Annotated in this window: 46 protein-coding genes (2 of these 46 only partly in view); 27 read left to right on the top strand and 19 right to left on the bottom strand. The window is 70.7% G+C overall.

Features of this window, described 5'->3' with window-relative positions; all coding sequences use genetic code 11:
- On the top strand, nt 1-1,493 hold the 3' portion of the coding sequence (locus IPJ78_08435; GenBank protein ID MBK7906579.1) for a M1 family metallopeptidase. Its footprint begins 601 nt before the window's first position; 1,493 of the gene's 2,094 nt are visible here — the last part of the coding sequence; its start codon lies beyond the left edge, outside the window; its stop codon occupies nt 1,491-1,493.
- On the top strand, nt 1,490-2,026 hold the full coding sequence (locus IPJ78_08430; protein MBK7906578.1) for a hypothetical protein: 537 nt from the start codon (nt 1,490-1,492) through the stop codon (nt 2,024-2,026). Before IPJ78_08435 ends, IPJ78_08430 begins: the two co-directional genes overlap by 4 nt.
- Nucleotides 2,027-2,032: 6 nt before the next feature.
- Here the strand turns inward: IPJ78_08430 and IPJ78_08425 are convergent, their stop codons facing one another.
- Nucleotides 2,033-2,683, bottom strand: coding sequence for a hemolysin III family protein (locus IPJ78_08425; GenBank protein ID MBK7906577.1), 651 nt, complete (start codon nt 2,681-2,683; stop codon nt 2,033-2,035).
- 106 nt (nt 2,684-2,789) lie between these two features.
- Here IPJ78_08425 and IPJ78_08420 point away from each other — a divergent pair, with 106 nt between their 5' ends.
- Entirely contained in the window at nt 2,790-3,203 is a 414-nt protein-coding gene (locus IPJ78_08420) for a hypothetical protein (GenBank protein MBK7906576.1), read from the top strand.
- A 52-nt stretch (nt 3,204-3,255) separates the two neighbouring features.
- Here IPJ78_08420 and IPJ78_08415 read toward each other — a convergent pair whose 3' ends face one another.
- Entirely contained in the window at nt 3,256-5,172 is a 1,917-nt protein-coding gene (locus IPJ78_08415) for a Na+:solute symporter (protein ID MBK7906575.1), read from the bottom strand.
- Nucleotides 5,173-5,284: 112 nt separating this feature from the next.
- Between IPJ78_08415 and IPJ78_08410 the strand changes: the two genes are divergently transcribed.
- Together IPJ78_08410 and IPJ78_08405 are read left to right on the top strand one after the other, a co-directional pair.
- Nucleotides 5,285-6,229: an alpha/beta hydrolase gene (locus IPJ78_08410; protein MBK7906574.1), complete on the top strand. Its 945-nt coding sequence runs from the start codon at nt 5,285-5,287 to the stop codon at nt 6,227-6,229.
- Nucleotides 6,226-6,684, top strand: a complete 459-nt coding sequence (locus tag IPJ78_08405) for a YaiI/YqxD family protein (protein MBK7906573.1) — start codon at nt 6,226-6,228, stop codon at nt 6,682-6,684. The genes IPJ78_08410 and IPJ78_08405 overlap by 4 nt, the downstream gene beginning before the upstream one ends.
- A gap of 24 nt (nt 6,685-6,708) precedes the next feature.
- On the opposite strand, the gene IPJ78_08400 is transcribed toward IPJ78_08405, so the two are convergent.
- On the bottom strand, nt 6,709-8,247 hold the full coding sequence (locus IPJ78_08400; GenBank protein MBK7906572.1) for a sodium/solute symporter: 1,539 nt from the start codon (nt 8,245-8,247) through the stop codon (nt 6,709-6,711).
- A 96-nt stretch (nt 8,248-8,343) separates the two neighbouring features.
- On the opposite strand from IPJ78_08400, the gene IPJ78_08395 reads away from it, so the two are divergent.
- Entirely contained in the window at nt 8,344-11,064 is a 2,721-nt protein-coding gene (locus tag IPJ78_08395) for a hypothetical protein (protein ID MBK7906571.1), read from the top strand.
- Between the two features lie 11 nt (nt 11,065-11,075).
- Nucleotides 11,076-12,080 (top strand): ChbG/HpnK family deacetylase, encoded by a 1,005-nt coding sequence (locus IPJ78_08390; protein MBK7906570.1) that lies wholly within the window; start codon nt 11,076-11,078, stop codon nt 12,078-12,080.
- Between the two features lie 5 nt (nt 12,081-12,085).
- Here the strand turns inward: IPJ78_08390 and IPJ78_08385 are convergent, their stop codons facing one another.
- Nucleotides 12,086-12,433 carry an alkylphosphonate utilization protein gene (locus IPJ78_08385; protein MBK7906569.1) on the bottom strand — a complete coding sequence of 116 codons (348 nt, stop codon included), beginning with the start codon at nt 12,431-12,433 and terminating at the stop codon, nt 12,086-12,088.
- Nucleotides 12,434-12,491: 58 nt separating this feature from the next.
- Here IPJ78_08385 and IPJ78_08380 point away from each other — a divergent pair, with 58 nt between their 5' ends.
- Nucleotides 12,492-15,518 (top strand): alpha-galactosidase, encoded by a 3,027-nt coding sequence (locus IPJ78_08380; protein ID MBK7906568.1) that lies wholly within the window; start codon nt 12,492-12,494, stop codon nt 15,516-15,518.
- Between the two features lie 13 nt (nt 15,519-15,531).
- Nucleotides 15,532-16,995, top strand: coding sequence for a CRTAC1 family protein (locus IPJ78_08375; GenBank protein ID MBK7906567.1), 1,464 nt, complete (start codon nt 15,532-15,534; stop codon nt 16,993-16,995).
- Here IPJ78_08375 and IPJ78_08370 read toward each other — a convergent pair.
- On the bottom strand, nt 16,992-18,245 hold the full coding sequence (locus IPJ78_08370) for a GGDEF domain-containing protein (GenBank protein ID MBK7906566.1): 1,254 nt from the start codon (nt 18,243-18,245) through the stop codon (nt 16,992-16,994). The genes IPJ78_08375 and IPJ78_08370 overlap by 4 nt on opposite strands.
- A 165-nt stretch (nt 18,246-18,410) precedes the next feature.
- Between IPJ78_08370 and IPJ78_08365 the strand changes: the two genes are divergently transcribed.
- Nucleotides 18,411-21,416, top strand: a complete 3,006-nt coding sequence (locus IPJ78_08365; GenBank protein ID MBK7906565.1) for a hypothetical protein — start codon at nt 18,411-18,413, stop codon at nt 21,414-21,416.
- Between the two features lie 12 nt (nt 21,417-21,428).
- Here the strand turns inward: IPJ78_08365 and IPJ78_08360 are convergent, their stop codons facing one another.
- A complete protein-coding gene (locus IPJ78_08360) occupies nt 21,429-22,862 on the bottom strand; it encodes a carboxypeptidase regulatory-like domain-containing protein (GenBank protein MBK7906564.1) in 1,434 nt (477 codons plus the stop codon).
- A gap of 11 nt (nt 22,863-22,873) precedes the next feature.
- Complete coding sequence (locus tag IPJ78_08355) at nt 22,874-24,112, bottom strand: PQQ-dependent sugar dehydrogenase (GenBank protein ID MBK7906563.1); 1,239 nt, start codon at nt 24,110-24,112, stop codon at nt 22,874-22,876.
- Between the two features lie 165 nt (nt 24,113-24,277).
- Here IPJ78_08355 and IPJ78_08350 point away from each other — a divergent pair, with 165 nt between their 5' ends.
- From IPJ78_08350 to IPJ78_08325, 6 genes are all read left to right on the top strand, one after another.
- Nucleotides 24,278-24,814, top strand: a complete 537-nt coding sequence (locus IPJ78_08350) for a DinB family protein (GenBank protein ID MBK7906562.1) — start codon at nt 24,278-24,280, stop codon at nt 24,812-24,814.
- A 4-nt stretch (nt 24,815-24,818) separates the two neighbouring features.
- Complete coding sequence (locus tag IPJ78_08345) at nt 24,819-26,066, top strand: hypothetical protein (GenBank protein MBK7906561.1); 1,248 nt, start codon at nt 24,819-24,821, stop codon at nt 26,064-26,066.
- Nucleotides 26,063-26,497, top strand: coding sequence for a DUF3465 domain-containing protein (locus tag IPJ78_08340; protein MBK7906560.1), 435 nt, complete (start codon nt 26,063-26,065; stop codon nt 26,495-26,497). Before IPJ78_08345 ends, IPJ78_08340 begins: the two co-directional genes overlap by 4 nt.
- 112 nt (nt 26,498-26,609) lie before the next feature.
- Complete coding sequence (locus tag IPJ78_08335) at nt 26,610-27,500, top strand: hypothetical protein (protein MBK7906559.1); 891 nt, start codon at nt 26,610-26,612, stop codon at nt 27,498-27,500.
- Nucleotides 27,501-27,543: 43 nt separating this feature from the next.
- Complete coding sequence (locus tag IPJ78_08330; GenBank protein MBK7906558.1) at nt 27,544-28,386, top strand: zinc metallopeptidase; 843 nt, start codon at nt 27,544-27,546, stop codon at nt 28,384-28,386.
- Complete coding sequence (locus tag IPJ78_08325; GenBank protein MBK7906557.1) at nt 28,362-29,198, top strand: carboxypeptidase regulatory-like domain-containing protein; 837 nt, start codon at nt 28,362-28,364, stop codon at nt 29,196-29,198. The genes IPJ78_08330 and IPJ78_08325 overlap by 25 nt, the downstream gene beginning before the upstream one ends.
- 9 nt (nt 29,199-29,207) lie before the next feature.
- Here IPJ78_08325 and IPJ78_08320 read toward each other — a convergent pair whose 3' ends face one another.
- The 3 genes from IPJ78_08320 to IPJ78_08310 all read right to left on the bottom strand — a co-directional run bounded on the left by IPJ78_08320 (nt 29,208) and on the right by IPJ78_08310 (nt 30,863).
- Nucleotides 29,208-29,828 (bottom strand): DUF937 domain-containing protein, encoded by a 621-nt coding sequence (locus IPJ78_08320; protein MBK7906556.1) that lies wholly within the window; start codon nt 29,826-29,828, stop codon nt 29,208-29,210.
- A gap of 50 nt (nt 29,829-29,878) precedes the next feature.
- Entirely contained in the window at nt 29,879-30,460 is a 582-nt protein-coding gene (locus IPJ78_08315) for a hypothetical protein (protein MBK7906555.1), read from the bottom strand.
- A gap of 67 nt (nt 30,461-30,527) precedes the next feature.
- Nucleotides 30,528-30,863: a DUF4118 domain-containing protein gene (locus tag IPJ78_08310; protein ID MBK7906554.1), complete on the bottom strand. Its 336-nt coding sequence runs from the start codon at nt 30,861-30,863 to the stop codon at nt 30,528-30,530.
- Nucleotides 30,864-30,906: 43 nt separating this feature from the next.
- Here IPJ78_08310 and IPJ78_08305 point away from each other — a divergent pair, with 43 nt between their 5' ends.
- The 4 genes from IPJ78_08305 to IPJ78_08290 all read left to right on the top strand — a co-directional run bounded on the left by IPJ78_08305 (nt 30,907) and on the right by IPJ78_08290 (nt 35,410).
- Nucleotides 30,907-31,662, top strand: coding sequence for a glutaminyl-peptide cyclotransferase (locus IPJ78_08305; protein MBK7906553.1), 756 nt, complete (start codon nt 30,907-30,909; stop codon nt 31,660-31,662).
- Between the two features lie 19 nt (nt 31,663-31,681).
- On the top strand, nt 31,682-32,956 hold the full coding sequence (locus IPJ78_08300) for an MFS transporter (GenBank protein MBK7906552.1): 1,275 nt from the start codon (nt 31,682-31,684) through the stop codon (nt 32,954-32,956).
- A 3-nt stretch (nt 32,957-32,959) separates the two neighbouring features.
- Nucleotides 32,960-33,385: a DUF1801 domain-containing protein gene (locus IPJ78_08295; protein ID MBK7906551.1), complete on the top strand. Its 426-nt coding sequence runs from the start codon at nt 32,960-32,962 to the stop codon at nt 33,383-33,385.
- A gap of 90 nt (nt 33,386-33,475) precedes the next feature.
- Nucleotides 33,476-35,410, top strand: coding sequence for a hypothetical protein (locus tag IPJ78_08290; GenBank protein ID MBK7906550.1), 1,935 nt, complete (start codon nt 33,476-33,478; stop codon nt 35,408-35,410).
- A gap of 46 nt (nt 35,411-35,456) precedes the next feature.
- Here IPJ78_08290 and IPJ78_08285 read toward each other — a convergent pair whose 3' ends face one another.
- Nucleotides 35,457-36,923 carry a hypothetical protein gene (locus tag IPJ78_08285; protein MBK7906549.1) on the bottom strand — a complete coding sequence of 489 codons (1,467 nt, stop codon included), beginning with the start codon at nt 36,921-36,923 and terminating at the stop codon, nt 35,457-35,459.
- 250 nt (nt 36,924-37,173) lie between these two features.
- Here IPJ78_08285 and IPJ78_08280 point away from each other — a divergent pair, with 250 nt between their 5' ends.
- Both IPJ78_08280 and IPJ78_08275 read left to right on the top strand, forming a co-directional pair.
- The gene (locus tag IPJ78_08280) at nt 37,174-37,623 is read left to right on the top strand and encodes a DUF2147 domain-containing protein (GenBank protein ID MBK7906548.1); all 450 of its coding nucleotides are present in this window, start codon (nt 37,174-37,176) and stop codon (nt 37,621-37,623) included.
- Nucleotides 37,624-37,691: 68 nt separating this feature from the next.
- Nucleotides 37,692-39,089 carry an aminopeptidase P family protein gene (locus IPJ78_08275; protein ID MBK7906547.1) on the top strand — a complete coding sequence of 466 codons (1,398 nt, stop codon included), beginning with the start codon at nt 37,692-37,694 and terminating at the stop codon, nt 39,087-39,089.
- On the opposite strand, the gene IPJ78_08270 is transcribed toward IPJ78_08275, so the two are convergent.
- Complete coding sequence (locus IPJ78_08270; GenBank protein ID MBK7906546.1) at nt 39,067-40,113, bottom strand: aldo/keto reductase; 1,047 nt, start codon at nt 40,111-40,113, stop codon at nt 39,067-39,069. The two genes, IPJ78_08275 and IPJ78_08270, sit on opposite strands and share 23 nt — an antisense overlap.
- 17 nt (nt 40,114-40,130) lie before the next feature.
- Entirely contained in the window at nt 40,131-40,475 is a 345-nt protein-coding gene (locus IPJ78_08265; protein MBK7906545.1) for a TIGR04076 family protein, read from the bottom strand.
- Nucleotides 40,476-40,514: 39 nt separating this feature from the next.
- Here IPJ78_08265 and IPJ78_08260 point away from each other — a divergent pair, with 39 nt between their 5' ends.
- The gene (locus IPJ78_08260; protein ID MBK7906544.1) at nt 40,515-41,771 is read left to right on the top strand and encodes a hypothetical protein; all 1,257 of its coding nucleotides are present in this window, start codon (nt 40,515-40,517) and stop codon (nt 41,769-41,771) included.
- Here IPJ78_08260 and gltS read toward each other — a convergent pair.
- On the bottom strand, nt 41,747-42,946 hold the full coding sequence (gene gltS, locus IPJ78_08255; GenBank protein MBK7906543.1) for a sodium/glutamate symporter: 1,200 nt from the start codon (nt 42,944-42,946) through the stop codon (nt 41,747-41,749). The genes IPJ78_08260 and gltS overlap by 25 nt on opposite strands.
- A gap of 118 nt (nt 42,947-43,064) precedes the next feature.
- Between gltS and IPJ78_08250 the strand changes: the two genes are divergently transcribed.
- Complete coding sequence (locus IPJ78_08250; GenBank protein ID MBK7906542.1) at nt 43,065-45,197, top strand: cation:proton antiporter; 2,133 nt, start codon at nt 43,065-43,067, stop codon at nt 45,195-45,197.
- 64 nt (nt 45,198-45,261) lie between these two features.
- Here IPJ78_08250 and IPJ78_08245 read toward each other — a convergent pair whose 3' ends face one another.
- The 5 genes from IPJ78_08245 to IPJ78_08225 form a co-directional block, all read right to left on the bottom strand.
- Nucleotides 45,262-47,385, bottom strand: a complete 2,124-nt coding sequence (locus IPJ78_08245) for a M28 family peptidase (GenBank protein MBK7906541.1) — start codon at nt 47,383-47,385, stop codon at nt 45,262-45,264.
- A 68-nt stretch (nt 47,386-47,453) separates the two neighbouring features.
- Nucleotides 47,454-50,303: a hypothetical protein gene (locus tag IPJ78_08240; GenBank protein MBK7906540.1), complete on the bottom strand. Its 2,850-nt coding sequence runs from the start codon at nt 50,301-50,303 to the stop codon at nt 47,454-47,456.
- Nucleotides 50,304-50,566: 263 nt separating this feature from the next.
- The gene (locus tag IPJ78_08235) at nt 50,567-52,180 is read right to left on the bottom strand and encodes a hypothetical protein (GenBank protein ID MBK7906539.1); all 1,614 of its coding nucleotides are present in this window, start codon (nt 52,178-52,180) and stop codon (nt 50,567-50,569) included.
- Nucleotides 52,181-52,274: 94 nt separating this feature from the next.
- The gene (locus IPJ78_08230; GenBank protein ID MBK7906538.1) at nt 52,275-53,147 is read right to left on the bottom strand and encodes an SRPBCC domain-containing protein; all 873 of its coding nucleotides are present in this window, start codon (nt 53,145-53,147) and stop codon (nt 52,275-52,277) included.
- 1 nt (nt 53,148) lies between these two features.
- Nucleotides 53,149-53,484, bottom strand: a complete 336-nt coding sequence (locus IPJ78_08225) for a winged helix-turn-helix transcriptional regulator (GenBank protein ID MBK7906537.1) — start codon at nt 53,482-53,484, stop codon at nt 53,149-53,151.
- A gap of 127 nt (nt 53,485-53,611) precedes the next feature.
- Between IPJ78_08225 and IPJ78_08220 the strand changes: the two genes are divergently transcribed.
- From IPJ78_08220 to IPJ78_08210, 3 genes are all read left to right on the top strand, one after another.
- Complete coding sequence (locus tag IPJ78_08220) at nt 53,612-54,286, top strand: DUF305 domain-containing protein (protein MBK7906536.1); 675 nt, start codon at nt 53,612-53,614, stop codon at nt 54,284-54,286.
- Nucleotides 54,287-54,344: 58 nt separating this feature from the next.
- Entirely contained in the window at nt 54,345-56,363 is a 2,019-nt protein-coding gene (locus IPJ78_08215) for a hypothetical protein (protein ID MBK7906535.1), read from the top strand.
- Nucleotides 56,364-56,487: 124 nt separating this feature from the next.
- Nucleotides 56,488-57,671, top strand: partial view of a hypothetical protein gene (locus tag IPJ78_08210; protein MBK7906534.1) — the 5' portion only. The gene runs 829 nt beyond the window's last position; only the first 1,184 of its 2,013 coding nucleotides appear in the window; it begins with the start codon at nt 56,488-56,490; its stop codon lies beyond the right edge, outside the window.

Genomic DNA, 57,671 nt, shown 5'->3' with positions numbered 1-57,671 from the left:
TCATCGTGCCCGAGGGGGGCCGGAACGGCCGCGGCGTGCGCGAGAAGGTGCGGGACGGCTGGCTGTACGAGATCGCGCAGTGGTTCCCGCGCGCCGCGGTGTACGACGACGTCAACGGCTGGCAGAACGTGCAGTTCTACGGCCAGGGCGAGTTCTATCTCGAGTTCGGCAACTACGACGTGAGCATCACGGTGCCGCACGACCACATCGTGCGCGCGACCGGGGCGCTGATGAACCCGTTGCAGACGATGACGGCGACGCAGCGCGCGCGGCTCGCGACGGCGCTGGCGGGCGACACCGCGGTCTTCATCGTCAAGGCGGACGAGGTCGGCCAGGCGTCGGCGCGCCCGGCGGGCACGGCCCCGATCACCTGGCGCTTCAAGGCCGAGAACGTGCGCGACTTCGCGTGGGCCTCGAGCAAGACGTACGTGTGGGATGCCGCCGGCTTCCGCTACCAGCCGGGCGGCCGCGTGATCGAGCTCCACTCGGTCTATCCGCGCGACGCGATGCCGTTGTGGGACAAGATCAGCACGAAGGCGATCCGCCAGACGATGATCACCTACGGGCGGCTCGCGTTCGAGTACCCGTACCCGCAGGCAAGCAACGTCCACGGGCCGGTGTTCGGCATGGAGTACCCGATGATCGCGTTCTGCGGGGCGCGTCCGCGGGCCGACGGCACCTACGACAAGTCGCTCGAGTACGCGCTGGCGTCGGTGACGATCCACGAGGTGGGGCACAACTGGTTCCCGATGATCGTCGCGAGCGACGAGCGCCGGTGGACGTGGATGGACGAGGGCCTGAACTCGTTCCTCGAGTACTACGGATCGCTCGACTTCGACGCGGCCTGGCCGAAGCAGACGATGCGCGGACCGGCGCGGAACCTGACGAACTACATGCGCGCGCCGAACCAGGTGCCGCTCATGACCGAGTCGGACGCGGTGTACGCGAACTTCGGCAACAACGGCTACTCCAAGCCGGCGACCGGGCTGGTGATGCTCCGCGAGCACGTGCTGGGCGAGGAGACGTTCGACCGTGCGTTCCGCGAGTACTCGCAGAAGTGGATGTTCAAGCACCCGCAGCCGGCGGACTTCTTCCGCTCGCTCGTCGCGGGCGCGGGCGAGGAGGCGAACTGGTTCTGGCGCGGCTGGTTCTACACCACGTACGCGAACGACCAGGCGGTGACGGCGGTCGAGACGCAGTCGGCCAAGGAGCTGATCGGGTCCGACGCGCGCGGCGCGAACTACCACCGCTTCACCTTCCAGCAGCAGGCGGGGCTGGTGATGCCGCTCCACTTCGAGGTCGTGTACGAGGACGGCACGAAGGAGACCATCAAGCTGCCGGCTGACATCTGGCGCAACAACGAGAAGGAGTTCGTCTACGGCTTCTTCTCGAACAAGGTCGTGACCCAGGTGACGGTCGACCCGGCGGAGGCGTTCGTCGACGTGAATCGGGCGAACAACGTCTGGAAGGCCCCCCCGAAGCCGATCTCGTGACCCGCTCTCGCTCGCGTGTCCGGTCCCTCCTCGTGCTCGCCCTCGCGGCGGGCACGACAGGGGCCGGTCGCGCGCCGGTCCCGCCGTACGCGGTGCCGCTCCTGCACGACACGCACGTCTCGCACACGCGCCTCGTCCTCGACGGCAGGAGCGTCGTCGCGCGCGTGCGGGTGTTCCATGACGACCTCGAGAAGGCGCTGCACCGCCCCGTCGCGCGCGATTCGGCGACGGAGGCCGCCTTCACGGCATACCTCGAGTCGCACTTCCTCGTGCGCGCCGACGCCGTGAAGCTCACCTGCCGGATCGCGGACCAGGATGCGGATGCCGACCCCAACGGCGAGAAGGTCTGGTGGGCGATCGTCCAGTGCGACGCCGCTCGGCCGATCCGCACGCTCGGGCTCGTGCACTCGCTCTTCTTCGAGGTCTATCGCGACCAGCAGAACCTCGTCACGGTCATCAAGGCGCCCGAGGACCAGCGGCGCGCGCTCTACTTCCACACCGGCGACGTGAAGGAGCAGTCGGTCACCTTCTGACCGAACTCAGGCCAGCCGGGTGGCCGAGTGGTAGAGGACGGCGACGAAGTGACAGGCGGTCCCGCCCAGGACGAAGAGATGCCAGAGGGTGTGCCCGAAGCGGAGCCTGGCGTCGGTGACGTAGAAGACCACGCCGCCCGTGTAGCAGAGGCCGCCCGCGAGGAGCCAGAGGATCCCCGCTCCCGAGACGTTCGCCAGCATCGGCTGCACCGCGACGACCGCGAGCCAGCCCATCGCCACGTAGAAGGCGGTCGAGAGGCGCGGGAAGCGGAACCCGATGGTCAGCTTGGCGATGATGCCCGCCAACGCGAGCGTCCAGACGACCCCGAGGAGCGACCAGCCCCACGCGCCGCGCATCGCGCCGAGCAGGAAGGGGGTGTAGGTGCCGGCGATCAGCAAATAGATCGCCGAGTGGTCGAGCACGCGGAAGACCCGCTTCGCGCGGCCGTCGTGGAGCGCATGGTAGACGGTCGACGTGAGATAGCAGAGGATCATCGTCACGCCGAAGACGACGCGCCCGACGAGCGTCAGCGGGCTGGTGCGGTCGGCGGTGACGATGAGCACCGGCAGCGCAGCGGCGGCGAGCAGGAGGCCCGAGCCGTGCGACAGGCTGTTGGCGAGTTCCTCGGCGCGCGTCTGCGGGCGGTGCTGGGCCATGCCGGATGATACACCAATGCCCCCCCACGGCGGCCAGGCCGCGGCGGCGTGACGCAGCAGCGCCACACGACGTCTGCATTCGACTCCCCCAACGCCAGACGGCTCCATGCGCCCGAAGATCTCGTACGTCCAAGGCCACGGGCTACACGTGGGGCGCCTCCTCTGGTGGCTCCCCCTCATGCTGGGCAGTCTGGTCGGCTGGCCGATCCTCGCGGGCGCGGATCTGTTCGTCCGGATGTGGAGCGGGCACCAGAACGTCCCCTTCGGGCTCGTCGTGCCGCTCTACCTCGGCTACCGAGCAATCCGCCGCTATCGCGCGCTCCGCGCAGGCGGCACGATGGTGCTCGACCGAGTCTTCCGGGCGCCGGGCAGCGAGATCGAACTGGCACGCGCGGAACAGGAGCCGGATCGGTTCGCGCAGCTCCTGCGCCTGGAGGCGTGGCTGATGGGGAGTGTCGTCGCGGCCTGGAGCGCGGCACCGATCGGCGTGATCATCGCCGCCTGGTTCGCGGCCGGGTAGGGGCCGGTACGGCCGGGTGGTCGCCCGGCCGCGCACCGCTGCCTGACGCCGCTCAGCCCGCCGCGCGCGCGTCCGCGCGCGCCTGCGACGCCGTGCTGTCCGCCCACAGCTGCTTCGTCACCCGCAGCAGCACCACGCCGCTCACGACGAAGACGCCGGTGAGGAGCCAGGCCGACGTGAGGCGCGAGGGATCTCCCGAGCTGTAGAGGAAGTTCCCGATCGCGAAGAGCGACGACCAGATCACGAGGCAGCCGGCGATCCACCCGACGAAGGCCGCGCCCACGCGGTTCTCCTGGGCCACCTCGGCGTCGCTGATCCCCGCCTCGCGGCGGATGTCGGCCCAGCCCGGGCCGACCGGCTTGACCTTCTGGACGAATGCGACGAGGACCTTCCGGTCCGTCACCGGGCCGACGAACGCGGTGATCAGCCAGGCGATGGTCGTGATCCCGACCTGCACGATGGTGACCGTCGCGAAGCCGGCCTCGGGCATGAGCTTGGGGACGACGAGCGAGGTGATGAGCGACATGACCATCGCGACGATCTCGCACCAGGCGGAGACGCGCCACCAGAACCAGCGTGCGATGTAGAGGAGGCCGGTGCCGGCGCCGATGGAGAGCAGCACCTGGAAGGCCTGTTGCGCGGAGCTCATGGTGAGCGAGAGCAGCGCGGCGACGACGTAGAGCAGCACCGTCGAGACACGCCCGGCGTTCACGTAGTGCGCCTCGCTCGCGTCCTTCCGGATGAAGCGGCGATAGAAGTCGTGGACGAGGTACGACGAGCCCCAGTTGAGGTGCGTGAGGATCGTCGAGGAGTTCGCGGCGAGGAGGCCGCCGATCATGAGACCCACGAAGCCGACCGGCAGGAACTTGAGCATCGCCGGGAATGCCGAGTCGTGGCCGATGAGGGCGACGTCGGCGTTCGGGAAGGCGGCCTTGATGGACGCGAGGTCGGGGTAGACGATGATCGAGCAGAGCGCGGTGATGATCCACGGCCAGGGACGCAACACGTAGTGCGCGACATTGAAGAACAGCGTCCCGCCGAGCGCGTCCTTCTCGCTCTTGGACGCGAGCATGCGCTGCGCGATGTACGAGCCGCCGCCCGGCTCGGCGCCGGGATACCAGTTGGCCCACCAGCTGACCGCGATGGGCAGGATGAAGATCATGAGCGCGAGCTCGGACATGCCGAAGTTCGGCATCATGTCGAGGATCGGCTGGCCGGCGCCGTCCGAGACCGACATGACCGGCTGGTCACCGGCGGCGGTGCCCTGGTTCACCTGCATGGTCGACAGCTTCGCGACGAGGAGCTTGAGTCCGACCCAACCGTTCGCATCGCCGGCGAGCCGACGGCCGACCTCGACGAGCGAGAACCAGGCGGCGGCGAAGACCGCGGTCATCTTGATGAAGAACTGGATCATGTCGATCACCAGCACGCCCCAGAGCCCCGAGTGCGCCGCGAAGGCGACGTTCAGGACGCCGGTGAGGATGATCGTCTGCCAGGCGGGGAGCCCGAAGAGGATGTTCGCGATCTTGCAGGCCGCGAGCGTCACCATCCCCATGATGAAGCAATTGAAGAAGAGACCGAGGTAGACGGCGCGGAAGCCGCGCACGACCGACGCCGACTGGCCGGAGTAGCGGAGCTCGTAGAACTCGAGGTCCGTGAGGACGCCGGAGCGGCGCCAGAGGCGCGCGAAGAAGAAGACGGTCGCGATGCCGGTGAGGACGAAGGCCCACCACTGCCAGTTCCCCGCGACGCCGTAGCGGCGCACCTGTTCGGTCACCCAGTTGGGGGTGTCGGACGAGAAGGTCGTCGCGACCATCGACAGGCCGGCGAGCCACCAGGGGACCGAGCGGCCGGAGGCGAAGAACTCCGAGGTGTTCTCGCCGGAACGCTTCGCGAGGAAGAGCGCCGGGACGAAGCAGATGGCGATCGAGACGAACGCGATGACCCAGTCGATCCAGGAGATGTTCATGAGGCGGTCGGGGGGACGGCGCGGGGGGAGTCGGACGGCGATCCAGCGACCCCGAAGTTCGCCGATGCGGGGAGCAGGCGCCATAGGGCGCCGCGGACGATATCTTCCGCGCGTGTCCCTCGCCTGGCTCCCGCGCATCGTGCTCGCCACCCTGACCGTCGGTGCGGTGGCGGCCGCCATCCCGCTCGTTCGGTACGTCAGCTGGCGACGCGCGCTCTCGGCGACGGTCAGCCGCGACTCGCGCCTCCTCCTGACCGCACGGGGTCCCGTCGAGGTCCTCACCCTCGGCGATCAAGCCACCGGCGTGCCCGTCCTCTGGCTCCACGGCAACCCCGGCGGCTACGACCAGCTCTCCCGCGCCGTCCTCGCGCGCGCCGAGTTCCGCGAGGGACTGCTCTCGATCGTCCCTTCGCGACCGGGCTACCTCCGCACTCCGCTCTCCTCGGGCGCGACTCCAGAGGAACAGGCGCATCTCTTCGCCGCGCTACTCGACTCGCTCGGCATCCCGCAGGTCGCCGTCGTCGGCGTCTCCGGCGGCGGCCCCTCGGCCCTGCAGTTCGCGCGGCTCTACCCCTCGCGCACGCGCGCCCTGGCCCTCGTGTTCGCGATCACCAGCCGCACGCCGCCCGATCCCGTCGGTCGCCGCCAGCGGCTCATGGATGCGGTCGGGCTCGACGACTGGTACACCTGGCGTTTCTCGACGCGGTTCGCGAGCATCCCCGACTTCGATCCCGCCGACACGGCGATGGTGCGATCCGCCGAAGCATTGCTCGCCTCGACCGTGCCGCGCGCCCTTCGTCGCGCCGGCGACGACAACGACCAGCGGCAGTTCGACCGGCCCGACGGGTGGCCCATTGACGGCATCACCGCGCCGACGCTGATCCTCGCCGGCACGAAGGACATCACGGTCCCGATGGCGCAGGCGGAGTTCGCGCAGGCGCGCATCCCCGGCGCTCGGCTGGTGCGCATCGCCGGCGACCACAACGCGCAGCTCACGCACGCGCGCGAAGTGTGGGGCGCCGTGCGCGCGTTCGTCCTCGATCCGACCGCGCGATGAGACTCTGGATCGACGCCGACGCCGCGCCGCAGGTGGTGAAGGAGATCTGCTACCGCGCCTGCGACCGGCTGAAGCTCGAGACGGTGCTCGTCGCGAACCTGCGGCTGACGCTCCCGCCCGGATATCCCCTGCTCTCGGCCGTGCGCGTCGACGGCTCGCCCGACGCGGCCGATCGGTACATCGCCGAGCAGGCGGTCGCGGGCGATGTGGCGGTGACGCAGGACATCCCGCTCGCCGCGTTGCTGGTGCCGAAGGGCGTGGCGGTGATCGATCCGCGCGGCGAGGTGTTCACCGCCGAGAGCATCGGCGAGCGCCTCTCCGTCCGGAACTTCATGGAAGGGCTGCGCTCGACCGGCGTCGACACCGGAGGCCACGCGGCGTATGGCGCGCGGGAGAAGCAGGCCTTCGCGAACGCGCTCGACCGCGCGCTCACCCGGGCGATGCGCGGCGGGTGAGTTCGGCTCTCCGCGCCTCGGTCCTCAGGCCGCCGGTCGCTCCGCCGGCATCGGGTGCGTGAACGACGACAGGATCCCGACGGCCATCGTGAGCGACGTGCCGATGAGCACGTACCAGGGCCAGGCGATCTTCGCCACGCCGCCGAGCATCCCGGCCATCCCGGGATAGGCTGCCACGATCTGCTTGGCGAAGACGATGAACGCCATCGTGCCGATCGCGACGGACATGCCGAGGATCGCGTCGCGCTGGATGGCGCGCTTCCAGAGGATCCCGAGCAGGAACCCGCCCACGAGTCCGCCCTGCGTGAACGACGCGATCGAGAGCGCGATCACGACCACCGGCGTGCCCTGTGCCTTGAACAGGAGCGCGCCGAGCGTGAGCCCCACGCCCCAGACGAGGGCGAAGCGCTTGCCCATGACGAGCGCGCGTGGATCGTCGGGCGTGCGCTTGGTGAGCGGCAGGTAGATGTCGTGCGTGGTCGCGGCGGCGAGCGAGTTGATCGCGCCGGAGTGCGTGCTCATGGTCGCGGCGACGATCGCGGCGACGATGAGCCCGAGCAACCCGGCCGGCATCTGCTCGATGATGAAGGTGGGGAAGATCACGTCCGTCGCGGGGAAGACGCGGCCCTGGTAGAACGCCCAGAGGCCGAGCCCGATGGTCAGGAAGAGGAAGAACTGCGCGAAGACGGCGAAGCCCGAGCCGATGATCGCGCGCTGCGCGTCCTTCAACGTGCGGGACGCGAGCATCCGCTGGACCATCGTCTGGTCGGTGCCGTGCGAGCCGAGCGCGATGAAGGCGCCGCCGAGGAGGCCGGCGAAGATCGTGTGCGGCCGGTCGATGCCGAGATAGGTATCGACCATGCGCGTCTTGCCGGCCGCGGCGGCCGAGCCCCAGATCTCGCTCCAGCCGCCGGGGACGGCGCGTCCGATGAGGACGACGGCGATGAGCCCGCCGCTCACGTAGATCGTCGCCTGGATGAGTTCGGTCCACACGACCGCCTTCATGCCGCCCTTGTACGTGTACATGACGGTCAGGAGGCCGAGGAGGAGGATCGCCGCGGGCATCACGAGCTTGTCGTTGCCGACGGCGGGCCCGACGATGAGGGCGACAGGGATGGCGGTGGCGAAGACGCGCACCGAATCGGCGAGTCCGCGCGTGACCATGAACACGATGCTGGTGAAGCGCCGCGTGGCGGTGCCGAAGCGCGTCTCGAGCAGCGCATAGGCCGTCACGAGCTTGCCGCCGAAGTAGCGCGGCAGCAGCAACCAGGCGATGACGAAGCGCCCCACGATGTAGCCCGCGACCACCTGCAGGAAGCCGAGGTCGCCGAGCCCGGGCCCCGCGCCGTACGACAGTCCCGGCGAGGAGATGAAGGTGAGCGCGCTGGTCTCGCTCGCGACGATGGAGAACATCACCGCCCACCAGGGGATCGATCCGTCGCCGACGAAGTAGTCCTTGCCGTCCTTCTGCGACCGGCCGACCCAGAGTCCCAGGGCCGTCGTGCCGCCGAGGTAGGCGAGGAGGACGAAGAGGTCGAGCCAGCCGAATCCTTGTGCGTTCATCCGGGGAAGTACGCGTCCCTTGGGCCGGGGCGTCAAGAGACGACGTCGGCCGGCAGTGGGGTCGCCCACCGGCGCCAAGGCGTACACCTTTCGAGCATGCCGCGCACGCATCGCTCCGCCCTCCATCTGGGCGCCTTCGCCGGACTCGCGATGGTCGTTCTCGCGGCCGCCGCGGGCGCGCAGGAACCTCGGCCGCGAGCGGACGGGGCGGCGGTCGTGACCACCGCCCCCTGCCCGACCGGGACCGACTCGGTCGTGGCCGACGCCTGGAGGGCATACCGTCGCGACGCGATCGCGGAGGCAGAGACGACCTTCCGGTCGGCGCTCCGCGCCTGCCCGACCAACAGCGACGCCGCGACCGGGCTCGGCTTCACGCGATTCCGCGCAGGCGACGTGAGCACCGCCGACTCGCTCTTCCGCGCCGCGACGAGCCGCGACAGCATCTCCACCGACGCGTGGGAAGGCCGCGCGATGGCGGCCGAGCGCATGGGCGATGCCGCCGGCGCGTTCGCCGCCTGGCAGCGGGCCGCGTCGCTCTCGCCCGCCCGAGCCGACTTGCGGTCGCAGCTCGAACGGCTCGCCGGCACGGCGCCGGGGACCGCGCCACTCGAGCGCCGACGCGCGGCGAGTTTGGACCTCACCCTCCGAGTGAAGGGCGAGGGATTCGAACTGCGTCGCGGCGCGACCTGGGTCCCCTTCTTCATGAAGGGCGTCAACCTCGGGCTCGCCCTCCCCGGCCGGTTCCCGTCCGAAGCGCCCACCGACACGGCACTCTACGCGCGCTGGCTCGGGCAGATCGCGGCGATGCACGCGAACACGCTCCGCGTCTACACGATCCTGCCGCCGGAGTTCTATCGCGCGCTGCGGGCGCACAATCTGGCGCACCCCGCCACGCCGCTCTACCTCGTGCACGGCGTCTGGACCGAACTGCCGCCGCGCAACGACTTCGACGACGCGGCCTTCAACGCCGCCTTCGCCGAGGAGATCCGGCGCGTCGTGGACGTCCTCCATGGCGCAGCGGTGCTCCCGGGGTCGCCCGGCCACGCGAGTGGTCGTTACGACGCCGACGTCTCGCCGTGGACGATCGCCTACATCCTCGGCCGCGAGTGGGAGCCGTACTCGGTGATCGGGTTCAATCGCGATCCGCGGGCTGCACGCAGCTATGCGGGCCAGCACCTCACCCTCAGGCAGGGCACGCCGACCGACGTCTGGATGGTGCGGCAGTGCGACCTCCTGCTCACGTACGAGGAGGAGACCTACAACGCGCAGCGGCCAATCGCCTACACCAACTGGCCGACGACCGACCCGATCGCGCACTCGACGGAGACGTCGTACGACCAGCAGATGCGGTTCCGCGGCCTGCGCTACGACCGTGATCCGAACGACCCCGACGTGCACGAGGAGGAAGGGGTCACGCTCGATCCGTCCCTCGTGCGCCGGACGCCGCGCAACGTCGCTGGGTGGTTCGCGAGCTACCACGTCTATCCGTACTACCCGGACTTCATGCTCTACGACCCGGGGTATTCGCGTGCCGCATCGAGCCTGGGGCGCTCGAACTTCTTCGGCTACCTGCAGGACCTCCGCCGCGTGCACCGCGGGATCCCGTTCGTGGTCGCCGAGTTCGGCGTGCCGACGAGCCGCGGGAACGCGCACCTGCAACCGCAGGGCTGGCACCATGGCGGCGTGACCGAGCAGGCCGCAGGCGCGGCGAACGCGCGGATGGCGACGGAGATCCGCGAGGCGGGCGGCGCGGGCGCGATCGTCTTCGCGTGGATGGACGAGTGGTTCAAGCGCAACTGGTTCGCGATGGGGACGGAGCTCCCAGCCGAACGCGGTCGGATGTGGCAGAACATGATGAGTTCCGAGGAGCACTACGGCCTGCTCGCGTTGCGGCCCGGCGCTCCGGGCCGCTCGCCGGAGCCCGGGGGTGACGCGCGCACGTGGCGTGCGCTCGGCGTCTACGGGACGGGGGCGATCGTCGGGCGCGACACGGTGACGCTGCGCGTGGGGAACGATGAAGGCTTCGTCTACGTGGCGATCGAGTCACCGGCATGGCGCGGCCGGCGGCTCCCGTGGGACTCGGTGCGGTTCCAGCTCGCCATCGACACACACGACCCGTCGCTCGGACAGGTGGTGCTGCCGACGAGCGGTATCCGGAGCAGCGCGGCCTTCGAGTTCCTCGTCGAGCTGAACAGTGCGGCCGATGCGCAGCTCAAGGTGACGCCCGACTACCTCCTCTACATGCCGCATCGACTGGTGGAGAGCGGCGCCTTCTTCGGCGAGCACTTCCGCCGTCCCCTGCTCTCCACGCGCCGTTACGATGCCGTCTTCGACACGCTCTACGCACTGACCAACCGCCCACGCTTCACCGCCGAGGGACGGCAGGTGCGGGGCCAGGGCATGAACGTCGGCCGGCTCCGCTACGCGCGTGCGCGCGACAACTCGCTCGCCGACTGGTGGTACGACCAGACGGCGGGGATCATCGAGCTCCGGCTGCCTTGGGCGCTGCTCAACGTGAGCGACCCGTCGTCGCGGATGCTGGCGTGGGAGAGCGATCCCGAACAGGCACTCGGTCGTCGCGCCGATGCGCCGCCGTCGAGGCTCGTTGGCCGTGCGACGGATGGGTTCCGCTTCGGACTCGTCGCGCTGCGCCCAGGACCGGACATCGCCGGTACGATCCCGGCGCGTGACGCCTACGGCAACTGGCCGCTCGCCAACTTCACCACCTGGGCGTGGCCGACCTGGGAGACGCCGACCTGGCACGAGTACCTCAAGCCGTCGTACTACGCCCTCCAGCGACTGTGGGCCGCGCCGTGAGCGACGGGGGCATGCGCCACAGGGCACGCCCGACCGGCGTCGCTCGCGCGGGGCACTACGCGCGCGCCGCTGCACTGGTGATCATCCTGCTGGCGTCGCTGCTCGCACGACCGGCTGGAGCCCAGCGCGCCGCGCGCCCGACCGCGCGCGAGGTCCTACGTCGCCTCGGCCTGCCCGACACCGCGCGACTCGTGATCCTCCACGCCGACGACGCGGCGATCTCCCCGGGGACCGACCGCGTCACCATCGCCGCCCTCCGCGCTCGGCAGATCTCGTCGTCCTCGATCATCGCGACCACCCCCTACCTCGACGCATTCGTCGCCGCCCTCCCGAAGGACACGACGTTCGACCTGGGCGTGCACCTCACGATCACGAGCGAGACCGACGCGATGCGCTGGGCCCCCGTCGCACCCCGCGGGCGGGTGGGCTCGCTGCTCGACGACGCCGGGCTGCTCCGGCTCGGCGGCACCGACGAGGCGCGACCGGCCGAGATCGAGCGCGAGCTGGATGCGCAGCTCGCCCGCGTGCGCGCGACGGGAGTCCGCCTGAGCCATCTCGACTCGCATCAAGGGGCGCTGCTGTACCACGGGGCCGAGCGTTTCGCGGCGTTGCGCCGCCTCGCCAAGCGCGCCTGCCTGCCCATCCCCATCCCCGAGACGTTCCTCCGCAAGTTCCCCTATCTCGCCGAGGCGCTCGACGACGGACAGCTCCCGCTCGCCGACCTGATGAGCATCGACCCGTCGGTCGCGCCGGCGGACTGGGAGGCGTACTACATCGGCCTCTTCGAGGGGATGCGGCCCGGGGTGACACTGCTCCTCGTGCACCTCGACGAGGACACGCCCGAGGAGCGGCACCTGTTCCGCGATCACCGCGAGTACGACGCCGCCTGGCGCGCGCGCGATGCGGCGCTGGTCCGGAGCGGCGCGTTGCGGGAGATGGCCCGCTGGCACGGCATCCAGGTGATCACCTGGGCCGAGTTCGCGCGGGCCGCGAGCATCTGCCCCGCCGGGCGCTGATCGCGTCAGGCCTTCTTCACGAACTCCGACTTCAGCTTCATCGGGCCGATCCCGTCGATCCGGCAATCGATGTCATGATCGCCGTCGACGAGGCGGATGTTCTTGACCTTCGTCCCCACCTTCACGACGGAGGAGGACCCCTTCACCTTCAGGTCCTTGATCACGGTCACGCTGTCGCCGTCGGCGAGGACGTTGCCGACGGCATCGCGGATCACGCGACCCCCATCGGGGCCGTCCGCGGGAGCGGAGGCGCCGGGCACCCACTCATGCGCGCACTCCGGGCAGACCAGCAGCGTCCCCGACTCGTAGGTGTAGACGGAAGCACAGGCGGGGCACGGCGGCAGCGTGGACATATCGGGCGGGCACGGGGCGCGGATGCGCCGTGAGCGGAGCGGAGTAAGTTAACCGATCATGCCCCGCTCCCCTCTCGCCCTGCTCTCGCTCCTCTGCGCCGCGGCCTGCGTGCCCGCGGCGCCCTCGTCCCCCGCCCCGAGCGGGAGCGCGCCCGCGCCGGCCGCGCAGAACCCTTCGCCGATGGTCGAGACGACGCGTCCGCACGAGCGACTCGCGCCGCGGCCGCTCTCCGGTGCGACGGTCACGTTCGACGGTCCGGCGGGGCGACCGGTCTCGGTGCACGTGCCGACCAGCGTGACCCAGCGCGGCGCCTCCTCGCTGGTCATCCATTTCCACGGCGCGGCCTGGCTGCCCCAGCAGGCCGTCGCGGCGCACGGCGACAGCGCGATCACGGCCGTCGTGAACCTCGGTGCGGGGTCCGGGGCGTACCATCGGCCGTTCGCCGAGCCGGCGGCGTTCGACTCGCTGCTCGCGGGCATCGCGCGCGCGGCCGGGACGCCGATGCGCTTCTCGAGCATCACGCTGAGCGGATTCTCGGCGGGACACGGCGCGATCCGGGCGATCCTGCTCACGCCGCGCCACTTCGACCGCGTCGACGCCATCCTGCTCCTCGACGGGATGCACACGTCCTACGTCCCCGAGGGCCGCGTGCTCTCCGATTCGGGGGCGCTCGACACGACGAACCTCGCGGCCTTCGCCGCCTTCGCCCGCGCCGCGGTGCGCGGCGAGAAGCGGTTCACCATCGCGCACTCGGAGATCTTCCCGGGGACGTTCGCGAGCACCACCGAGACGGCGGACTGGATCCTCGCGTCGCTCGGGCTCCGACGCACGCCGATGCTCCGCGTCGGTCCGCGCGGGATGCAGCAACTGAGCGAAGTGGTCGCCGGGGGATTCACCGTGCGGGGGTTCGCCGGCAACACCGCGCCCGACCACGTCGACCAGTTCCATGCGATGCCGGAGCTGCTCGCCACGGTGGTCGAGCGCCGCAACGCCGGGACGACGACCGTGGACGCGGCACGCGCGCCTGGCGCGGACCCGATGCCGACGACGGGCTTCCCCGCACCGCCCAACGCGCCGGCGACGATCGTCCGCACGGACTCGACGCTCCGTCTCCTGTACGACGGCGCGCTGATCCTCGAGGCGCGGCTCAGCGCGCGCGGCGACGCACCGGATGTGCGGATCGCCCTCGACACCAGCGACGGCCGCGTGACGCAGGTGATCAAGTGGACCGCACGCGGCCGCGGCGGACGCATGCAACTGCTCGGGGCCGTGCACGCCTCGGACGAGGGATTCGCAGCGGAGCCGGAGCCCGCGGAGGACGCGCGCGCGGTCGTCCGGCACAGCATCGGCCCAGCGGACAACGGGCGCAATCGGGCGGTCTACGATCGCCAGCGCGACTGGCTGCTCTCGGTCGACTTCCCGGCGACGACGCGCATCAGCACCGACACCATTCACCGCGACGGGGCCACCGACTTCACGCTCACCGCCGAGGGCGGCGAGGTCGCGATCCGCTTCCGCCCCCGCTTCTATCAACGGCATCGCGGGCTCGCGCACTACGCCCCTTGGACGTACCGGCCGTGGGCCGGCTCCGTGACCGGGTGGACGTCGTGGTATGCCTTCTTCGACAAGGTCACCGAGGCGGACATCCGGCGCACCGCGGACGTGATGAGCGAAGTGCTCAAGCCATACGGCTTCACCTACCTGCAGATCGACGACGGCTATCAGCAACTGCCCATCGGCGTACCGGACCACTGGCTCACCGCGAACGCGAAGTTCCCGAGCGGGCTGCCGGCCCTGCGACGGTACATCACCGAGCGCGGGCTCGAGCCGGGGATCTGGACCAACGTGAGCTTCGCGCAGCGCGACGTCGCCGAAGCGAACCCGCAGTGGTTCGTCAAGGATCCGGCCGGACGACCGGCGTACGGCAACTGGGTCGGCTTCGTGATGGACGGGAGCAACCCCGAGACCCTTCGCCAGCTCGTCACCCCCGTGTACGACTCGCTCCGGGCGATGGGGTGGACCTACTTCAAGCTCGACGCGTTGCGACACCTCCGCTACGAGGGCTACAACAGCTTCGCCGAGTACTACGCCGACCGACGGATGGATCGAGAGGTCGTCTTCCGCGACGTCGTCGCGCAGGTGCGGCAGCTGGTCGGGACGCGGAACTACCTGCTGGCCTGCTGGGGCATCCGCCCCGAGCTCATCGGGCTCGTGGATGGGATGCGCGTGGGGGATGACGGCTTCGGCTACGGCGCGTTCGCGCAGTACAACTCGTTCAACAACGTCGTCTGGCGCAACGATCCGGACCACATCGAGCTGCGACAGCCCGACCGCTATCGCGCCACGACGCTCACGTCCCTCACGGGATCGGTCATGATGATCACCGACCCGCCTGAGGTCTACCGCACGTCGAGCGTGGAGGCGGCGAAGCGGACCGCGCCGGTCCTCTTCACGCGCCCCGGTCAGCTCTACGACGTCGATGCCTCGCGCTCCTCGCAGCTGCACCTCGCCGCGCGCGAGGTGAGCGGTGCCGGTCCGCGTCCCTTCGATGCCGACCAGCGCCTCTCCGTGCCGCTCTATCAAGTGGACATCGCACGGCCGTTCGAACGGTGGACGGTGCTCGCCCGCACCGGTGGAGACGATCCGCGCGTCGCGCTCGCCGACCTCGGGCTCGCGCCGGGGACCGACTACGTCGCGTTCGAGTTCTGGACGCAACGCGCGCTCGGCGTGGTGCGCGACACGCTCCGCGCGCCGCCCCTCGACTCGACGTACCAGGTGCAGGCGATCTGCCTGCGACCGCGTGTCGACCACCCACAGCTGCTCGCGACCGACCGGCACGTGACCTGCGGTGGCGTCGACCTCGTCGAGGTCACCTGGGCGGAGCGCACGCTTCGCGGCACGAGCGACCTCGTCCCCGGCGCCGCCTACGTGCTGCACTTGACCGAGCCGGCGGGGTTCGGCGCCCCCACCGTGCGCGCAGAGGGCGCCGAGGTGGTGCGCAGCACGCGGACAGCGGGGGGACGGAGGATCGAGCTCCGCTCGCCGGGCGGTGGCCGCGTCCGCTGGACCGCGCGGTATCCCTAACCCATCGTTCGACATGATTCCTTTCCGCGCGCTCCCGGCACTCCTTGCATCCGCGCTCGTCACGGCGGCCGCCCCGCTTCCGATGACGCCCGTGCAGCCGGAACTGTTCGCCGCCACCGGTGCGCTCGTGAATGCGTTCGGCGACCCCGACAGCGATGGCGATGCTGACCTCTTCGTCGGGTTCGGCGGAACGGCGAACCGGTTCTACCGGAATGACCGCGGCCGTTTCGTCGAGGTCGGCGCGACGGTCGGTCTGGCGGCCGCACGGGCGACGCGCGCCGCCGCCTGGGGTGACTTCGACGGCGATGCCGATCCGGACCTCCTCGTCGGCTTCGCGCCGGGCGACGGGGGCGTTCTGACGCTCTATCGCAACGACCGCGGCACTTTCGTCGATGCCACCGCCGAGGCGGGACTCACGGTCGCGGCCGGCGCCGTGCGGCAGCCGGTCTGGGTGGACACGGATGGAGACGAGGATCTCGACCTCTTCGTGGCCTTCCGCGACCGCGCCAACATGCTCTTCCGCAACGACGGGGCGCGCTTCACCGACATCGCTGCCGAGGTCGGGCTCGCGGATGTGCGCAAGAGCGTGGGGGCCGCCTGGGCGGACCTCGACGCCGACGGCGACCTCGACCTCCTCGTCGGGAACATGGATGGCGACGCCAACGGCGCGTTCCGCAATGATGACGGGCGGTTCACGGACGTCGCCGAGTCGTGGGGACTCGCCTGGGGCGGCCGCACGCCGCGGGACCCGGCGAACGGAACGGTGCGCCCCTGCATCGCCGACGTGAACGGGGACGGACTGCTCGACGCGGTCTTCGCGAACTACGGCAAGCCCGGCCTCTTCCTCGGGCGCGTGGGCGGCGGCTTCACGGATGTCTCGGAGGCGTGGGGGATCGCGGTCGACGGGCGGTACGACACCTGCGCGCTCGCCGACGTCGACAACGACGGGAAGCTCGACCTCTATCTCAACGGCACCGTGACACAGGGGAAGAACTGGCCTGACTACCTGTATCGTCAGGAGAATGGCCGCTTCGTCGATGCGATCCCGGCGGCGGTCGCCGCCGTGCCGGCCGATCACGGGGCCGCTTGGGCGGACGTGAACGGTGACGGTGCGGTGGAGCTCGCGCTCACCGGCCAGGGCGCGCATGCGCTCTTCACCCCGACGCTGCACCCGAGCATCGCGCGTCGGTCGGTCCGCGTGCGCGTCGTGGACGGGGCGTTCCATGCGACGCGGGCGGGCGCCGAGGTCCGCGTCTACGCCGAGGGCACGGATGCGCTGCTGGGTGTTCGCGTGATCGATGCGGGTTCGGGCTACGACGCGCAGTCGGACCTGCCGGTGCACCTCGGGCTGGGCGGAAGCGGCAAGGTGGACATCGAGGTGATCTGGCCGGCGCGCGGCGCCCGGACGCGCTGGCGAAAGAACGGCGTGAAGCTCGACGGTCGGAAGGTCGTCGAGGTGTGGACCGGGACGCCCTAGCGGAGTCGGAGCGCGCCCGAGGAGCGGCGCGCGGGCGGCGCGGCCTGGAGGATCGTCCCCGGCCCGTAGCAGCGGGCCCGCCCCGCGCGCTTGGCCGCGAGGAGCCGCTCGTCCGCGAGCACGAGGAGCGCATCCGGGGTGCCGAGTCCGCCGGCCGCTGGCGTGCGCTCCATGCTGCCGTCCGTCGGTGAGCCCGCGACGCCCGCGGAGAAGTTGATGTGCAGCACTCGGCCCTCGCCCAGTTCGATCGGCACAGCCGCGATCTCGCGCCGGATCGCCTCGATGCGCAGCAGCGCCGACTCCGGCGGGGTCCCCGGCATGAGCACCACGAACTCTTCGCCGCCATAGCGCGCGACGATGTCGGACCGGCGCATGCCGTTGGCGAGCCGGTCGGCGATGATGCGGATGGCCTGGTCGCCGCGCGCGTGGCCGTGCTCGTCGTTGATCCGCTTGAAGTGGTCGATGTCGAGGATCGCCAGGGCGAGCGGCTGTCCGCTCCGCGACGACGCGCTGATCGCCTGGTCGAGCGCGGTGTCGAAGTGGCCGCGGTTGAAGAGACCGGTGAGCCGGTCGCGCGCCGCGAGGTAGAGCAGCCGCTGGGCCCGCTGCACGAGCGTCACCGAGAGGAGGGTCGCGATCGAGAGCAGGAGGAGCCGCGTGGCGAGGTCCACGGGCAGGTACGGACCGGCCTGCGCGACGTACGAGGGGTCGTACAGGTCATAGCCGAGCGAGCCCGCGACCCAGAGTCCCCCGTACTGGAGCCCGGCGAGCGCCCCGGCGCCGATGCAGATGCGGGCGTCGTAGCGGAGGCTCGTCGCGGTGATGGCGAGGAAGTACATCTCGAAGGTGACCTTCGAGTTGAGCGCGACGAGCGGCGAGCTCACGACGAAGAAGCTGGTGAGGGCGATGCTGACCATCGTGACGTCGAAAGCGCTCGACGCGAAGCCGATCCAGGGGCGCCATCGGCCGGCCGCGATGGCGCGCCAGATGCCGATGGAGATGAACCACGCCAGCAGGGTGATGCTGAAGCCGGTGAGGTGAATGGGCTCCTGCGGCGCATGCGCGACGTTCCAGAGGGGCGCGATGAGGAGCAACCCCATGACCAGCACGCGCACCCGCGCGACGACGATCTCACCCTCGACGCCGGCGGCCTCGAGCGTATGGTCGGGTTTGACCCAGACGGGAGGCGCCGCGACGCCGGCGGTGAAGCTCGGCGTGATGGAGCGCAGGCGAGGGGCGGGGGCGGTCATGCCCGGGGGAAGTTACCGGCCGCGGACGCGGCCGCCAGCCGAGGACGGCTCGCGCCGTGGCCGGTCGCCGCCTCCGCGCCGGCGAACGCCGCGCCCTCGCCACGCGTACCCAGAGCGGGCAGATTCCCGCCCGACGTCCGTTCCCCACCCCAGCCCGTCCGCCCCATGCGCTCCCTCCTCCGCGCGACCGCGGTCCTCAGCGTCGCCGCCGGCCTCGCCGGCGCCCAGACGCCCGACTCCACCACGCTCGCCGGCCTCCGCTGGCGGTCCATCGGTCCGGTCAACATGGCAGGCCGCATCACCGACGTCGAAGCGCACCCGAGCGCACCCAAGACGTTCTACGTCGCCGGCGCCACGGGCGGGATCTGGAAGACCATCAACGCGGGAACGAGCTTCTTCCCGCTCTGGGACCGCGCCCCCATCGCGTCCATGGGCGACCTGGCGATCGCGCCGAGCGACCCGAACATCATCTGGGCCGGCACCGGCGAGGAGGATTCGCGCAACTCGGTGCAGCCGGGCATGGGCATCTACAAGTCGGTCGATGGCGGATTGACCTGGCAGGCGATGGGGCTCGAGAAGACCCAGCACATCGGACGCATCATCATCCACCCGACGAACCCGAACATCGTCTGGGTCGCGGCCCTGGGAGCCCTCTGGTCCACGAACCCCGAGCGCGGCCTCTACAAGACGACCGACGGCGGCCGCACCTGGACGCTGAGCAAGTTCATCTCGCCGCGCGCCGGCTTCGTGGATATCGCCATCGATCCGCGCAACCCCGATGTGCTCTACGCCGCCAGCTGGGAGCGGATCCGCAAGAGCTACTACCTCAAGTCCGGCGGTCCCGGATCGGCCCTCTGGAAGTCGACCGACGGCGGCACCACCTGGACCGAGATCAAGGGTGGCGGCTTCCCCGAGACGGCGAAGGGGCGCATCTCGCTCGCGATCGCCCCGAGCGCGCCGGACGTGGTCTACGCGATGGTCGAGGCCGACTCCGTGAAGGGCGCCAAGCCGCAGCGGCTGCTGAGCGGCCTCTACCGGTCCAAGGACGCCGGCAGGACCTGGGAGTGGATGAGCACGATCAACAACCGCCCCTTCTACTTCTCGCAGATCCGCGTCGACCCGCGGAACCCGGACCGCCTCTATCGCATGGCGGTCGACTTCGCGTCCTCCGACGACGGCGGCCGTTCGTGGCGCCTCGGCATGGTCGGCATCCACGAGGACTACCACGGGATGTGGATCGACCCGAACGACCCCGAGCACTGGATCGTCGGCGGCGACGCCGGGGTCTTCCAGACCTGGGATCGCGGCGGCACGTATGACGCGCTGAACAACATGGCGATGGGCCAGTTCTACGGGATCAGCTTCGACTACCAGGTCCCCTACCGCGTCTGCGGTGGCCTGCAGGACAACGGCACCTCGTGCGGCCTCAGCCGTCGCGGTAACGCGCCGCTCCAGATGACCGACTGGTTCGCGGTCTTCGCGGCGGACGGGCTGCAGTCGGCGCAGGACCCGTTCGAACCGGACTACGTGTACTACGAGTCGCAGGGCGGCAACATCTCGCGCCGCAACCTCGCGACCGGAGAGAACGTGAGCGTCCGCGCGCGCACCGTGACGCGCACGCAGTTCGGCCAGGCGATCGCGCGCGTGCGCGGCGACGGCATCACGCCGCTCACGCCGGCGCAGCGCACCTCCATCGATTCCATCCGGGCCGAGATGCGCCGGCAGCTCGCCGACCCGAACGTCGCGACGCGCTGGAACTGGAACACGCCGTTCCTGCTCTCCCGTCACGATGCGAACGTGTTCTACTCGGGGGCCGAGAAGCTCTTCAAGAGCGTGAAGAAGGGGCTCGATCCCGTCGCGATCTCCGGCGACCTGTCGTCGCGCGACGAGACCCGGATCCGCGTCACCACCGGTTTCGACTCGCTCGGCAACATCGCGGTGGACGCGACGGGCGGCATCACGCGCGACGCGACCGGCGCCGAGGAGAACGCGACCATCGTCACCATCGCCGAGTCGCCCATCCGCGCCGGCCTCCTCTACGTCGGCACGAACGACGGCAAGGTCTGGCTCACCCGCAACGATGGCGCGACCTGGGAGGACCTGAGCGCGCGCTTCCCCGGCGTCCCGCCGTTCACCCACGTGAGCAGGATCGACGCTTCGTTCGCGGACTCGGGGACCGTCTATGTCGCGTTCGACAATCACCGCGACAACGACTTCAAGCCGTACCTCTATGTCTCGACCGACTTCGGGAAGACGTTCACGTCGATCGCCGGCGGCATCCCGACCGATCGACCGAACACGGTATACGTCGTCCGCGAGGATCCGGTGAACCCGCGGCTCCTCTACATCGGCACCGAACTGGGCGTCTACGCCTCGCTCGATCGGGGGACCTCCTGGTTCCCGCTCCAGTCGAACCTGCCGACGGTCCCCGTCTACGACCTGCAGGTCCACCCGCGCGACCGCGAGCTCATCGCGGGCACGCATGGGCGCGCGGTGCAGATCCTCGACGTCGCGCCGCTCCAGCAGATGACCGCCGAGGTGCTCGGCAAGCCGGCGCATCTCTTCGCCCCGACGGTCGCGCTGCAGTACGGCGAGCGGCCGGCGGGCTCGGAACCCCGCGCGCATCGCATGTGGCGCGGCGATCGCGTCGCACCGGGCGCGGCGATCACCTACCGGCTCGGAATGCCGGGCACGGGCGCCCCGCGGCTCTTCGTGCTCAACATGGCCGGCGACACGCTCGCGCGGCTCACGGGCACGAACAACGCCGGCCTCAACACGGTGAACTGGAACCTCGCGATCGGCGGGGCCGGTGCCTTCGCCGGCTTCGGTGGCGGTGGCGGTGGCGGCGGCGGACGGTTCGGCAATCAGGGACCGGTGAACGCGCCGGGATTCCCCGCGGGCTTCGATCCGCGTCCAGCCGAGTCGCGTCTCGCGCCGGACTCTTCGGGCACGCCGACCGCGCAGGCCCGGGCGCTCGCAGCGACCGCGCAGGCCGCCGGTGGACGTGGTCAGGGCGGCGGCGGGGGCTTCGGCGGCCAGCGCATCGCGTACGCCGAGACCGGGGACTATCGCGTGGTGCTCGTGGTCGGCGACCAGTCGTACTCGCAGGTGATGCGCGTCGTGCGCGTGAGCCCGGAGCAGACGAGCGTGCTGGTGCCGGCCAAGCGCTGACCGGTCCGAGACTCAGCGCGGCCGGCGCCCCTGCCGGACCGGCCGCGTCCAGATCACGATGGCCCCGCACCCGTCGAGCGCGCGAGCGAACTCGGCGGGTGCGGTGCCTTCGGCATATACCTCGATCGCGGTGATCGTCTGCCGCGGCGCGATGAGATCGATCTCGTCCGCGGTGGGCTTCGCCATGTAGAGCCCGTCAACGTAGACGCTCGGCGCGCACTCGCCGAAGGCACCACGCAGGAGGATGGTGCGCTCGTAGCCTACGCCGTCGAGCCGCACGCCGTTCATCGACCGGAAGATTTCGGTGGTGGTGACGCCGCCCCGCGCGCGGATCTGCGCCGCGTCGACGAAGCTGCCACCGCCGAGCGAGCGGCTGCGACGCGCGAATCCGCCCCCGCTCCGGTCGGCATCACGCGCGGCGACGACGCGAACCGTATCGAGCACCGACTGGAACGTCATCATCGCGATCCGCACCGGCGGCGTCCCCGCCAGCACATCGACCGGCTGCGAGACCGGATAGTAGCCGAGCGCCCGCACCTCGAGCACCCGAGTACCGTCGGGGACCTGCGCGAGCGTCCATTCTCCGCGCGCATTCGTGCGCACCTGCGGACCATCGACGATCCGGACCAGTGCATTCGGCAACGGCTGGTCGCCGTCTGCGGTGCGGATGCTGCCGCGCAGCGCCCCGTCCCCCGCGCGCTGGCGCCGCGCGGCGGGCGTGCCGTCGCCTGTGGTCGATCGCACCGGCCCGACGTAGAGATCGCGCCGCATCACGCCGGAACGGTCGGACAGCAGTTCAATGCGGTCCGTCGTGTCCGCCCCGATGTTGGCACTCACGAAGACGCTGCCCTCGAGCGGCACGTTGCAGAGCACATAGCCGCCGTCGTCGGCGGTGCGCGCGTACAGTGCCGGCTGCTGCCGCCGCAACGCAGTCCCGCTCATGATGAACTCCAGCCACTCCCCCACCACCTCGGCGTTCGCGACCGGAGTGCGGTCGCTCGCCCGGCGTACCACGCCGATCACCACGGCGCCGGTCGTCGGCTTCCCGGGACAGTAGGTCGCGCGCAGCACCCGCGCAGCCGGCGAGACGAGGTCGAAGCGCGTGACGCGACCCTCGCGCACGCTGACGAGCCGCACCGGCGCCTGCAGCCCGAGCGAATCGAGTCGCTCATGCAGGAAGCCGACCGAATAGCGGCCGGGCGGCACGGAATCGATCCGATAGCCGCCCAGCGGATCGCTGCGCGTCGCGCGCGTGACGGTGATACCGGGATCGGCGGAGACCAGCTGCACCAGCGCACCAGCGAGCGGGGCGCGCGAGGCGCTGTCGCGCACCGTGCCGCTCACCAGGCCGCCGGAGGTCGGCCCGAGCGGCGCGCGCGCGAGCGTCGCGCGCTGGCACGCGGCGGCGAGGAGGCACGAGAGGAGGAGCGTGGGCCGCAGCCGCATGCTCCAAGGTGCTACGGCCGCGGGTCGCTCGCCACCGACGGCGTGACGCGCCAGATCTCGCCCGCGTCCGTCGCGATGTAGAGGTTGCCGTCGGGGCCCTGGGTGAGCGCGCGGTACCGCGCTGCGGGAAGGCCGGCGTCGGTCGCCGCGGTCGCGATCCCCGCCGCGTTGAGCTCGAGGATCATCAGGCGCTGCCCCCCCATGATCCCCACCGCGAGTCGTCCGTTCCACGCGCGCCACTGCGGCCCGTCGAGGAACGCGGCCGGCCCCATGCCCTGGGAGGTCGCGCTGTTGTTCCAGGCCGGCACCACGGCGGACGGGAAGCGCGCGATATCCGTCATCGGCATCGAGGTCGGGTTCCCCGCGTATCCGCAGTACCCATCGGGACAGCTGAGCGCTGGTCGCGATTGCGGATCCCACCCGCCGTTGCCGCCGGCGACCAGCGGCGTGACCTCGTCGCTGTGGTTGGGCCCGTGCTCGGCACTGAACGCGCGTCCGTCGCTCGGCCGGAACGCGAGCCCCTGCACATTGCGATGGCCGTACGAGAAGATGCGTGCGTCGAAGCCCACGGGGGCGTTGTTCCCGGGGGCCGCGGCGCCGGTGGTGGTCACGCGGAGCACCTTGCCGCCGAGCAACGTCGGGTGCTGCGGCAGGATCGGGTTGTGGTTGTCCCCCGTGCCGATGTAGAGGAAGCCGTCCGGGCCGAAGCGGAGGCGGCCGCCGCTGTGCGAGCCCGCGCCGCCGACGGCGTTCGCGGCATCCTTCAGCGGGATGCCGGTGACGATGTCGGTCCGCGCACTCGCCGTCGTGAACCCTGCGTCGAGTTCGAGCCGCACGACGCGATTGGTGCGCGGATTCGACGTCAGGTCGGACGGCATGTAGACGTAGATGCGTCGATTGGTCGCGAAGGCCGGATCGAGGGCCACCCCGTGCATCCCGCTCTGGCCCAGACAGAAGAAGTCGGGCGCGACGAGTGCGCTTCCCGCGGTTCCGAAGAGGCGCGTGATGCTCCCGTCGGGACGCCGGACCGAGAGCCCTGCGCACTTCTCGGTGAAGAACATCGAGCCGTCGGCCGAGAAGGCGATGTCCCATGGCCCGCTTCGGCCGGAGAGGACCGTCGTGCGCGCCAAGGCGGGCACGTCCGTGACGGGGACCGGACCGGGCCCGCCCGAGGTCGGTTCGTCGCTGCCGCAGGCAGCGAGCGCGAGAAGGGCGAGCGACACGGAGCGGCGGAGGATGGTGGGGGTCATCCTCCAGAGTACCCGGCGGCGGCGCGGACGGTCACGGCGTACCGACACCCGGGGTACGGCATGGGATCGTGCCAGGTTGCCACACCCCCGCCCGGGGAGCGACCTTGGTGGATCGTTCGCGCCCGGAATCGCCGGGTGCCCCCCTTCATCGTACGGAGTCCCTCCATGCGCAAGCTGATCGCCGCGCTGTCGCTCGCTCTCGTCTTCGCCGCCCCGGTCGCGGCTCAGGGCGTGATGGCCGACATGCACACCGACCTGAATGACACGGAGAAGAAGTTCGTCGATCTGGCGAACGCGATCCCGGAATCGGCGTACGACTGGCGTCCCGCTCCGGGCGTCCGGTCGATCCGCGAGGTGCTGCTGCATGTCGTGTCGGACAACTACCTCCTGCCGATCATGATGGGGAAGCCGGCGCCGGCCTCTAGCGGCATCACGAGCGACTTCAACACGGCGACCGCCTTCGAGAAGCGGCCGATGACCCGTGCGCAGATCGCTGCCGAGCTGCATGCGTCGTTCCTCCACCTGCACCAGGCGCTGGCGCTCACGACCGACGCGAACCTCTCGGCGACGGTGAAGATGTTCGGCCAGGACTTCACCCGTCACCGCGCCTCGCTTCTCGCGATCACGCACCTCCACGAGCACCTCGGACAGTTCATCGCCTACGCGCGATCGAACAACGTCACGCCACCCTGGAGCCGCTGAACCGATGCAGAGCCCACGCGCGCGTTCTCGCGCCGATCATCCTGGCGCACGGGCGCGCGCGTGCGCGCTCGCTCTCTCCACCGTGCTCGCGGCCTGCGGGCCGCGCGCGGAGGTGGCGACGGGTCCGCGCGACTACCTGTATCTCTGGACCGCGTCGGTGGACTCGACGCAGCCCGACTTCCTCGCCGTCCTTGACGTGACCGAGGACACCGGCCGCTACGGCGCCCTCGTGACGACGCTGGCCGTGCCGGCGACGGGGAGTGTCCCGCACCACACCGAGCCCGAACTCGCCGCGGACCGACAACTCTTCGCGAACGGCTTCGGCGCGGGCCGGACCTGGATCTTCGACCTCTCCGTGCCCGATGCGCCACGGATCGCGGCGGAGTTCGGGGACCTCGCGGGGTTCACGCACCCGCACTCGTTCCCACGGCTCCCCAACGGGAACGTACTCGCCAGCTTCCAGATGCGGCACGACGGCGGCCACATGCGCGCCGGTGGTCTCGTCGAGATCACACCGACGGGAACGGTCGTCCGCTCGGCCTCGGCCGACACGCCCGCCGCGGACAGCATGCTGCGCGTGTACAGCGCCGGCATCGTGCCGTCGCTGGACCGCGTGGTGACCACGTCGACGGACATGGACGGAGACGCCGAGGCGTCGCGCACCTTGCAGGTGTGGCGCCTCTCCGACCTCACGTTGCTCTCGACCATCACGCTCCCGGGGCCCCACGGGCGGCTCACCGCCGAGCCGCGTCTTCTCGCGGATGGCAGGACGATGCTCGTGTCCACGTTCAGCTGCGGCCTCTTCCTGCTGGAGGGCCTCGACGGCACCGCCCCGTCGGCGCGACAGGTCGCGTCCTTCCCAACGAAGGAGAAGACCAACTGCGCCATCCCGGTCGTCGTGGGGCACTACTATTTGGTGACCGTGCCGGCCTCAAGCGCCGTCGTCGTCCTCGATGTCGCCGATCCCGCGGCACCGAAGGAAGTGAGTCGCGTGGCGTTCGGACCCGCCGATGTCCCGCACTGGATCGCCGTCTCGCCCGACCAGCGGCGCGTGGTCGTGACGGGCTACGACGGGATGGAGCACCGCGTGGAACTCCTGCGCTTCGACGCCGCGACCGGCCAGCTCTTGCTCGACGAGCGCTTCCGCGAGCCCGGCGCGGCGCGCAGCGGCTTCCGCATGGACGACAAGACTTGGCCGCACGGTAGCGCGGCGAAGGGCGTCCCGCACGGCGCCGTCTTCAGTCGCCCGTGATCCCCGCCCGACGCAGGGTCGTCTCGCTCGTCATCATCTTCGGCGTCATCACGTTCCGGTGGCTCCAGAGCGAGCACATCGAGACTCCGGACGCCCCGCAACGCGAACAGCGAGTCGAACGACCGCGCGAGCCGCGGGGCGACCAGCAACTCGAGGGCGTCGGCATCGTCAGTCGTGTCCTTCCCGACGATGACGACGGGAGCCGACACCAGCGCTTCATCCTCACGCTCGCGAACGGACGGACGTTGCTCGTCGCGCACAACATCGACCTCGCGCCGCGCCTCACCGGCCTGGATCGCGGCGACACCGTCGCCTTCTTCGGCGAGTTCGAACCGAACGCCGAGGGCGGCGTGGTCCACTGGACCCACCGCGATCCGGCCGGCCGGCACGTGGCCGGCTGGCTCCGGCACGAGGGGCGCACTGTCCAATAACGTCCGCCTGCGCTCGGCGTCCATCGATCCGTCGCTCTCGGCGACCATCGTTGAACGCCGCCCGCTCGCCTATCGCGCCAAGGCGAGCCCCGGGCTCGATCGCCCACCGCATGTGCGCGCCGGCTCGTCCATCACCTGGGTCGGCCGACGGCTGGGCCTCGTGCAGGACGACGCGAACTTCGTCGCGCTCGTCGACCCGCGGACCGGACTGGCGCGCAGCATCACCCTACCGGCCGGCGAAGAAGGGAAGCGTCACTTCGACGACCTGCGCGGCAACAAGAAGCACAAACTCGACCTCGAGGCCTGCTGCACCATCGAGGGACCGATGGGCACGATGCTGCTCGCGCTCGGCTCCGGTTCGAGGAAGCGCCGGCGGCGGATCGTGACCATCGAGTCCGTCGCCGCGCGGCGGCCGCGCGTCTCACTCATCGATGCGGAATCGCTCTACGTCGCGCTCGAACGGGTGCCGCACTTCGCCGGCAGCGACATGAACATCGAGGGGGCACTGGGGCTCCCCGGCGCCCTGCGGCTCTTCACGCGCGGGAACGGCGCGGCGAAGGATGGCCGACTCCCGGTGAACGCGACCGGCGATCTCGACCTGCACGCGATGCTCGCCTATCTCGCCTCGCCGGAGGCCGCGACCATCCCGGCGCTCCACGGTGTGACGCAATACGAGCTCGGGACGCTCGACGCGCTCCCGCTCGGCTTCACCGATGCGGCGATGGCCGGGAGCACCCTACTCTACACCGCCGCGGCGGAGGCATCGAAGGACGCGAGCGATGATGGCCGCGTGAGCGGATCGGTGATCGGCATCATCCCGGCGAAGGGGGCGTTGCGCTATGCGCCCATCACGGACGAGCGCGGCCGAGGCACCACGGACAAGGTCGAAGGGATCGTCGCCCTCCCGGGCCGGACCGATCGCGTGCTCGTCGTCGTCGATCCGGACGACCCCACCCGGCCCTCCGAGCTGTGCGACGTGTCGCTCGGCGGTGACTGGGGGTAGTTTCGAGGGTAATATCCCGCGAGACATTCTCCGAGGGCATCACATGAAGTGGCGCGACACGGGTCGCTCGTCCAATCTCGAGGATCGCCGCGGCGGCGGTGGCGGCCGCAAGGCCGGCATCGGCATCGCCGGCATCGTGCTGGCGCTCGTGATCTCCGCCGTGACCGGGGCGAACCCCCTCGAGGTGCTCGGCGTGATGAGCGGTGGCGCGGGCGCGCCCGCCGCGAGCGAGGCACCCGTTGAGGACGCCCGCGAGGAGCCGATGGTGCGCTTCCTGTCGTCGGCGCTGGATGACGCGCAGGCCATGTGGGCGCAGAAGCTCGCGGCCGAGGGGACAGCGTATCCCGCGGCGAAGCTCGTGCTCTTCCGCGGGGCGGTGCAGTCGGCCTGCGGCGACGCCTCGTCGGCGATGGGGCCGTTCTACTGCCCGGGCGACCAGAAGGTCTACATCGACCTCGCCTTCTACGAGGAGCTGTCGCGCAACTACGGAGCGCCCGGCGACTTCGCGCAGGTGTATGTGCTCGCGCACGAGATCGGGCATCATGTCCAGTCGGTGCGCGGCACCGAATCGCAACTGCGCCGGGCCCAGCGCGCCGATCCGGGGAGCGAGAACGCGCTCAGCGTACGGATGGAGCTCCAGGCGGACTGCTACGCGGGCGTGTGGGCCAACACCGTCGCCCAGCGCGGTGACCTCGAACGCGGCGACATGGAGGAGGGACTCGGCGCCGCTGCCGCGGTGGGAGACGATCGCCTGCAGCAACAGGCCGGCCGCGAGGTGCGTCCCGAGAGCTTCACGCATGGATCGAGCGCGGAGCGGATGCGCTGGTTCAAGGCGGGGTTCGACTCGGGCGAACCCCGGTCATGCGACACGTTCGGCGCCCGCTGAGCGCATCCCCGCTCGCCGGGGTCGTGCTCGCGTCGTTCATGCTCGCGTCGGTCGCTCCGCGCGGCGTGCAGGCCCAACGCGTCGCCGGGACGGTCGTCGACACCGCGGGTCGCGCGATCGTCGACGCCGACGTGATCCTCGGAGCGGACCTGCGCACGCGGACCGACTCCACCGGCGCCTTCGCGCTCGCCGTCACCGCACGCGGCGCGCAGCGACTGCGGGTGCGCTTCATCGGCTTCCGCCCCTACGAGACGAGCGTCGACGCCCGCGACGCCAACGCGGGCGCGCTCCGGATTCGCCTGGTGCGCATGCCTCAGCTCCTCGGCGAGGTTCGCATCACCGACGTGAACGCCTGCGAACGCAACACGCTGCGTGGGTTCGAGTGCCGGCGCGCGATCGGACGCGGGATGTACCGCGATGCCGGCGAGCTCCGCGCGCTCCGCCCCTCCGCCTGGGCCGACATGCTCGACGGGATCCCGAGCCTCCGGCGCCAACCCGTGATGACGCCGGACGGCCTCGACTGGCGCGCCATGGCGCCACCGAGCCGCTGCCTCGTCGAGATCTTCAACGGCGAGGACCCGCAGTTCGACGGGCACGTCCGGAAGGTGCCGGTGGAGGAACTCATCCCCCGGGACGTGGTCGCCATCGAGTATTACGACGAGTACCAGAAGGTCCCGGAGGCGCTCCAGCGCTTCGCGTGGCCACGGGAATCCGCGAACGGCTGTTCGCTTCTTGTCTACTGGCTCCGCGAGGCGCCGGCGCGCGGTCGACGCCCGGCCGGCGGCACCCCTACGGTGATCCGGCGCCCGTAGGCGCGCGGCTCAGCCGCGCGCCTTCCCCACCATCTTCATGATGTCGTCGAGCGGATTGCCATCGCCGTCGGCGTCGAGCATCGACATCAGGCCACCGAAGCCCCCGGCGCCGCCCGTGGCGTTGCCGCCCGTGAGCGCCGACAACGCGTTGCCGGCCTGGCCGCCGAGCATCCCTCCGAGCATCCCGCCGAGTCCGCCAGCCGCCGGCGCCGATGGGGCGGCACTCGGCGCGCCCTTCGCCATCATGCCGCTCACCGCCATCGCGAGCATCGGCAGCATCTTCTTCAGCACGTCGGGGCCGAGACCAGACTGCGCGGAGGCCTGCTGCGCGACCGCACGGCTCACGTCCTTGCTGCCGAAGATGGCGCCGAGCACGTCATTGCCGCGCGAGACATCCGTGGGTTGGGCCGAGACGACGTTGTCGAGCAGGTCCGCACCGCCGAGCTGCTGCAACAGGCCGCCGAGTCCGGCGGCACCACCGGGCTGCGACTGCGCCCGCTTCTTGAAGCCGCCGAGGATGGCGGGGACGAGCGCGGCCGCGCCGCTCGAGGCCTGCTGCTCGGTGACACCGAGTTCGCGCGCGATGGACTGCAGGCCGCCGGCCTGCGAGAGGAGATCGGTGACGTTCATGTGGGGAGTCTGAGTGGGAGAGACGTGGCGCGCGCCGGACCGTGACGCCCTCAGGGCGACATCGTCCCGACCATCATGATGTGCGCCTTGAGCGTGCCGGGGAACATCAGCCACGGGCCGTCGGCGCGCGGCTGCGCGGTGATGCCGGTGGACTGCGGCGTCGCGTTCGGCACGTAGATCACGGCGAGCAGGCCGGGCGCGCCGTTCACCTTGTTCGCCGCGGCGTCGAAGTTCTCCCTCTTCGTCGTGATCGAGTACAGCGTCCCCATCGCCGGCATCGGCAACTTCCTGTCGCGCACCTCGCGGAAGCGGACGCTGTCCACCTGCGCTCCGGTGACGCCCTCGGCACGCAGCTCACGGCCGCGCGCCATGAACGGCTCGAGGTCCTTGTGGTAGCAGGCGACATGGAAATCGGGGCGAGTCACATAGAGCGCCAGGCAGTGCATGCCGTTGGTCCCGGCACGCAGGACCACGAGCTTGCCAGCCTCGCGGTAGCCCATGACCGTCGCGTTCGCGCGGAGGTCCTGCGGCAGGGGGAGCACCGCCGCGGCGATCTGCTGCTCAGCCGCAGGGATGGGGGACTGCGCCGGAAGCGTCGCGGCGAGAAGGGGGAGGAGGAGGAGCGCGCGCATGGGATCCCGGTTGGAGTCCTGAGAACTTCGCACGCGCGCGCCGTGCCGTCCAGCGGCGACCGTGTCCTCAGACGAGGGCGGTGTCGAGTGTCCGGCGCACGGCGTCGAGCAGGGCTTGCACGCTGAACGGCTTGGGCAGCGGGCGCGCCGCGAGACTCACCAGGACACCGATGACCCCGAGCATCAGGAGACCGAGACGCATCCGGAGCGGGGCACCGAACAACCCACCGACCGGCTCAAGGAGGACCACCTCGGCGCCGAGCGTCGTGAGCAACGTCGAGAGGAGTCCGGGCCCGAACCCGCCGAAGTAGGCGGCCAGGCCGATGGGCAGCACCAGCACGATGTAGACCGGTCCGGCGACCGCGTCCGGACCGGAGACATGGGCAGTGAGACAGGGAATCACCCGCAGGCTTGCCGTGCGCACGCGGCGCGGCCACAATCCCCGGATGCGTGCCCGTGCCCTCCGCCCCCTGCCCCTCCTCCTCACCGCCGCCCTCCTCGGCTGCCCCGGCGAGCCCCCGCCGCCCGCCGACTACGAGGTCACGGGCCGATACCCTCACGACCGGTCGTCCTACACGCAGGGGCTCGTCTGGTCGGACGGCATCCTGTATGAGAGTGTCGGCCGCTACGCGAACTCCGATCTCCGTCGGGTCACCCTCGAGACCGGCGCGGTGGAAGCCCGGACCGCCCTGACGAGCGACAAGTTCGCCGAGGGGCTGGCCCTGCTGGGTGGCAGGCTTTACCAGCTCACCTGGAAGGAGCAGATCGCCTACGTGTACGACGCGGCGACGCTCGCCCCGCTCGATTCGGTCCGGTACGAAGGCGAGGGCTGGGGGCTCGCGACCGACGGCACCGGCCTCTGGATGAGCGACGGCTCCGACTCGTTGCGACTGCTCGATCCGGCCACCTTCGCCACGCGCCGCGTGGTGAAGGTGCGGCTGAACGGGCGTCCACTCTCGCGGATCAACGAGATGGAGTGGGACGAGGGCACGTTGCTCGCGAACGTCTACGAGACCGACCGCATCGTCCGGATCGATCCCGCGACCGGCGAGGTCCTGCGCACGTATGATTTCGAAGGCCTGTACCCCGACCGACCGCCTGAAGTCGACGTCCTGAACGGCATCGCCAAGTCCCCCGTGCCGGGCGAGTTCCTCGTCACCGGGAAGTATTGGCCGACGGTGTACCGGGTGCGACTGAAGTGAACCCGCTGCCCGCCGGACGATGACGTCGGGCGCGGACGCCCGCGCGCGGGTCCGCGCCATCTTCGGCGGCTCGGTCGGCAACCTCGTCGAGTGGTACGACTGGTACACCTACTCGGCGTTCGCCCTCTATTTCTCGGCGGCGTTCTTCCCGCCGGCCAGCGCGACGGCGCAGCTGCTCAACTCCGCCGCCGTCTTCGCGGTGGGCTTCTTCATGCGCCCGGTCGGCGGCTGGCTCCTCGGCCGCTACGCGGACCGACACGGCCGGCGGGCAGCGCTCACCCTCAGCGTCATGCTGATGTGCGGCGGATCACTGCTCATCGCCGTCACGCCGTCGTACGCGACGATCGGCGTCGCGGCACCGGCGCTGCTCGTCCTCGCGCGCCTGCTGCAGGGCATCAGCGTCGGCGGCGAGTACGGCGCGAGCGCGACCTACCTCAGCGAGCGTGCCGGGCGCGACCATCGCGGTTTCTTCTCCAGCTTCCAGTACGTGACGCTCATCCTCGGCCAACTGCTCGCGCTCAGCGTGCTGCTCGTGCTGCAGGCGTGGCTCACCGAGGCGCAGTTGCAGGCGTGGGGCTGGCGCATCCCGTTCGTCTTCGGCGCGGCGGCCGCGGTGGTGGCCGTCTGGCTCCGCCGCGCTCTCGACGAGACACCGAGCTTCCGGCAGACGCGCCCGGCAGAGTCGCCCATGCGCGAACTCCTCAAGCACCCGCGCGCGGTGCTCGCGACCTTCGGGCTCACCGCCGGCGGGGCGCTCGCGTTCTACGTCTTCACGACGTACGCGCAGAAGTTCCTCGTGAACACCGCGGGGTTCACGAAGGCGACCGCGTCACAGGTCAACGCGGCGACACTGGTGGTCTTCATGTGCCTGCAGCCGCTCTTCGGGGCCCTGTCGGACCGCGTGGGCCGGCGCCCGCTCCTCCTCACGTTCGGCGTGCTCGGGACGCTCGGGACGGTGCCCCTGCTCACCGCGCTCGAGACGGCGGGGACGCCCCTCCGGGCATTTCTGCTGCTCACCGCCGCACTGCTCGCGGTCTCGTGCTACACGAGCATCAACGCGGTCGTGAAGGCGGAGCTCTTCCCCACCGAGGTGCGGGCGCTCGGCGTCGCCCTACCCTACGCCCTCGCCGTCTCGCTCTTCGGCGGGACGGCCGAGTACGTGGCGCTGGCGCTCAAGGGCGCCGGCCACGAGCGCTGGTTCTACTGGTACGCGACGGCGATCATCTTCGCCTCGCTCATCGTGTACGCGGTGATGCCCGATACGCGTCGACACTCCCGCATCCTCGAGGACTGAGCCATGACACCCCGCGCCACCTCGCGCACGCGCCGACGCGCGGTCGCTGACCATGACGCGACCACGATGGCGACGAGGATCCGCGCCTACATCGCGGCGTTGCCCGCGCCGGTCGCCAAGGAGGTACGCAAGCTGCGCGCCGCGGTCCGCGCCGCTGCCCCTGCCGCGGTGGAGCACTTCAGCTATGGCATCCCCGGCCTGCGGCTCGACGGCAAGGCACTCGTCTTCTACGCGGGCTGGAAGGCGCACATCTCGCTCTATCCCATCGGCGAGTCGATCGTGCGGGCCAACGCGAAGGCACTCGAGGGATGCGGCTTCTCCAAGGGGACCGTCCGCTTCCCGTTGACGGCTCCGCCGTCAGCGGCACTCGTGCAGAAGCTCGTGCGCGCCCGCATCGCGCAACTCCGCGCCCGCGCGAAGGTCGGGTGACCGGCTGACGCGGTGGTGGGACCGCTGATGAATCCGTACCTTCCCGGTCCGACGCCGGCCGGCGTCGCTTCCCATCGCCCCGGACCCCCGATGCGTCGCGCCCTGTTCTCGATCGCCCTGCTGCTCATCGCCCTGCCGCTCCGCGCGCAGGCCCCCACGCATCCGCTGGACGGGCTCTCGGGCAGTGAGCACTGGGCGGCCTACGACGCCCTGCGGACCGCCGGTCGCACCGACAGCACGACGCTCTACCTTTACCTCGGCCTCCACGAACCCGAGAAGGCGGAGGTCCTCGCGTGGCGACCGGGACAGCCATTCCGACGCGAAGCACTCGTGCACGTCTACCAGAGTGGCCGCGGCTACGAGGCCATCGTGGACCTCACTGGCAAGCGCGTCCTCTCGTGGACGGAGGTGCCGGGCCGGCAGTACATGACCAACGGCGCCGAGGGCGGCATCGTCGACCGCGTCGCGATGGCCGATCCGCGCGTGCGCGACGCGATCCGCAAGCGCGGCATCACCGATTTCACCCAAGTGGGATGCTACCCGGCGAACCACGGCTACTTCGACCTGCCGGAAGAGCGGGGCAAGCGCGTCGTCCACGCCCTGTGCGAGACGGATGAACAGCGCCGCATCGCTTACGGCGAGGTGTTCGAGGGACTCGTGGTCGTGATCGACGTCGGCGCGGAGAAGGTCCTCCGCGTCGTCGACACCGGGGTGCGGCCGCGCACCGGCCCGGTGGGCGACTATGATCCGGAGGCGATCGGTCCGACGCGCGCCTCGCCGAATCCGGTGATGATGGTCCAGCCCGGCGGACCGACGTATCAGCTCGCCGGCAAGGAGGTGAGCTGGCAGAACTGGAAGTTCCAGTTCCGGACGGACATGCGCCGCGGCCTGGTGGTCTCCAATGTCCGCTATGCTGACGGCGGCCGCGATCGCTCGGTCATGTATCAGGGCTCGCTCTCCGAGCTCTTCGTTCCGTACATGGATCCGAACGACCCGTGGAACTACCAGGGCTTCTTCGACCTCGGCACCTACCCCGCGAAGTTCGGGGGCATCGCGAGCTCGCTCGAGCGCGGCGTCGAGTGCCCGGAGTTCGCGACCTACTTTGATTCGTGGATCGTGACCGCGAGCGGACGCCCGCGCCTCCGCGCCCGCACGGCCTGCCTGTTCGAACGCGGCGCCGGGGACGTCGCCTGGCGCCACGGACGTGAGGGCGGCACGGTGGTCGAGGCGCGGCCGAAGCGCGACCTCGTGCTGCGCATGTTCATGACCGCGGGGAACTACGACTACCTGTTCGACTGGGTGTTCCAGCAGGACGGCACCGTGCGCGTCGACGCGGCGGCCACCGGCATGGACGCGACCAAGGGGTTCGCCGGCACCGCGGCGGACGAGCAGTACGGCCGCCTCATCGCCCCGGGGCGCGTCGGCATCAACCACAGCCACTTCTTCTCCTTCCGCATCGACCTCGACGTCGATGGCCCGGCCAACTCGCTCGTCGTCGATCGCGTCCGGACGCAGCGCCTGCCAGCCGAGAACCCGAGGCGGAGCATCTGGGCAGTCGAGTCGAGCGAGGCCCGGACCGAACGCGACGGCATGCGCATGTCGACGATGGCGGCGCCGGAGTTCTGGCGGTTCGTGAACCCCGCGGTGAAGGGACCGTACAGCGGCAACGTCGGCTACCAGATCGAGAGCCACAGCGCGATGTCCCTGCTCTCGCCGGACGACTACATGCAACAGCGCGGCGCTTTCACCGAGCACATGCTCTGGGTGACGCCGTATGCGCGGCGCGAGCTCTATGCCGGCGGCGACTATCCCACCGCGAGCGTGGCGCCCGATGGCCTCGCGAAGTGGACCGCCGCCGACCGCGCCATCGCGAACACCGACGTGGTCGCCTGGGTGACGATGGGCTTCCACCACGTGCCGCGACCGGAGGACTGGCCGCTCATGCCCGTCGCGCGGCACAGCTTCGAGATCCGGCCGGTCGGCTTCTTCACGCGGAACCCGTCGATCGACCTTCCCAAGCCCTGAGGCGCTGGCCCGACCGCATCCTCGGCCCCCGCGGCCCGTCGGGGGATCAGTCGGCGACGGCGGCCCGCGCGAGGTCGAGCAGCACCCAGTACGGCGGCGCGTACCCGCGCTCGGCACGCCACGCCTCGGCCGCGGTCCGCACCTCCGCCGCGAACGCATCGTGCCGTGCCCCGTACCCGCGGTTGCGCAGCGCGGCCGCCGGGGACATCCCCTCCGGGATCGTCCCCGGACGCCCCGTGCGCTGCACCAGCCAGCTCCATCCCTTGAGCAGTCGCGCCACCGGCAGCTGGTACCACGGGTACGTCAAGCGGTCGCCGCGCTCCGCCCCCTCCAGCATCGCATCGGTGACCGCGTTGTCGATGTGGTCCTCGAATAGCGTGGCCGCGTCGCGCCACTCCGCGACCACCGTCACCTGCGGGTCGTACTCCAGATCGGACGGCTCCTGTGTGGCGAAGTGCCGCACGCCGAACGAGCCGAGCCAGTGCCGCAGCCCGGGACGCGAGATGGTCGAGAGTCCCATCCACAGCGGCAGTCCCTCGGCGCGGTACGCCTGCGACGCGACCTCCGAACAGAAGAGCCGTGACGCATCGGTGTAGTCCATCGCGAAGTCGTACGGGATGTGCCCGGCGCGCGCGCGCGCGAGCATCGCCGTCGCGGCCTTGTGCGGCAGCAGCGGGTCGGCGACCATCGCCGGCAGGTCGGCGCGGGGCCGCAGGACCATGAGCCGCAGCTTCTTGTCGGCGAGATACCCGTCCGCCGTCGTGATCGCGACGCCGAGCTCGATATGCGCCTCGACCACCGTGATGGCGCGCGTCGCCGAGTCGATGTGCACCAGCGCGATGTGCGAGAAGTTGCCCGGATAGTCGTTGCCGCGCGCGATGAGCGCGCTCGTCGGGTACCCGCCGCGCGAGACGAGGATGTCGCCCGAGTGCAGGCGCACGCCGTTGGAGACCGCCGACGGCGTCGCCGAGGGTTCATCGCGGCCGGCGAGCAACGTGGGGACCGCCGGGCCCTGCTGCAGCATGACCTCCTCCACCGCCGCTCGGCCCCCGTACAGCGCCCGGTAGAGCCTATCGCGCGCGGGCGTCGCGTTCACGTCCCAGCCCATCGACTGCCGCTTCACCGCCTCCCGCAGGCGCGCCTGGGCCGACACGTAGCGCGAGGCCACCGGCGCACAGGCAGCGGCCTCGGGCGCGAGGCCGAACCACTCCGCTTCGAGCGAATCGAATGCGGGCGCGTCCGGGGCGAGCGGAAGCGCTGCGATCCCCGCGATGCGGCGCTCCATCGCGTCGAGCGCGCGCTGTGATCCCACCGAGTCGGCGCACCCCCGCACGCGCGCATCGGCGAATCGCGCCTCGAGCGCCCGGAAGGCGGAATCGCGCCCCCAGACGAACGCACGCGCCAGCGGCGGGCCGGCCGGCAGCACGGCATCCGCCGGTGGGATCGCGAGCGGCAGGAGAAGGAGCAGCACGGCGGCGGCGAAGACGACGACTCGTCGGAGCGCGCGGGTCATGGTGGGCGATTGGGGGAGCGGGTGGAGTTCCGCACGCGCGAAAGGTAGCCGCGCGGCAGCTCCTCGACCTCCGCGTGCGTGCCGTGGATGCGCGGCAGAGAGCACCAGAGCACCAGAGAGCACCAGAGACCACCCGGACAGGGATCCCTGCATTCGTGCGACTTCGCACGACGGGCCGCCAGCCCAACATTCCACCGCGCTTCCGTCGGGGCGCGGCGGAACGCAGAGAGACCGTCCAAGCCCTAGATTCATGAGCATGCTTCGCGCAACTGGACTCCTGCTCGCCGTCGCGCTGGCCATCGCTCCCGCGTTGCTCGCCGCACAGCCGTCTCCCGTCGGGACCTGGCACACCATCTCGGACGTCGACGGCAAGCCACGCGGCATCATCAGCATCCGGGTCACGGGGGGTGAACTCGTCGGGACCATCGCGGGTTCGCTGATCCCGGGAGAGCCGCCCGGCAAGCGCTGCACGCTCTGCAGTGGCGCACGGAAGGATCAGCCGCTGCAAGGGATGGTCATCCTCTCGGGCCTCCGCTGGGACGGGGAGGCGTGGAGCGGCGGGGAGGTGCTCGACCCCGACACCGGAAAGACCTACCGCGCGACCGCCCGCGTCGCGCCCGATGGCAAGTCGCTCGCCCTGCGTGGCTTCATCGGGGTCGCCCTGCTCGGCCGTACCCAGCGGTGGGTGCGCGCGCCGTAGACACCGGCGGCGGCACGCCCCGGCACGACACCGCGTCCCTCGCGCCCCTCTCCTCATCCGACCCGCTCATGCGCGCTGCCCCGTCGCTCCCCATCGCCGCCCTCGCCCTCGCGACCGCACTCCATCTCGGGGCGCCTGCGCTCACGGCGCAACCGGTCACGCCAGGCCGACGTCCGGTCATCGCCTCCGCCGCGAAGCTCCTCACCTGGAGCGAGCAGATCGCCGTGCGGGAGCAGTGGCTGCGCACCAAGCACGAACGGCTCCTTCCGATGATGCGGGCGCACGAGGTCACGATGTGGATCGTGGTCAACGAGGAGTTCCACGACGACCCGGTCGTGCCGCTGGTCGCCCCGCCGCGCCCGTACACCGGCAACCGGGACATCTTCGTCTTCGTCGACGCCGGCGCGGAGGGCCTCAAGAAGTTCGCGATCACCGGCTACACCGAGGAGAACCTCGCGCGGTTCTTCGAGGCCGCGACGACCGAACCGTTGCCGGCCGGGCCGACCCTGCGTCGGCTCTGGGAGCGATACCAGCCGCGCACGATCGCGCTCAGCATCGGCGGAGGCCGCGGACAGACGCGCGCACTCGGACATGACGCCTACCTGTTCCTCGCCGAGGCGATGGGCCCTGACGCCGCCGCACGCTTCACGAGCGCCCAGCGACTCACCACCGAATACCTCGACACGCGCTTGCCCGAGGAGCTGGAGCACTACCGCGCTGGCGTCGCCGTGACCGAGGAGATCGTGCGGCGCGCCCTCTCGCCCGAGGTCATCACCCCGGGCACCACGACCGTGGGGGACGTGCGCCGGGCACTGTACGACATGCTCTGGGCCGCCGGCGTCCGCACCTGGTTCCAACCCGACCTCCGGATCCAGCGCGCCACGGGCGACATCGCGACCTCGCGCGGCTTCGTCGCCGTCGCACCCGAGAGCACGACGATCGTCGCCGGCGACCTCGTGCACATCGACTTCGGCATCACCTACATGGGGTTCGACACCGACTGGCAGAAGATGGCCTACGTGCTGAAGCCCGGGGAGACGGACGCTCCCGCCGGCCTCAAGCGCGCCCTCGCGAACACCAATGCCCTGCAGGACGCCCTCATGTTGCGCGCCGCGCGCCCCGGTCGCACGGGCGGCGAGGTGTTCACGTTGACCATGGCCGAGATGCGCGAGAAGGGGATCGAGGCGATGGTCTACTCGCACCCGCTCGGCGCGCAGGGCCACGGGCTGGGCGCGTCGGTCGATTTCCGCGCGGCACTCCGGACCGACACGCTCGCGCAGGGCCAACGCCTCCGCGATGGCTCCTACCTCTCCATCGAGCTCAACACGGGGACGGTGGTCCCCGAGTGGGGCGGCAAGAAGGTCTTCGTGATGATGGAGGACTGCGCCCACCTCACGCCGAACGGCTACCGCTTCTTCCTCCCGCGGCAGGAAGCATTCTATCTCATTCCGTCGCGGCGGCGTTGAGACCGTAGCGCATGATCACCGCGTGCCGCCCACCGCGTTCCCGCTCGAGGGCGTAGACGTCGCCCGCCGGGCCGCCGCCCGCGGGGAGCGCCCCCTCGATCGCCGACCGGTCGGCCTCGTCGAGCCGGACGTGGAGCGCGGCGAGCGTCGCCGGGAGATGGCCCGCGTGCCGCGCCCCCACGATCGCGCTCGCGACCTGCGGCTGCTCGAGCACCCAGCGCACCGCCACCGCGCCGATCGTGGTCTGGTGCCGCGCGGCGACGCCATGCAGCGCGCGCAGGAGCGCCTGCAGCGGCTCCCACCCGCCCCACTCCTCGATGATGAGCCGGTACTTCACGAGCGACCGGTTCTCGAGCGGTTCCGCGGGCGCCGGCCGGCCGAGCCAGCGCTCGTGCAGGAATCCGCCGGCGAGCACCCCGTAGGCGAGCAGGCGGACGCCGCGCGACTCGCAGAGCGCGCGCATGGCGCCGAGGGCCCTGCGGTCGAGGAGCGAGCATTGCACCTGATGGGCGACGACCGGCACCCCTGCGTCGAGGATCGCGGTGAGGTGCGCGACATCGCAGTTGGTGACGCCGAGCTGCGCGATCTTCCCTTCGCGACGCATGGCGTCAAGATGGAGGGCCGCCTCTGCCATGTCGCCGAGCGCATAGTCCCACCAATGGAACTGCACGAGGTCCAGCCGCTCGACGCCGAGGCGGCGCAACGAGCGGTCGATCGTGCGCTCGAGGTCGGCGCGCGTCAGCCGCGGCAGGAGGTCGAGGTCGGGGACGCACTTGGTGTGCACGCGCACTGCCGCGCCGGCGCCGTGCCGCGCACGCCACTCGCGGAGGAACCGGCCGATCAGCGCCTCGACCCCCGTATAGATGTCGGCGCAATCGAAGGCGGTGATCCCCGCCTCGGCGAACGCGTGCATGTCGGCGATGGCGCGGGCCTCGTCCACCGCGCCGTGTCCGCCGGCGAGCTGCCACCCGCCCTTGATGAGCCGCGGGACGAGCGTCCCGTCGGCGAGTGCGCTCCGTGGCACCCCGACACGGGAACCGCTCACGGCGTGAGGGGGACGCGCGTGACCTCGCCGTGCCGCCAGGTGCTCGTGCCGGTGCGCGTGATCTGGAAGCGGCCGCCGCACAGCGGGTCCGGGCAGGCGACCTCGGCGTCGGTCGTCATCCAGTCGTTCGCGTGCGTCATGCGCTGCTTGGCGGGGAGCAGCGGGAGGATCGCCGCGAGCGGATAGAGCGGGAACGACTGCCCCGGCGGGAAGCGGAGGTTCTCGCCGACGAGCTCGAACCAGTCGCCCGCGCGGTGATTGCAGACCATCGACCGCTCGGTCGCCACGACCTCGACGCGGAGATCGTACAACGTGAAGGCATCGTCGGCGGGGGTGCTCATGTCGCGAAGCATACTCGCGTCCGCGTATCTTCGTCCACCATGTCGACGCCCACGGCTTCCGCGTCCTCCGCCCCGCTGACGTTCCACCTCGGACTCGCGGGCGCGCTCGTGCCCTTCGCCGTCTTCCTCGGCGGGGTCACCACCCTCGCGCTCCGCGGCGCGCCGGACGAGAAGGGGTTCTGGCCGGTGCTGCTCGCCGCGCTCATCGTCGGCCTGTTGCTCGCGAAGGACCGCGCACGGTACGCCGAGGCGATGCTGGACGGGATGAGCCAGCGGATCGTGATGATCATGCTGTGCGCCTGGCTCTTCGCGGGCGTGCTGGGCGCGCTGCTCGGCGCGTCGGGATTCGTCGGCGCGCTGGCGTGGACAGCGCGCGCCCTCGACCTCGCGGGCGGCGCATACGTGGCTGCCGCCTTCATCGCGTGCGCACTCGTGTCGACGTCCACGGGCACGAGTTTCGGCACGATCCTCGTCGCCGGGCCGCTCCTCTATCCCGCGGGTGGCGCGGCTGGCGCGGCGCCGGCGGCGCTCGCCGGCGCGATCCTCGCCGGCGCGACCTGGGGGGATTCGATGTCCCCCGTCTCCGACACGACGATCGCGTCGAGCGGCACGCAGGGGGCCGACATCGGCGGCACGGTGCGAGCGCGGCTGCGCTACGCGGTGCCGGCCGGGCTCGCGGCGCTCCTCGCCTCGTACCTGCTCGGCGCGGGCGCGACGAGCGGCGCGGGTGCGGGAGAGGCCGCCTCGCGCGTGGCGGCCGAGGTCGCGGGCGGTCCCGGGCCGCTCGTGCTCCTCGTCATCCCGATGCTGGTGATCGCCCTGCTGCTCGCGAAGCGACACCTGCTGGAGGCATTGCTGTACGGCATCGCCGCGACGATCGTCCTCGCCGTCGCGGCAGGATTGCTCGCGCCGAGCGCGCTCATGCGCGTGGAGCCGGGGTCGTTCGGGGCGACCGGTCTGATCATCGACGGGTTCTCGCGCGCGGTCGGCGTCAGCGTCTTCACGCTGCTGCTTATGGCGCTGGTCGGCACCATCCAGGCGACCGATCTGCTGGACCGCCTCGTGCGCACCGCCGAGGGGCGTGCCGGCAGCGCGCGTGGCGCGGAGCTGTGGATCGTCGGTACCGTGTCGGGGGCCGTGCTGCTGACGACCCCCCCCCCCCCTCGGCATGCACAACACCTACGCGTGGGCGCTCGTCGCGATGCTGGCATTCGCCGTCGTCAGCGGGTTCGGGCGCCGCGACCTCAGCGCGCGCTGAAGGCCGGTTCGCCTCAGGGCGCGACGAGGTTCATGTAGGTCGTGATGATGATCGCGTTGCTGAAGTCGATGAAGAACGCGCCGACCATCGGCAGCACGAGGTATGCCCTGGGCGCGGCCCCGAATCGCTCAGTGAGCGAGTTCATGTTGGCCACGGCGTTGGGCGTCGCCCCGAGTCCGAAGCCGCAATGGCCGCCGGCCATGACCGCGGCATCGTAGTCGCGTCCCATGAGGCGGAAGGTCACGAAGTACGCGAAGAGCCCCATCATCGTGACCTGCACGAGCAGGATGACGAGCATCGGGCCCGCGAGATCGAGCAGCTCCCACAGCTTGAGCGACATCAGGGCCATCGTGAGGAAGAGCGAGAGCGCGATGGTGCCGAGGTCATCGACCGTGCGGGCGGAGATGTGAAGGAGCTTCGTGCCTTCGGCCAGGTTGCGCACGATCGCCGCCACGAGCATCGCACCGATGTAGCCGGGCAGCGTCACGAATTGCCCGAGCCACTTCGAGAGCAGGGTCCCCAGCGCCATGCAGACGAGGATCACCGCCATCATCTGCAGGAGCAGGTAGGCGGTCGGCGCCTCGCCCGCCGTCTCCGTGTCGATCTCGGCGTCGAGCGCCGCGTCGGCGCTGGCGGGCGAGGCCTTCCCGCCGCCGGACTTGAGCCCGAATCGCTGGATGAGCCGCGTCCCCACGGGGCCGCCCAAGAGTCCGCCGCTCACGAGGCCGAAGGTCGCGGCGGCCATCGCGACCGTCACGGCCCCGGAGAGGGCGTACTGCTCCTCCATCACCTTGCCGAACGCGGCGCCCGTGCCGTGGCCCCCGGTCATGGTGATCGAGCCCGAGAGGAGGCCGATGAACGGATGCACACCCATCAGCTCCGCGAGGGCGATGCCCACCCCGCTCTGCACGACGGCGAGCAGGCTCGCGAGGATCCAGAAGAGCACGACCTGCGGCCCGCCCTTCTTGAGGAGGTCGAGGCTCGCCCCGAGGCCGATCGTGGTGAAGAACGCGACCATGAAGGGCGACTGAAGCGTCGCGTCGAACTCGAGGGCGAGGAGCCCGCTCTGGCGCAGCGCCAGCGCGAGGGCCGCGAAGATGAATCCGCCGACCACCGGCGCCGGGATGTTGAACCGGTCGAGGAACCCGACGCGCTTGCGCACGCCGTAGCCGAAGAACAGCACGACGGCGGCGAGCGCCACCGTCTGGATCATGTCGAACTTGAGTGTCGTGGGCACGGGAGGTCCGGTCGGGGGTGCGCATAAGATGGGTGCGCCGGCACGTTCGCGCGACCGGGGCGCGATGCCCCGGATGTCACCCTAGATTGCCAGCATGCCGGCGGTCCCCGCGCTCGACGCCCACGAGTTCCTCCGTACCCTCGCCGTCGTCCTGATGGTCGCGGCGGGCACGAGCGTGCTCTTCCAGCGACTCCGGCTCCCCGTCGTCTTCGGCTATCTCGCCGCGGGGATGATCGTCGGCCCCTACACGAGCATCCCGTTCGTCGCGAACGAGGCGATCGTCCAGTCGCTCTCCGAGCTGGGCGTGATCCTCCTGATGTTCTCGATCGGCCTCGAGTTCCGGCTCCGTCGTGTCGGACAGGTCGCCGGCACCGCCGGGATCGCCGCCCTCCTCGAGACCGGTCTCATGTTCGGTCTCGGCGCGCTCCTCGCCGACCTCCTCGGCTGGACGCCGTTCGAACGACTCGTCGCCGGCGCCATGGTCGCGATCTCGTCCACGACGATCATCGCGCGGACGTTCGCCGAACTGAAGGTGGGCGGTCGCGTGGCCGAGCTCGTCTTCGGCGTCCTGATCATCGAGGACCTGATCGCCATCGTGCTGCTCGCCACGCTGGGCGCGCTCGCGACCGGCGGCGGGCTCGGCGTGACGACGATCGGGATCACGCTTGTGCAGCTCGGCACCTTCCTCACAGGGCTCCTCGCGGTGGGGCTGCTCGTGGTCCCGCGCTTCATGCGCGCGGTGATCGGTCTCGGCCGCGATGAGACGACTCTCGTCGCCGCGGTGGGCGTCTGCTTCGGTGCGGCCCTGCTCGCGCTCTCGTTCGGCTACTCGGTGGCGCTCGGGGCCTTCGTGGCCGGCTCGCTCGTCGCCGAGTCGGGGCAGTCCGATCAGGTCGAGCATCTCGTGCATCCGGTGCGCGACGTCTTCGTCGCGATCTTCTTCGTCTCCGTGGGGATGCTGCTCGACCCCGGCGTCGTTCGTGCGCACCTCGGCACGATCATCGCCTTCACGGTGCTGGTGATGGGCGGCAAGACCCTCGCGGCGTCGATGGGGGCCTTCCTCAGCGGCGCCGGCCTCCGGACATCGGTGCAGGCCGGGCTCTCGCTCGCGCAGATCGGCGAGTTCTCGTTCCTCATCGCCACGCTCGGCGTGGCGGCCGGGGCGCGCAACGAGATCTTCACCATCGCCGTCGCCGTCTCCGCGATCACCACGCTCGCGACGCCCACGCTGGTGAAGCGCGCCGGCGGGATCGCCGCGCTCGTCGACCGCAAGCTACCGCATCGCCTGCAGACCTTCGCCGCGCTCTACGGCAGCTGGATCGCGCGCCTCCGCGCCTCCACCCCGCACGAGCTGCCTCGTCGGCGGCGACTCACCAGGCGGCTGGCGCTCGATTCGGCGCTCCTCGCCGTCATCATCATCGGCGCGATCGCGGAACGCGGTCGGTTCGCGACACTGCTGCACGGGTGGATCGACGTCGAACCGGAGCGCGGCGAACTGCTCGTGCGGCTCGGCGCGATCGCGCTCGCCCTGCCGGTCGTGGCCGCCGTCTTCCTCACGGCGCGACACCTCGCCGGAGAGCTCGCGCTCCAGGCGCTGCCGTTGCCGGGGAAGCGCCTCGACACCGCGCGCGCGCCACGCCGGGCGCTGACGGCGACGTTCCATATCGGCCTGACGAGCCTCGCGCTCGTGGTCCCGCTGCTTCTCCTGCAGCCGCTGCTGCCGCGCTACTCCGCGCCGGCGATCGTCGGCGGATTCCTCGTGTTGCTCGTCGGCGCCGTCTGGCAGGCCACGCGCGACCTCGAGGGCCACGCGCGCGCCGGCGCCGAGGTCATCGCGACGGCACTCGTGCAGGAGCTCGACCGCAACACCGAGAGCCACGATCTCACTCGGACGATGGAACGGATGGTCGTCATGCTCCCCGGCTTGGGTGAGCCGGTACTGATGACCGTCGCGCCCGGGAGCCGGTGCGACGGCCGCACGCTCGGCGAGGTCGACCTGCGCGGCCTCACTGGTGCGACCGTCATGGCGATCACCAAGGATGCCGAGGGGAAACGCCGGTCCTTCGTGCCGACGGCGACGGAGCGCCTCGATGCCGGGGACCTCGTCGCGATCGCCGGGGCCCCCGAGGCGATCGAACAGGCGCGCGAGATGATCGAGCACGGCACCGCGCCACCGATCCCGATCGCGCAGCGAGGGTCGCGCGCGATGACGGCGGTCAGCGAATGACGCGAACGACGAAGCGCCCTGCGGCGGACCGCGGGGCGCTTCGCATTCCGGCTCGCGTTCGCCGCTACGGGCGGCGTCCCCGCGCCGGCGCGGGCTTCGGCACGAGCTTCACCCCGCCCTGCGCCTCGCGGACCCGCAGCACCGCCAGGACATCCTTGAGCGGGAGCGGAGTGAACTCGCCGGAGAGGAAATCGCGGATCTCGCCCACGGTCATGCCGCCCTTGCGGAGCAGCAAACCGAACTCGGCGCTGAACTCGTCGGGGAGCGCGGGGCCGGCCGCGGCGCCGGCCGGCTGTGCGCCCCGCGGCCCCGGGGCAGCCGCGCTGGCGCCCGCCACCAGCTCCACCATCAGGTCCGCCACCGCACGGTCCTCCGCTGACATCACCGGCTCGGCGGCGGCGACACTGCGCTGGGCGGCCTGCAACTGGTACGCGGCCCGCGTCTCCGCGAGCAGCGCGGTCGCCCGCTGCTGGATGAGCGGCCCGAACGAAGCCGTCCGCTTCCGCCCTTCCTCGACGTTCGTCCAGAGCACGCTCGCGGAGTTCACGACCGCGGTCTCGATGCGCGCCTGGTGCAGGATCGCGTTGCGCGCCTCGGCGTAGGCCGTGGTGAGCGTCGCGGCGTCGGTCGCGTCGGCCATGTAACCGAGCCCCTTCGTGTGCGACTCGCCCATGCGCGAGAGCCCGCGCCCGAGGTTCTCTTGCAGCACGCGCGCGGCCATGCCGTCGGTGCCGTCGGCGAGCACGGCGAGCGAGCCGAGGCCGACGGCGGCGGCCCGCTTGTACTGCGTCGGATCCTGCTTGTCCGGCGTGTCCTCCGACGAGTGGTACCACATGTCCGGCCAGGTGATGAACATGACCGCCGGGATCCCGTGCTGCATGTACGTCACGTGGTCGGACGAGCCGTAGTGCTTGTCGATCTTGATGTAGAAGGCGTCGCTCGATCCGTGCGTGGCCTCCACCGCCTGCGACGGCGCGTAGCCGTTGAGCGAGCGGCGGAACCGGACCCGCTCGCGCGAGACGTCGGCGATGTACTCCATCATCGACTGCGCGATGTCGTTGAGGTAGGACGGGAAGGTGTCGGGCGTGCGCTGGAGGATCCAGTAGCTGCGGCTCATCGCCACGCGGATGCCCTCCATGTCGAAGTTGAGCGTCCCGATGATCGTCTTCTCCTTCTCCGGGTGGGCGGCGAAGTAGGCATTCGTGCCGGCGATCTCGGGGACCCATTGGAAGTTGATGGTGCGCTTGGGGCGCGGGAGCTTCCCCTCGTTGATGAGCTTGATGTAGGCCCGCCCGATCTCGAGGGTGAGCGCGACGCCGGAGTTGTCGTCGTTGGCGCCCTGCTTGATCACGCCCTCGTACAGGTGGCCGCTGATCGCGACTTCCTGCGTGGTGCTGCCGTCGCCGGGGATCTCGGCGTGGACGTACTCCGAGTGCATCGGGACCTGCGTGCTCTTCACGATCGAACGGATGGTGATCCGCTCGCGCAGGAGCAGGGCGGCGAGATTGGAACGCACTTCCGGCGTGACCGACCAGGCGACGGTCCCCGGCTGCGCATTGACGGTGCTGTTCACGATCTGAGATGGGAAGTCGACCGCGCGCTGCGGGGAGATGGCGCTGATCCCGAGCACGCCGAGCGCGCCGCGCTGGATGGCGGCGGCGTAGACCGTGCCCGTCGCGCCGCTGGTGAGGACGAACTTGCCCCGCACGTCCTTCCCTTCGAAGTCGGCGGCGCGCCCCGGTCCGACGTCGATCAGGTCGCCCGACAGGTCGCCGTTCGCGTTGAGCGCCGGCAACGCCAGCGGGATGTCATGGATGTCGAACAGCTTCACCGACTTGGGCGTCGTCATCCAGAGCTCGCCCTGCGTCGGCTGCCAGGCGGTCCCGCCCGTCTGGTACGTCTCGATCGTGACGTTGGCGTAGCCGTATGACTTCGCCATCTCGGCGAGGTGGATGCTCTCGCGGAAGTGGCCGTCGTACTCGGCGGGTGGCCGCACGCGCTGGTACGGCACGAGCTCGAGGAGGTGGTTCATCGCGCGGTCACCGGAGACCTCGTTGATGATCGAGGTCATCTGGGTCTGCGTGAGCAGGGTGCGGTCCTCGCGCTCCTGCGCGACCAGCGCGGACAGCGGGGCGGCCGCGAGCAGCAGTGCGGCGAGACGCGGAACGGGTGTGCACGTGCGGGACATCGGGTCCTCGGCGAGTGAATGGTCGTGACGGTCGGGTTACGCGGCGGGTCCGCGGGGCGCTGGGGCGCTCAGCGCACGCCCGCCTGGGTCGCGGTGCGTCGCAGTTCTTCGAGCATCCGTCGGAAGAACGCCTCCTGCTCGCGCTCGAGCGCGCTCAGCGGCCCGATCTCGCCGTCGGCCTCGCCATAGAGGCGCTGCGCGCGCGACGCGAGCTCGGTCGCCTCGGCCGACATCCGCTGCATGCGGGCCCGCGCCTCGGCCGGCACATCGGCCGGCAACGCGCGAACCGCCGCCGCGATGCTCGCGCCGAGCGCCCGCGTTTCGTTCCGCAACGTGGCCAGTCGCCGCATCGTCTCGGTGTGCGCGCGCCGTACCGCTGGGGCCACGCGAATGCGCGGATCCTCGCGTACCTCGAGGCGTCCCGTGACCGTGGTGCCGGCGGCCGCCACGCGCACCTCATACGTCCCGAGGTGCACGAAGGGGCCGTTGTTCGCGTAATGCAGGTCCCAGATCGCCCGATTGACCCCCGGCTTGCCGTTCACGGTGAGACGCGCGACCTCCGCACCGCCCGCCTCGTGGATGGTGACCGTCGCGGCGCCTGCGTCCTTCAACCAGAGGTCGATGATCGCCCCCTTGGGCGGGTTCTCCCCCGTGTAGAAGACGTCGCCGACGTGCCCGAGCGCATCGCGATAGCGGATCTGTTCCGCCGCGCGCATCCGGAAGAGATGCAGCGGGCGGGCGGCGACCGCCGGCGTCAGCTCGCGCAGCGCGTTCATGTGGTCGAGGATCCAGATGCCCCGGGAGTGCGTCGCCAGCACGAGGTCATGCTCGCGCGCGTGCAGCACCAGGTCGTTGTGAGCCATGAGCGGCATCTGGCCGCGCAGTTCGGCCCACGTCGCGCCGCGGTCGTTGCTCCAGAAGAGCCCGAACTCGGTGCCGAGGAACAGGAGGTCGGGGTTGATCAGGTCCTCGCGCAGCGTGCGTGCCACCCGCGCCGCGGGCAACCCGCCGTCGAGGCGCGACCAGGTGCGACCGCCGTCGTCGGTGCGATAGACGTAGTTGGCGTTGTCGCCGTTGCGGAAGTTGTTCGCCACGACGTAGACGCGGCCGTTCGCGTGCCGCGAGACCTCGATCCCGTTGATCCAGGCCCCGCGCGGCAACCCGGCGAGCTTGCCGGCGAGCTCCGTCCACGTCCGGCCGCCATCGACGCTGTGCTGCACGTTCCCGTCGTCGGTGCCCACCCAGAGGTCGCCGCGCACGCGCGGCGACTCGGCGATCGCGCTCACCGTCGGCCAGTACGGCACGCCGTCATCCAGCGATCGCGTGGCGGCGTCCGGCATGCGCCCCATGATCGGGAGCGTGCGACGGTCGATGCCGGTCGTGCGGTCGCCGAGGGCGGTCCAGGTGTTGCCGCGGTCGATGCTCTTCCAGAGGATGTTGGTCCCCGCGTAGACCGTCCGCGCGTCATGCGGCGAGAGGATGATCGGCGCGTCCCAGTTCGCCGGGGCCATCGCATTCCCCAGGCGCTGTGGCGCGGCCGCCATGTCGCCCCACGTCTCCCAGTTGCGACGCGCGCTGATCGCGCCGGTGGGGTCGCCGGGCCGGATGCCGCGCTCCTCGCCCGTCGCGAGGTTGATGCGGGAGAGGCCGAGGAACTGCGACGCCGAATAGAGTGTGACGTTGTCGGTGGTATCGATGACGTTGTGGAAACCGTCGCCCCCGCCCCACTTCACCCAATCGTCGTTGGTGATGCCCTCGCTCCGGTACGACATGGACGGCCCGGCCCAGGAGCCGTTGTCCTGCAGGCCGCCGTACACGCGGTACGGCTTGCGGTTGTCGACGGTCACGCGGTACCACTGGCTCACCGGCAGGTCGGCGATGAACTGCCAGGTCACCGCGCGGTCGTAGCTGATGCCGATGCCGCCGTCATCGGCCTTGATGAGGTGGCGCGGATTCGCGGGGTTGATCCACATGAAGCGGTCGTCCCCGTGCAGCGACTGCCGCACCTGCCGCGACGTCTTCCCGCAGTCGGTGGACATCGAGAAGAAGTTCATCATGTAGAGGCGGCAGGGATCGACCGGGTCGACGATCACCTGGCTCGCGTACATCGGCCGCGGGTTCCAGGTGCTCTGCTGCACGAACGACTCGCCCCGGTCGTCGGAGCGATAGAGCCCCGCCTGCGGCTCCTCGTAGTTCGTCGAGGCGGTGTAGCGCAGCCCCTGCTCCACGCTCACGTACACGATGCGCGAATCCCCGCGGAAGATCCCGATGCCGATGCGGCCGTGCTCGCCCTCGGGCAGCCCCGTGGTGAGCTTGCGCCAGGTCATGCCGCCGTCGGTGGACTTCCAGAGCGCGCTCCCGGGCCCACCGCCGTTGAAGCCGAACGGCGTGCGGCGCCGCTGGTAGGTCGCGGCGTAGAGCGTCATCGAGTCGAACGGGTCCATCGCGACGTCAGCCACGCCCGTCTCTGCATCGACGAACAGCACGCGGGTCCAGGTCGCCCCCGCATCGCGCGTCACGTAGAGGCCCCGCTCCTCGTTCGAGGACCACAGCGTGCCCATCGCCGCGACGTAGGCGACGTTGGCATCAGCCGGATGCAGCACGATCCGCCCGATGTGCGCCGAGTTCCGGAGCCCGACATTGCGGAAGCTCCGGCCACCATCGCGCGACAGGTACACCCCGTCGCCCCACGACGAGCTCTGCCGGTTGGCGCGCTCGCCGGTCCCCACCCAGACGACGTTCGTGTCGCGCTGGTGCACGGCGATCGCGCCGATGGAATGCGTGCCCTGGTCACCGAAGAGCGGCGTGAAGGTCGTGCCGTTGTTCGTCGTCTTGTAGAGGCCCCCCGTGGAGGAGGCGGCGTAGAAGACCTGCGGCGTCGCCTCGACGACGGCGAGGTCGACGATGCGACCGGACATCGCGGCCGGGCCGATCGTGCGGAAGCGCAGGCCGTCGGTGAGCGGCGAGGCCGGAGTCTGCGCGGCGAGCGGGTGGCCGTGAGCGCGAGGAGCGCAGCCAGAGCGGTGCGCGAGCCGAAGGGCGGGAGCATGGTGGAGGGCATGGTCGGTGTCAGGGACGGGGCGGAAGCGGCGTGGAGCGGGCGAGGTCACAGATCATCCGGTCGTCGCCCGTCAGTTCCCAGTAGATGAGTGACGCCGGGATCATCCCCGCGCCATTCACCTCATCGAAGAAGCGTTGCATCGTGAAGGCCGGGGCCGAGCTGGCGCGCGCGCTGGGCCATCGCGTCCTCCATCAGGCGGCCCCCGGTGACGTACGCTGCCCCGTAACCGGGCTGGCGCAGATAGAGGTGCTGCTCGAAGCCGAGCAACGGGTCGCGGCGCATCCAGCCGCGCGGCGTCCAGGCGACGTGGAAGTCGGCCGCCTCGGCCATCGTGTACGCGTTGCTGTGCGCGTAGAGGTTGCCCAGTCCGCGGGCCGCACGCGCGGCGAGCATGATCCAGACGATCTCCCGCGAGCGCGGGCTGTCGTCGTAGAGCCCGGCGTGCATCATCCACTCCTCCATCACCGTCGCCATGCCCTCGGCGCGGCTCATCCACACGTTGTACAGGAGCGGCGTGCGGCGGATCGGACTCGCGTGCGGCGCCACGCGGATCCGCATGTTGTCCCACCAGTGCCAGAGGTGGCTCCAGAGCGGAAGCGGGTCGCGGTGGTTCCCCTGGGAGAAGAAGTTGCGCGTCGACTCCGGCGAGAACCCCGGCATCCGCTCGCGCAGCGCGCGCTCGAACCAGGGCTCGGCCGTGGTGAACCGTTTCTCGTTGACGAAGCGCATCATGCGGCCGATCGCCCGCTCCTGCAGCGCCGAGTAGGCCGCGGGCGACTCGGCCACCGGCATGGGCGGGAGCGCTGCGTTCCGCGTCTCCTCGAGCCGCAGGGACGCGTGCGCCCGCATCAGCTCGCGCCGGGTGATGGTGACCTCATCCTCCCAGGAGAGCGGCATCAGCAGGACGTTCCGGAGGTACCAGGTGTACTGGTCCTTGCCGATCCCGGACGGACCGGTGCGCCGCGGCGTCTCGTCGCGGAGCCACTGCGCGAAGGCGAGGGTCGCGCCATGCGCCGCCTCGACCGCACGCGTGAGCTCGGGCGACGTGCCGGCGACCTTGCCGCGCAACTGGTCCAGCACCTCCGCCTGTTCCTCGAAGGCTCGAACGCCGCCCACCCAGAGGTCGCGTGCGTTGGCCCCGGCGAGATTCACGCGCGCCTGGCGGAGGAGCGCCGGCACCGGGCGCAGCTCCGCGGCGAGTCGCGCAGCCTCCTCGACGCCGAGCGCGCGCGGCGTGTCGAGCACCGTGCGCGGCCAGACCGCGTACTTCCAGAGCCGGACCGCGCCATGGATAGTCGGCCCTTCCTCGGCCGGCGTGTCGCTCTCCTCCGGGCGCACCGAGGCGTAGTAGGCCGGGTCGCGCGCGAAGGGCTGGAGGACGGTGAGATGGTAGCGCATACCGTTCATCTCGGCGCGCACGAGGTGCCAATCCACCTGCTCCGGGATGCTCCAGCCAGCAGTGTCGATCGCGGCGAGTCGTCGTTGCATCGCATCGAGCGCGGCGAGGCGACGCGCATTCGTCGGCGGCGCGTAGTCCGGGACACCGTCGAGCCGTGGCGGCTCTTCGAAGGAGCGCCAATCGGTGAAGAGCGCGAGGAGCTGCGCGTAGGTGGGCGCGCGCGTCGCGGACACGGGCCGATGGCCGACCTGCGCGACGACGGCACGCCCGGGGCCGACGAGCAGCACGCTCAAGCAGGCCGCGACGGCGACGCGCGGCAGGATCGGTCGGTTCATCAAGTTCACTCGCGGTGGGAAGGCGCGGGTGAACTTACGTTCGCCCCCTTGGCACAGCGAGCGCGGACCCGTCCGGGTGCCGCTCCCCCCTCGATCAGCAGGCGCCCACGAGCGTCACCTCGTCCGGCCGGTCGGGCACGACACAGATGAACTCGAACGGCCCCTCGACCACGTCATACGAGTGCGGGACGCCGGCGGGGATGAACAGCGTATGATCGGCCGCCACCTCATGCACCTGCGTGCCGATGGTGATCCGCGCCTTGCCGCGCAGGACGTACTGCTGGTGCTCGACGAGGTTGGTGTGCAGGGGCATCCCGCCGCCGGGCTGCATCACGAAGCGACGCAACGCGAAGTTCGTGTCGCCCTGCTGCGGCCCCACGAGGACGTGCATCGCCGTCCCGGTGCCCGCCTTCACCTCGATCGTCGGGACCGTGACGGCGGGCCTGACGGTCGCCGGCGCCTCGCGCGTGGGGAACGGCCGATCCGCGGCAAGCGACGCGAGCACGCGGTCGAGGGCGGCGTAGCTCGCGTTCATGCCCTCCTCCATGCCGTTCGCGAGCATCCCCGCGAGGTCCTCCACGGCCATGGCGGTGGAGATGGTCACCAGCCGCGTGCGCCCGTCGCCGAGGTCCTCGAGCGTGGAGGCGTCGAGCATGACGTGCCCGGGCATCCCGTCCCACTCGAATGTCTGCACGATCCGGTGCGGCGGATCGACCTCGGCGAAGCGCCCCTCGAAGCCATGCGTTCCATGGTCCGAGTGCTCGACGTACCGCCAGTGCCCGCCGGCCCGCAGGTCGAGCTTCTCGACCACCAGCGGATTCCCGCGGCCCCACCACTGCGCGATGAGCGCCGGCTCCGTCATGGCGCGCCAGAGGCGCGCGGGCGGGGCGTTGAAGATCCGCTCGATGCGGGCACTGCGGTCGGAGAGCGGGGTGATGGTCGCGCGGACAGCGGCGGTCTCGGTCATGTCAGGCGTCTCCAGCGGTGGCCTCGCGGAATGCCCCGAGGGAATCGAGCCGCGCGGCGACCTGCCGGCGGTGGCGGGTGATCCAGGCGAGTTCGTCGTCGAGCGAACGCGCACCGAGCCGGCAGGTCCGCGTGCGGCCGACCTTCTCCGAGCGTACCAGGCCGGCGGTCTCCAGCAGCGCAACGTGCTTCCGGACCCCGGTGAGCGACATCCCGAACGCGTCCGCGAGATCGGAGATGCTCGCATCCTGCTGACCGAGCCGCTCGAGGATCCCCCGACGCGTCGGATCGGCGAGCGCGGTGAAGGCGCGATCGAGGGTGCTACTATACTGAACCATACGGTTCAGTATACGGCCCTCATTAGGAGGCCGTCAAGCCGCAACCCCGGGCCGTCGGCCGCGTAGTACATTCTGCTGGCAACCTGTCCTCCGCGTCGGCTGTCCAACCGATCGACCGCACCCTCCCATGCCCCGCCCCCACCTCGCCCTCTCCGTCGCCGCCGGGCTCCTCTTGGCCGCCTGCGGCGGCGCCCGTGCCCCTCGTGCCACCCCCGACAACTATGTGATGGGGCTCGACGCGGCCCGGCAGCGCGCGCAGCAGGACTCGCTGCGCTACCCGTACACGCAGGCCGACATCGACTTCATGTCGGGCATGATCCATCACCATGCCCAGGCGATCGTGATGTCGAAGTGGGCCCCGAGCCGCGGCGCGAGTGACGAACTGCTGCGCCTCACCGCGCGGATCATCAACGCCCAGACCGACGAGATCGCGCTCATGCAGGCCTGGCTCGAGGAGCGCAACATCGCCCCACCCCGCCTCGACTCGCTCGGCAACGTCATCATGGACCACGCGATGCACGGCATGCACTCGGCGATGATGCCGGGGATGCTGAGCCCGGAGCAGATGGACTCCCTCTCGGCCGCACGCGGTGAGACGTTCGACGTCCTCTTCCTCCAGTTCATGATCCAGCACCACCGCGGCGCCGTCTCGATGGTCAAGGAGCTCTTCGCGAGCCATGGCGCCGGCCAGAACGAGGCGATCTTCAAGTTCGCGGCGGACGTCGAGGTCGACCAGACCACCGAGATCCGCCGGATGATGCAGATGATGATCCAGCGCGGCGTGATGCCGGCTTCGCCCTGAGGCCGCCGCGGTCGCACGCAGTCCTGTTGTCGCCCATCCACCCCACGAGGAGTCGTTGATGTCTCTCGCCCCCCTTCGCCGCCCCGGCGCGTCCGCCCTCACCTCCCGGCTCTTCGCGTTCGTGCTGCTCGCGACCGCGGCCTGCTCGGGTGCCACGCCGCCGTCGACGACGCCGACCCCGAGCGGCGAACTCGCGCAGCGCCTGGCCGACCGCCGCGTCGGCCTGCGCGCCGGGCTCATGAATGCCGAAGAGGTGACGAGCAACATGAAGGTGGTCGCCAAGGCCGTGTCGCCGCAGGGCTTCCTCGGCATCACCAACTCCGACCTCGCCTTCACCGGCAACTACGTCATTCAGGGCAACTACAACGGCCCCGTGGTGTGGGACATCTCCAACCCGTCGGATCCCAAGCTCGTCGTGGCGTTCAACTGCCCGGCGTCGCAGAACGACGTTTCGGTCTACCGGAACCTGATGTTCATGTCGGCCGAGGCGAACAACGGCCGCGTGGACTGCGGTGCGGGTGGCGTACCGGAACCGTCGAGCGCCAACCGCATGCGCGGCGTGCGTATCTTCGACATCAGCGACATCCGCAATCCGAAGCTCGTCGCGAACGTCCAGACCTGCCGCGGCTCGCACACCCACACGGTGGTCGAGAACCCGGCGGACAAGGACAACATCTACATCTACGTGTCCGGCTCGTCGGGCGTGCGCCCGCAGACCGAGCTCGCCGAGTGCGTGCGCGAGACGCCGGACAAGAACCCGAACTCCTCGTTGCTCCGCATCGAGATCATCAAGGTCCCGCTCGCGAACCCGGCGGCGTCCGCGGTCGTGAATCGGGCCAACATCTTCGCCGGCCTCACCTCCACGCGGTCGCACGGGCCCTCGGAGGCGGACAAGGAAGCGGCGGAGACGATGCTCGCCGCGGCGCGCGCGCGCGGCGCCTTCACGGCGGAGATCCCGGGCAGCGGCGAGGTGATCGTCCTCCCCGACCAGTTCGCGAAGATGCAGCTCGACAGCATCGTGCGTACGCGCGGCGGCACGGGGGCGGCGACGGGGGCCGACTCGGCCGCGTTCCGCGCCGGTCTGCAGCCGATGATCAACCGGATGTTCGGTGGGGCCGCCGCCCCCGGTGGCGCGGTGAACCCGGGGTCGCAGTGCCATGACATCACGGTCTATCCGGCGCGCGGGCTCGCCGGCGGCGCCTGCGAGGGCCACGGCCTCCTGCTCGACATCTCCGACCCGGTCAACCCGCGTCGTCTCGATGCGGTCGCCGACTCGAACTTCGCTTACTGGCACTCGGCCACCTTCAACAACGACGGCACCAAGCTGCTCTTCTCGGATGAGTGGGGCGGCGGCGGCGGCCCGAAGTGCCGTGCCGGCGACAAGATGGAGTGGGGCTCGGACGCGATCTTCACGATCGAGAACGGCAAGATGGTGTTCCAGAGCTACTACAAGATCCCGACCGTGCAGACGTCGACGGAGAACTGCGTCGCGCACAACGGCTCGCTCATCCCGATCCCCGGCCGCGACGTGATGGTGCAGGCCTGGTACCAGGGCGGCATCTCGGTCTTCGACTGGACCGACGCGAAGAACCCGAAGGAGATCGCCTACTTCGACCGCGGCCCGGTGGACTCGACCCGCATGGCGATGGGCGGCTCGTGGTCGGTGTACTGGTACAACGGCGCCATCGTGAGCTCGGAGATCGCGCGCGGCATGGACGTCGCCGAGCTGACCCCGAGCGAGCACCTCACGCAGAACGAGATCGACGCGGCCAAGACGGTGCGCTGGAACTACCTCAACGCACAGGGCCAGCCGAAGATCGAGTGGCCGGCGAGCTTCTCGCTCGCGAAGGCCTTCGTCGACCAGCTGGAGCGCGGCCGCTGCCTCTCGGCTTCGCGCGTGAGCGCGGTGCGCCGTGAACTCGCGGACGCCGAGCGGGCCTCGGGTGCGGCCCGCGCCGATGCCCTGCGCAAGCTCTCCGCCGAGCTCGACGGCGATCGCGCCGGCTCGTGCGACCAGCCGAAGGTGGACATGCTGAAGAAGGCGGTCAACGATCTGCTGAGCCCGGTGGCGATGTAACGTCGCGCCGGTCCAACGGCGGAGCGCCGTTGGTGGTAGTATGAAGGGCGGCGCCCCCGGTCGAGTCGGCCGGGGGCGCCGCGTTCCGCCCTGTCCGTCCCGCTCCCCCAACTCGAGGTACGAGATGTCTCTCGCCCCCACGCGCTCGACCCCCCGCCACGCGGCGCGGCTCGCGCTGCTCGGCGCGCTCGCGCTCGGCGCCTGCGCCCGCACCCCGGCCGCCGCCCCCACGCCGACCCCGAGCAGCGAGCTCGCGCAGCGGCTCGCCGACCCGCGTGTCGGACTCCGCGCCGGCCTGATGAACGCCGGCGAGGTGCAGCAGCACATGCGCGTCGTTGCCAAGGCGGTCTCGCCGCAGGGCTTCCTCGGCATCACCAACTCCGACCTCGCCTTCACCGGGAACTACGTCATCCAGGGCAACTACAACGGCCCGGTGGTGTGGGACATCTCCAACCCGTCGGACCCCAAGCTCGTGGTCGCGTACACCTGCCCGGCGTCGCAGAACGACGTCTCGGTGTACCGCAACCTCATGTTCATGTCCGCCGAGGCGAACAACGGCCGCGTGGACTGCGCGCCTGGCGGCGTGCCGGAGCCCGCGAGCCCGAACCGCATGCGCGGCGTGCGCATCTTCGACATCAGCGACATCCGCAACCCGAAGCTCGTCGCGAACGTGCAGACCTGCCGCGGCTCGCACACGCATACCGTGGTCGAGGACCCGAAGGACAAGGAGAACGTCTACATCTACGTCTCGGGCTCGGCCGGGGTGCGGCCGACGTCCGAGCTCGCGACGTGCGTGAACGCGGCGCCGGATCGGGAGGAGAACTCGGCGCTCTGGCGCATCGAGATCATCAAGGTCCCGCTCGCGAACCCGGCAGCGGCCGCAGTGGCGAATCGCGCGAACATCTTCACCGGACTCACCCGCGTGAACACGCACGGCCTCTCCGAGGCCGACCAGGCGGCAGCGGCCCGGCAGGTGAGCGCGGCGCGCGCGGCCGGCGGCTTCATCGCCCGGAACCCGGTCAACGGCAGCGAGATGATCGTGGGCGGCCAGATCGTCCGCTCGCAGCTCGATTCCATCATGAAGGCGCGTGGTGGCACCGGCACGCCGTCCGCAGCGGACACGGCGACCTTCCGTGCCAATCTCCAGCCGATCATCGACCGCGTCTTCCAGCGGCCCGCGGCGGACGGCACGCCGATCGCGCCGACGCGGCAGTGCCATGACATCACGGTCTATCCGGCGCGCGGGCTCGCCGGCGGCGCCTGCGAGGGCCACGGCATCCTGCTCGACATCAGCGATGTCATGAATCC

It is taken from the genome of Gemmatimonadota bacterium (genome assembly GCA_016714015.1).
In the GTDB taxonomy this organism is placed as follows: Bacteria; Gemmatimonadota; Gemmatimonadetes; order Gemmatimonadales; family Gemmatimonadaceae; genus Pseudogemmatithrix.
The sequence above is the reverse complement of the archived record's forward strand: the minus strand, read 5'-3'. Positions and strand labels throughout refer to the sequence as shown.

What these genes read in the sequence shown, in the direction of transcription:
- IPJ78_08425 (MBK7906577.1), bottom strand. Translation starts at nt 2,683, where the DNA reads ATGGCCCAGCACCGCCCGCAGACGCGCGCCGAGGAACTCGCCAACAGC.
- IPJ78_08420 (MBK7906576.1), top strand. Translation starts at nt 2,790, where the DNA reads ATGCGCCCGAAGATCTCGTACGTCCAAGGCCACGGGCTACACGTGGGG.
- IPJ78_08415 (MBK7906575.1), bottom strand. Translation starts at nt 5,172, where the DNA reads ATGAACATCTCCTGGATCGACTGGGTCATCGCGTTCGTCTCGATCGCC.
- IPJ78_08405 (MBK7906573.1), top strand. Translation starts at nt 6,226, where the DNA reads ATGAGACTCTGGATCGACGCCGACGCCGCGCCGCAGGTGGTGAAGGAG.
- IPJ78_08400 (MBK7906572.1), bottom strand. Translation starts at nt 8,247, where the DNA reads ATGAACGCACAAGGATTCGGCTGGCTCGACCTCTTCGTCCTCCTCGCC.
- IPJ78_08395 (MBK7906571.1), top strand. Translation starts at nt 8,344, where the DNA reads ATGCCGCGCACGCATCGCTCCGCCCTCCATCTGGGCGCCTTCGCCGGA.
- IPJ78_08390 (MBK7906570.1), top strand. Translation starts at nt 11,076, where the DNA reads ATGCGCCACAGGGCACGCCCGACCGGCGTCGCTCGCGCGGGGCACTAC.
- IPJ78_08385 (MBK7906569.1), bottom strand. Translation starts at nt 12,433, where the DNA reads ATGTCCACGCTGCCGCCGTGCCCCGCCTGTGCTTCCGTCTACACCTAC.
- IPJ78_08380 (MBK7906568.1), top strand. Translation starts at nt 12,492, where the DNA reads ATGCCCCGCTCCCCTCTCGCCCTGCTCTCGCTCCTCTGCGCCGCGGCC.
- IPJ78_08375 (MBK7906567.1), top strand. Translation starts at nt 15,532, where the DNA reads ATGATTCCTTTCCGCGCGCTCCCGGCACTCCTTGCATCCGCGCTCGTC.
- IPJ78_08370 (MBK7906566.1), bottom strand. Translation starts at nt 18,245, where the DNA reads ATGACCGCCCCCGCCCCTCGCCTGCGCTCCATCACGCCGAGCTTCACC.
- IPJ78_08365 (MBK7906565.1), top strand. Translation starts at nt 18,411, where the DNA reads ATGCGCTCCCTCCTCCGCGCGACCGCGGTCCTCAGCGTCGCCGCCGGC.
- IPJ78_08360 (MBK7906564.1), bottom strand. Translation starts at nt 22,862, where the DNA reads ATGCGGCTGCGGCCCACGCTCCTCCTCTCGTGCCTCCTCGCCGCCGCG.
- IPJ78_08355 (MBK7906563.1), bottom strand. Translation starts at nt 24,112, where the DNA reads ATGACCCCCACCATCCTCCGCCGCTCCGTGTCGCTCGCCCTTCTCGCG.
- IPJ78_08350 (MBK7906562.1), top strand. Translation starts at nt 24,278, where the DNA reads ATGCGCAAGCTGATCGCCGCGCTGTCGCTCGCTCTCGTCTTCGCCGCC.
- IPJ78_08345 (MBK7906561.1), top strand. Translation starts at nt 24,819, where the DNA reads ATGCAGAGCCCACGCGCGCGTTCTCGCGCCGATCATCCTGGCGCACGG.
- IPJ78_08330 (MBK7906558.1), top strand. Translation starts at nt 27,544, where the DNA reads ATGAAGTGGCGCGACACGGGTCGCTCGTCCAATCTCGAGGATCGCCGC.
- IPJ78_08325 (MBK7906557.1), top strand. Translation starts at nt 28,362, where the DNA reads ATGCGACACGTTCGGCGCCCGCTGAGCGCATCCCCGCTCGCCGGGGTC.
- IPJ78_08320 (MBK7906556.1), bottom strand. Translation starts at nt 29,828, where the DNA reads ATGAACGTCACCGATCTCCTCTCGCAGGCCGGCGGCCTGCAGTCCATC.
- IPJ78_08315 (MBK7906555.1), bottom strand. Translation starts at nt 30,460, where the DNA reads ATGCGCGCGCTCCTCCTCCTCCCCCTTCTCGCCGCGACGCTTCCGGCG.
- IPJ78_08305 (MBK7906553.1), top strand. Translation starts at nt 30,907, where the DNA reads ATGCGTGCCCGTGCCCTCCGCCCCCTGCCCCTCCTCCTCACCGCCGCC.
- IPJ78_08300 (MBK7906552.1), top strand. Translation starts at nt 31,682, where the DNA reads ATGACGTCGGGCGCGGACGCCCGCGCGCGGGTCCGCGCCATCTTCGGC.
- IPJ78_08295 (MBK7906551.1), top strand. Translation starts at nt 32,960, where the DNA reads ATGACACCCCGCGCCACCTCGCGCACGCGCCGACGCGCGGTCGCTGAC.
- IPJ78_08290 (MBK7906550.1), top strand. Translation starts at nt 33,476, where the DNA reads ATGCGTCGCGCCCTGTTCTCGATCGCCCTGCTGCTCATCGCCCTGCCG.
- IPJ78_08285 (MBK7906549.1), bottom strand. Translation starts at nt 36,923, where the DNA reads ATGACCCGCGCGCTCCGACGAGTCGTCGTCTTCGCCGCCGCCGTGCTG.
- IPJ78_08280 (MBK7906548.1), top strand. Translation starts at nt 37,174, where the DNA reads ATGAGCATGCTTCGCGCAACTGGACTCCTGCTCGCCGTCGCGCTGGCC.
- IPJ78_08275 (MBK7906547.1), top strand. Translation starts at nt 37,692, where the DNA reads ATGCGCGCTGCCCCGTCGCTCCCCATCGCCGCCCTCGCCCTCGCGACC.
- IPJ78_08265 (MBK7906545.1), bottom strand. Translation starts at nt 40,475, where the DNA reads ATGAGCACCCCCGCCGACGATGCCTTCACGTTGTACGATCTCCGCGTC.
- IPJ78_08260 (MBK7906544.1), top strand. Translation starts at nt 40,515, where the DNA reads ATGTCGACGCCCACGGCTTCCGCGTCCTCCGCCCCGCTGACGTTCCAC.
- gltS (MBK7906543.1), bottom strand. Translation starts at nt 42,946, where the DNA reads ATGATCCAGACGGTGGCGCTCGCCGCCGTCGTGCTGTTCTTCGGCTAC.
- IPJ78_08250 (MBK7906542.1), top strand. Translation starts at nt 43,065, where the DNA reads ATGCCGGCGGTCCCCGCGCTCGACGCCCACGAGTTCCTCCGTACCCTC.
- IPJ78_08245 (MBK7906541.1), bottom strand. Translation starts at nt 47,385, where the DNA reads ATGTCCCGCACGTGCACACCCGTTCCGCGTCTCGCCGCACTGCTGCTC.
- IPJ78_08240 (MBK7906540.1), bottom strand. Translation starts at nt 50,303, where the DNA reads ATGTCCGGTCGCATCGTCGACCTCGCCGTCGTCGAGGCGACGCCGCAG.
- IPJ78_08235 (MBK7906539.1), bottom strand. Translation starts at nt 52,180, where the DNA reads ATGAACCGACCGATCCTGCCGCGCGTCGCCGTCGCGGCCTGCTTGAGC.
- IPJ78_08230 (MBK7906538.1), bottom strand. Translation starts at nt 53,147, where the DNA reads ATGACCGAGACCGCCGCTGTCCGCGCGACCATCACCCCGCTCTCCGAC.
- IPJ78_08225 (MBK7906537.1), bottom strand. Translation starts at nt 53,484, where the DNA reads ATGGTTCAGTATAGTAGCACCCTCGATCGCGCCTTCACCGCGCTCGCC.
- IPJ78_08220 (MBK7906536.1), top strand. Translation starts at nt 53,612, where the DNA reads ATGCCCCGCCCCCACCTCGCCCTCTCCGTCGCCGCCGGGCTCCTCTTG.
- IPJ78_08215 (MBK7906535.1), top strand. Translation starts at nt 54,345, where the DNA reads ATGTCTCTCGCCCCCCTTCGCCGCCCCGGCGCGTCCGCCCTCACCTCC.